General features: G+C 69.1%; 32 protein-coding genes and 8 pseudogenes. 22 read left to right on the forward strand and 18 right to left on the reverse strand.

The window, feature by feature from the left end; all coding sequences use genetic code 11:
• Positions 1 to 96 precede the first annotated feature (96 nt).
• The 3 genes and pseudogenes from ACWCQ6_RS24975 to ACWCQ6_RS24985 all read right to left on the reverse strand — a co-directional run bounded on the left by ACWCQ6_RS24975 (position 97) and on the right by ACWCQ6_RS24985 (position 831).
• Positions 97 to 453 (reverse strand): transposase, encoded by a 357-nt coding sequence (locus tag ACWCQ6_RS24975; RefSeq protein ID WP_451092751.1) that lies wholly within the window; start codon positions 451 to 453, stop codon positions 97 to 99.
• Positions 454 to 497: 44 nt separating this feature from the next.
• A pseudogene (locus ACWCQ6_RS24980) lies at positions 498 to 574 on the reverse strand (IS6 family transposase); the annotation flags it as partial.
• An 8-nt stretch (positions 575 to 582) separates the two neighbouring features.
• Positions 583 to 831, reverse strand: a complete 249-nt coding sequence (locus tag ACWCQ6_RS24985) for a hypothetical protein (protein WP_451092691.1) — start codon at positions 829 to 831, stop codon at positions 583 to 585.
• Between the two features lie 162 nt (positions 832 to 993).
• Between ACWCQ6_RS24985 and ACWCQ6_RS24990 the strand changes: the two genes are divergently transcribed.
• From ACWCQ6_RS24990 to ACWCQ6_RS25000, 3 genes and pseudogenes are all read left to right on the forward strand, one after another.
• Positions 994 to 2919 (forward strand): protein kinase domain-containing protein, encoded by a 1926-nt coding sequence (locus ACWCQ6_RS24990; protein ID WP_451092692.1) that lies wholly within the window; start codon positions 994 to 996, stop codon positions 2917 to 2919.
• A 62-nt stretch (positions 2920 to 2981) separates the two neighbouring features.
• Positions 2982 to 3708 (forward strand): annotated as a pseudogene (locus ACWCQ6_RS24995) (serine/threonine-protein kinase); the annotation flags it as partial.
• A gap of 50 nt (positions 3709 to 3758) precedes the next feature.
• Positions 3759 to 3866, forward strand: coding sequence for a DUF4328 domain-containing protein (locus ACWCQ6_RS25000; protein ID WP_451092693.1), 108 nt, complete (start codon positions 3759 to 3761; stop codon positions 3864 to 3866).
• A 689-nt stretch (positions 3867 to 4555) separates the two neighbouring features.
• Here the strand turns inward: ACWCQ6_RS25000 and ACWCQ6_RS25005 are convergent.
• A complete protein-coding gene (locus ACWCQ6_RS25005; RefSeq protein WP_451092695.1) occupies positions 4556 to 5890 on the reverse strand; it encodes an aspartate aminotransferase family protein in 1335 nt (444 codons plus the stop codon).
• 93 nt (positions 5891 to 5983) lie between these two features.
• Between ACWCQ6_RS25005 and ACWCQ6_RS25010 the strand changes: the two genes are divergently transcribed.
• Positions 5984 to 6730, forward strand: a complete 747-nt coding sequence (locus tag ACWCQ6_RS25010; protein WP_451092697.1) for an SDR family oxidoreductase — start codon at positions 5984 to 5986, stop codon at positions 6728 to 6730.
• Positions 6731 to 6769: 39 nt separating this feature from the next.
• Here the strand turns inward: ACWCQ6_RS25010 and ACWCQ6_RS25015 are convergent.
• The 6 genes and pseudogenes from ACWCQ6_RS25015 to ACWCQ6_RS25040 all read right to left on the reverse strand — a co-directional run.
• Positions 6770 to 7243 (reverse strand): annotated as a pseudogene (locus ACWCQ6_RS25015) (DUF6309 family protein); the annotation flags it as partial.
• Positions 7240 to 8049, reverse strand: coding sequence for a phytanoyl-CoA dioxygenase family protein (locus ACWCQ6_RS25020; protein WP_451092699.1), 810 nt, complete (start codon positions 8047 to 8049; stop codon positions 7240 to 7242). The gene ACWCQ6_RS25020 and the pseudogene ACWCQ6_RS25015, both read right to left, overlap by 4 nt.
• A 360-nt stretch (positions 8050 to 8409) precedes the next feature.
• Positions 8410 to 8538, reverse strand: a pseudogene (locus ACWCQ6_RS25025) (helix-turn-helix domain-containing protein); the annotation flags it as partial.
• A 626-nt stretch (positions 8539 to 9164) separates the two neighbouring features.
• Entirely contained in the window at positions 9165 to 10064 is a 900-nt protein-coding gene (locus ACWCQ6_RS25030; protein WP_451092701.1) for a GNAT family N-acetyltransferase, read from the reverse strand.
• Positions 10065 to 10250: 186 nt separating this feature from the next.
• Positions 10251 to 10594: pseudogene (locus ACWCQ6_RS25035) on the reverse strand (IS701 family transposase); the annotation flags it as partial.
• Between the two features lie 411 nt (positions 10595 to 11005).
• On the reverse strand, positions 11006 to 11515 hold the full coding sequence (locus ACWCQ6_RS25040) for a GNAT family N-acetyltransferase (RefSeq protein WP_451092703.1): 510 nt from the start codon (positions 11513 to 11515) through the stop codon (positions 11006 to 11008).
• A gap of 119 nt (positions 11516 to 11634) precedes the next feature.
• On the opposite strand from ACWCQ6_RS25040, the gene ACWCQ6_RS25045 reads away from it, so the two are divergent.
• The 3 genes and pseudogenes from ACWCQ6_RS25045 to ACWCQ6_RS25055 all read left to right on the forward strand — a co-directional run bounded on the left by ACWCQ6_RS25045 (position 11635) and on the right by ACWCQ6_RS25055 (position 14710).
• Positions 11635 to 11931: a hypothetical protein gene (locus ACWCQ6_RS25045; protein WP_451092705.1), complete on the forward strand. Its 297-nt coding sequence runs from the start codon at positions 11635 to 11637 to the stop codon at positions 11929 to 11931.
• Positions 11932 to 12285: 354 nt separating this feature from the next.
• Positions 12286 to 13210: pseudogene (locus ACWCQ6_RS25050) on the forward strand (IS481 family transposase); the annotation flags it as partial.
• A gap of 111 nt (positions 13211 to 13321) precedes the next feature.
• The gene (locus tag ACWCQ6_RS25055) at positions 13322 to 14710 is read left to right on the forward strand and encodes a vanadium-dependent haloperoxidase (protein ID WP_451092707.1); all 1389 of its coding nucleotides are present in this window, start codon (positions 13322 to 13324) and stop codon (positions 14708 to 14710) included.
• A gap of 421 nt (positions 14711 to 15131) precedes the next feature.
• Here ACWCQ6_RS25055 and ACWCQ6_RS25060 read toward each other — a convergent pair whose 3' ends face one another.
• The 4 genes from ACWCQ6_RS25060 to ACWCQ6_RS25075 form a co-directional block, all read right to left on the reverse strand.
• A complete protein-coding gene (locus tag ACWCQ6_RS25060) occupies positions 15132 to 15569 on the reverse strand; it encodes a hypothetical protein (protein ID WP_451092709.1) in 438 nt (145 codons plus the stop codon).
• 306 nt (positions 15570 to 15875) lie between these two features.
• A complete protein-coding gene (locus ACWCQ6_RS25065; RefSeq protein WP_451092711.1) occupies positions 15876 to 16724 on the reverse strand; it encodes a reverse transcriptase domain-containing protein in 849 nt (282 codons plus the stop codon).
• Positions 16645 to 17136 carry a reverse transcriptase domain-containing protein gene (locus tag ACWCQ6_RS25070; protein WP_451092713.1) on the reverse strand — a complete coding sequence of 164 codons (492 nt, stop codon included), beginning with the start codon at positions 17134 to 17136 and terminating at the stop codon, positions 16645 to 16647. The genes ACWCQ6_RS25065 and ACWCQ6_RS25070 overlap by 80 nt, the downstream gene beginning before the upstream one ends.
• Before the next feature lie 481 nt (positions 17137 to 17617).
• Positions 17618 to 17926 (reverse strand): transposase, encoded by a 309-nt coding sequence (locus ACWCQ6_RS25075; RefSeq protein ID WP_451092715.1) that lies wholly within the window; start codon positions 17924 to 17926, stop codon positions 17618 to 17620.
• 556 nt (positions 17927 to 18482) lie between these two features.
• Between ACWCQ6_RS25075 and ACWCQ6_RS25080 the strand changes: the two genes are divergently transcribed.
• A complete protein-coding gene (locus ACWCQ6_RS25080; RefSeq protein ID WP_451092717.1) occupies positions 18483 to 18893 on the forward strand; it encodes an HIT family protein in 411 nt (136 codons plus the stop codon).
• Positions 18894 to 19154: 261 nt separating this feature from the next.
• A complete protein-coding gene (locus ACWCQ6_RS25085) occupies positions 19155 to 19505 on the forward strand; it encodes a DUF4333 domain-containing protein (RefSeq protein WP_451092719.1) in 351 nt (116 codons plus the stop codon).
• A gap of 619 nt (positions 19506 to 20124) precedes the next feature.
• On the opposite strand, the gene ACWCQ6_RS25090 is transcribed toward ACWCQ6_RS25085, so the two are convergent.
• Positions 20125 to 20334, reverse strand: a complete 210-nt coding sequence (locus tag ACWCQ6_RS25090; RefSeq protein WP_451092721.1) for a hypothetical protein — start codon at positions 20332 to 20334, stop codon at positions 20125 to 20127.
• A gap of 1640 nt (positions 20335 to 21974) precedes the next feature.
• On the reverse strand, positions 21975 to 22382 hold the full coding sequence (locus tag ACWCQ6_RS25095; protein WP_451092723.1) for a hypothetical protein: 408 nt from the start codon (positions 22380 to 22382) through the stop codon (positions 21975 to 21977).
• 360 nt (positions 22383 to 22742) lie between these two features.
• Here ACWCQ6_RS25095 and ACWCQ6_RS25100 point away from each other — a divergent pair.
• Together ACWCQ6_RS25100 and ACWCQ6_RS25105 are read left to right on the forward strand one after the other, a co-directional pair.
• Positions 22743 to 22973, forward strand: a pseudogene (locus ACWCQ6_RS25100) (DNA glycosylase AlkZ-like family protein); the annotation flags it as partial.
• Between the two features lie 41 nt (positions 22974 to 23014).
• Positions 23015 to 23221: pseudogene (locus ACWCQ6_RS25105) on the forward strand (NF041680 family putative transposase); the annotation flags it as partial.
• 26 nt (positions 23222 to 23247) lie between these two features.
• Here ACWCQ6_RS25105 and ACWCQ6_RS25110 read toward each other — a convergent pair.
• Positions 23248 to 24402 (reverse strand): hypothetical protein, encoded by a 1155-nt coding sequence (locus tag ACWCQ6_RS25110; protein WP_451092725.1) that lies wholly within the window; start codon positions 24400 to 24402, stop codon positions 23248 to 23250.
• 1051 nt (positions 24403 to 25453) lie between these two features.
• Between ACWCQ6_RS25110 and ACWCQ6_RS25115 the strand changes: the two genes are divergently transcribed.
• Complete coding sequence (locus ACWCQ6_RS25115) at positions 25454 to 25849, forward strand: hypothetical protein (RefSeq protein ID WP_451092727.1); 396 nt, start codon at positions 25454 to 25456, stop codon at positions 25847 to 25849.
• Between the two features lie 290 nt (positions 25850 to 26139).
• Here ACWCQ6_RS25115 and ACWCQ6_RS25120 read toward each other — a convergent pair whose 3' ends face one another.
• Positions 26140 to 27141 (reverse strand): helix-turn-helix domain-containing protein, encoded by a 1002-nt coding sequence (locus ACWCQ6_RS25120; RefSeq protein WP_451092729.1) that lies wholly within the window; start codon positions 27139 to 27141, stop codon positions 26140 to 26142.
• Between the two features lie 236 nt (positions 27142 to 27377).
• On the opposite strand from ACWCQ6_RS25120, the gene ACWCQ6_RS25125 reads away from it, so the two are divergent.
• From ACWCQ6_RS25125 to ACWCQ6_RS25170, 10 genes are all read left to right on the forward strand, one after another.
• Positions 27378 to 27683: a hypothetical protein gene (locus ACWCQ6_RS25125; RefSeq protein ID WP_451092731.1), complete on the forward strand. Its 306-nt coding sequence runs from the start codon at positions 27378 to 27380 to the stop codon at positions 27681 to 27683.
• A gap of 484 nt (positions 27684 to 28167) precedes the next feature.
• Positions 28168 to 29946, forward strand: coding sequence for a non-ribosomal peptide synthetase (locus tag ACWCQ6_RS25130; RefSeq protein ID WP_451092733.1), 1779 nt, complete (start codon positions 28168 to 28170; stop codon positions 29944 to 29946).
• Positions 29943 to 31181: a cytochrome P450 gene (locus tag ACWCQ6_RS25135; RefSeq protein WP_451092735.1), complete on the forward strand. Its 1239-nt coding sequence runs from the start codon at positions 29943 to 29945 to the stop codon at positions 31179 to 31181. Before ACWCQ6_RS25130 ends, ACWCQ6_RS25135 begins: the two co-directional genes overlap by 4 nt.
• Positions 31182 to 31287: 106 nt before the next feature.
• A complete protein-coding gene (locus ACWCQ6_RS25140) occupies positions 31288 to 34428 on the forward strand; it encodes an AMP-binding protein (RefSeq protein WP_451092737.1) in 3141 nt (1046 codons plus the stop codon).
• A 279-nt stretch (positions 34429 to 34707) separates the two neighbouring features.
• Positions 34708 to 36444, forward strand: a complete 1737-nt coding sequence (locus ACWCQ6_RS25145) for an ABC transporter ATP-binding protein (protein WP_451092739.1) — start codon at positions 34708 to 34710, stop codon at positions 36442 to 36444.
• Positions 36441 to 38165: an ATP-binding cassette domain-containing protein gene (locus ACWCQ6_RS25150; RefSeq protein ID WP_451092741.1), complete on the forward strand. Its 1725-nt coding sequence runs from the start codon at positions 36441 to 36443 to the stop codon at positions 38163 to 38165. The genes ACWCQ6_RS25145 and ACWCQ6_RS25150 overlap by 4 nt, the downstream gene beginning before the upstream one ends.
• The gene (gene sbnA, locus ACWCQ6_RS25155) at positions 38162 to 39190 is read left to right on the forward strand and encodes a 2,3-diaminopropionate biosynthesis protein SbnA (protein WP_451092743.1); all 1029 of its coding nucleotides are present in this window, start codon (positions 38162 to 38164) and stop codon (positions 39188 to 39190) included. The genes ACWCQ6_RS25150 and sbnA overlap by 4 nt, the downstream gene beginning before the upstream one ends.
• A gap of 41 nt (positions 39191 to 39231) precedes the next feature.
• A complete protein-coding gene (gene sbnB, locus ACWCQ6_RS25160) occupies positions 39232 to 40230 on the forward strand; it encodes a 2,3-diaminopropionate biosynthesis protein SbnB (RefSeq protein ID WP_451092745.1) in 999 nt (332 codons plus the stop codon).
• Positions 40231 to 40486: 256 nt separating this feature from the next.
• Complete coding sequence (locus ACWCQ6_RS25165; protein WP_451092747.1) at positions 40487 to 41992, forward strand: hypothetical protein; 1506 nt, start codon at positions 40487 to 40489, stop codon at positions 41990 to 41992.
• A 62-nt stretch (positions 41993 to 42054) separates the two neighbouring features.
• Positions 42055 to 42318: condensation domain-containing protein (locus ACWCQ6_RS25170; RefSeq protein ID WP_451092749.1), on the forward strand; the 264-nt coding region annotated here is incomplete at its 3' end.

Raw genomic sequence — 42318 nt, forward strand, 5'->3', positions numbered from 1 at the left:
CGCGGCATGAGGCAGTTTGAAGCCTCCCCCCGCAGGGCGGCTCCGAAGGGCCACAAAACCTTCATCTTCCGCACAGCACCACTCTTGAAAGCTGTTCTACGACCAACTCTCTTTCGTTTTCAGGACACAATCCCCTGCGAAATACCGGGCTGCCTTGCGAAGGATGTCCCGCTCCTCCTCCAGCTCGCGAATCCTCTTCCGCGCGGCCGCCAGCTCCGCCTGAACCGCATCACCACCAGGCCGCGGCGCCGCCGCGGGCGTGGAGTGAGCACCGGACCGACGTCCGTCAGCGGCCCGGATCCAGTTCCGCAGCACCTCAGTGTTCACCCCGAGGTCGGTGGCGACCGACCTGATCGTCGCTCCCGGACGCGACCGGTACAGCGCGACGGCGTCCGCCTTGAACTCGGCGGGGTAGTGCTTCATCCCCACAGGGACTCCGTTCTCCTGGACCATCAAGATCCAAGTCTCTCCGGTGTCCAAAACCCGGGGTCAGGGCCCTTATGCTCGCCGTTGACCTTGATGAAGACCTCGTCCAGGTGCCATTTGTCCGCGGGCCGGGCCGACGGCGGCGTAGCCACAAGGTCATCCCACCCGGTCAGTCAACGTGACAGTGCCCTTCTGACGCTTGATCGGCATCAGCTCGATGTAGTCCTCGCGCCCCAGCGGCACCGGGACGTACCCGCACACGGCGACCAGCGCCGCCCACATTTCATTCGGCGACAGCACACAGCGGGGCATCATCGGGTGCCGCAGCCCATCGTGCTCACGCTCCTGCCACCCGCAGATGATCCACTCCTGGAACATCTCGGCCAGCTGGGCCAGCGTCCACACCGCCTCGCCTTCGGCGTCCTTCCCGCCCGGTGAGCGACTGGCATTTCGCCGGTGCGGTAGACAAGATTGTGCCTCCGGCCCGAGTGACCGCCCGCACGGGCCTCGGGCATCGTGCGCGTGGTTGGAACCAGCCCCACACGGTCGGCGAACGGGGGACAGAAGGTGAACGGGAACACCGGTATCGACCTTGAAGGCAGCGGTGCTGAGCCGCTGGCGGATGACGACCCCAGGCGGATCGGGCCGATTCCGCTGATCGGACGGCTCGGAGCGGGCGGGATGGGGAGGGTGTTCCTCGGGGTCCACGACGGACGGTACGTCGCTGTCAAACAGGTGCTGCCGTCGATCGCCCGCGAGGACGAGGAATTCCTGCTCCGCTTCGGGCATGAACTGGACAACCTCGCGCGGCTACCGGAAGACGCCACCGCACGGCTGATCGCCGGTGACCGGGCGGCGCGGTTGCCGTGGTTCGCCACCGCGTACGTGCCCGGGATCACCCTGCGTGAGTCTGTCGACTCGCACGGGCCCCTGCCCGCCGAGGCGCTGTGGTTGCTGCTGAGGGAAGCCGCGGACGGATTGGCGGCGATCCATGCGCTGGACATGGTCCACCGTGACGTCAAACCGTCCAACGCCATGCTGACCCCCGACGGGCTCACGCTCATCGACTTCGGGGTCGCCCACGCGGCCCAGCAGAGTCGGCTGACCAGTGTCGGCGTGGTGGTGGGCACGGCCGCCTACATGTCGCCTGAACAGGCCCAGGGCAAACGGACATTGAGTGGCGCTGTGGACATCTTCGCGCTGGGGTCAATGGTCGCCTACGCGGCGACGGGCACGCCTCCGTTCGGGGACGAGTCCGGGCCGGGTGTGCTGTACCGCATCGTTCACGAGAACCCTGATCTTCAACAACTGCGTGACCTTGATGCCGAGTTGGCCGATGTCGTCGCCGACTGCCTGGAAAAGGCCCCGGAGGGAAGGCCGACCGCCACCGAACTGATCGAGCGGACGTCGGGCCGGGGCCCGGCGGTGCCACCGCTGTGGCCGAAGCCCGTCGCCGAACGTCTCTCTGAACGGGCGGCGTTCGCGGCGAGGACACCAGACCTCAGCCGATTCACGATGCCCGACACCACGCGGCCCGACACTTCGGACGGGGAGGAATCCGAGGGCGCGTTGGGCCCTGCGGCACGGGAACCCGAGGGGGTGCGGGAGGCGGCGGAATCCGGCCCGGGGCGGGCTGTGGTGGAGCCCAAGCCCACCGCTGCCCCGAAAGAACACCGTCGTGCACGAATCACGCCAGTGATCATCCCTGTTCTCGTCTCGGGGGGTGTAGGCCTCACCGCCGTGCTGCTGCCGTATGTCACCGAAGCGGGCGACGACCGCGGGCGGGGACCTTCGTCGTCGGTCACGGCCCCCGTCGTCGTATCACCATCGGTGTCGGCGCACAGCCCCGAGGAGCCGTCGCCGTCCGGCGACGCGTCCGCGTCGAAGAAGCCGAAGAAACCAGGAGAGTCCGGGTCGGGTCAGCCGGCCATGCCGGGGGCGTCCGGCGGTGACCAGGCGGCGGGCGGAAGCGACCAAGGCTCCGACAGCGGTGGCGGTGGTGGGAACGGCGGCTCCGGAACAAGCGGTGGCGGCGGTGGAGGAGGCAGCAGCTCCGGAACCAGCGGCGGGGGCAACGGCGGCTCCGCTACGGGCAGCGGTGGAGGGAGCGGGGGTTCCTCGACCACGGGCGGGGGCACGACGAACCCGGCTCCGGGCCGCAAGCTGGTACGCAACGTGGGCGACGGCAGTTGTGTGGTCGCCCAGACCTTCAGCGTCTGGACCGGTTCCTGTGCCGGCGACGCCGCCGTCTGGACGCTGGAAAGCCTGGGAAACGGCACATATCGGTTCGTCAGCAAGTCATCGGGGAACTGTATGACCAACGGCCCGGCGCAGTTGAGCGCGTGTGGCACGGAACGGCAGGGGTGGCGGCTCGGGTCCGGTGGCACGCTGGTGTCCACGCGCACGGGCGACTGTCTGGAGGCCACGTCGTACGGTCAGCTCTTCGTGCGGGACTGTACGGGTGCGGCGGCGCAGCACTGGAGCCTGTCGTGAGGGACGGCACGGCGCGCGTACCCCCTGTCCACCGGTTACTCGGTCGCCTTGGCGAGGGTGGGATGGGCGTGGTGTATCTCGCCCGTTCCTCGAGGGGCCGGATGGTGGCCGTGAAGTCGATCCGCGCCGAACTGGCGGCGGTGACGGACTTCCGGGCCCCGGTTCGCCAACGAGATCACTGTGGCCCAGCAGGTCGGTGGGGACTGGGCGGCTGCTGTACTGGCCGCCGACCCGCATGCCGAGCGGCCCTGGGTTGCCACCGCCTACATCCCAGGGCCCACCCTAGCTGACGTGGTCGACCAGCACGGCCCCCTGCCGGAGAAGTCGGTGCGCGGTCTGGTATCCGGTCTGTGTGGGGCTCTGGCCGACATCCATGCTGCCGGGCTCGTCCACCGTGACCTGAAACCCTCGAACATCATGATCACCATTGATGGTCCGAAGGTGATCGACTTCGGCATCGTCCGCGCGCTGAACGACCCGACCCGCAGCGGCCTGACCTTCACCGGACTGATCGTGGGCACTCCCCGGTTGATGCCCCCCGAACAAATCCGCGGCTAGCGACTCACCCAGGCTGTTGACATCTTTTCACTGGGCGCCGTGCTCGCCTTCGCTGCCTGCGGGCACATGGCTTTCGAGGCACCCCAGGGGCAGGCTCACGCCCTCATGTACCGGGTGGTGCACGAGGAACCGGACCTCAGCGGCGTCCCCGAACCGCTCCTCCCCCTCATCCGGGACTGTCTGGCCAAGGACCCGGCCGCCCGGCCGTCCCTCGAAGCACTCCGTGCCCGGAAAGAGACGCAGTACCGCGGCTCGTGTGCTGGCTGATCTGGTTCGCCCGGATGCGTGCCAATGCCGAGCGCTTCGCCCCTGAGCGACTGCGGTACCGCCCGTCCATGGCGGTTTTCGCCTGGTTCATCCCAGTTGGCAACCTTTATCTACCCAAGTAGATCGCCAACGACATCTGGCACGCCTCCAGCCCACCTGCCCGGCCCGGGGTGATGGCCCCGACCGCCCGGCTTAACCTCTGGTGGGGTTTCTGGCTGGCCACCTTGCTGACCTGGCCAGGATTCTGGGCGACGGTACCGTGGGACGAATGCGTCAATTCGAGGGGGAACGAGTGCAACCTCGATGCAACCGGGTGGGCGGCGTTGATCCTTCGCCTACTCGTCGTCCCCACAGCTACGATGACCGCCCTCTACGTCGACAGGCTAACGGCCTTGCAGCGAGCGCGGTTCGGCGAACACGCACCCGAGCCCGCTGCGCCGGCAGCGGACCCGAAGGCCAAATCCGCCTGGCTGATCGCCGGTGCGGCGGTCGTGGCCGCCGTAGCAGCCTGGGGCATTGACCACCCGGGTAGACCGCATTCAGGGTGAGCACCGGACGGCCTGTCTCTTCCACGACCGTCCGGTCCCCATAGCTGCCGGTGAGGATCAGCAGCTGACCGTCACTGATACCGCACTCGGTACTCGTGCCCTTGGGCACCACCACGTCGATCTGCGTCACGTCGTCCGGTCCTGCGAGGAGGAGAAGGAGACAACTGGCGGTCAACGGCTCCGTCGGCGTGTGTTCCAAAGGACGGGAATGCCGACGTCGTCTCCTCGGGTTCAGGTCCAGCGGGGTGATCGCGGGTTTGTCGTCACAGGGCCTTGAATGCTTCCGTGACAGCCTCGCAGGTGGCCGCGAGGTCGTCGTCCGTGACCGCGGCGGAGACGAACCAGCAGGCCAGGGGGAAGGCGTTGGCGTGGACTCCGCGTTTGAGGAGTTCATGCCGGAAGGCGTGGGACCGGGCCTGGTCGACGCGCAGCAGGTCGCGGTAGTTGCGGGTGGGGCGGCCGTCGGCGGTGAAGACGGTCTGGAACATGGCACCGACCCCTTGTACGGAGCAGGGGATTCCCTGGTCGTGCGCCGCCTTCCGTGCCGTCTCCATCACCTGGCGGCCGGTGTCGTCGATCCGCTGGACGACGGTGGGATCGCCGAGTTGCCGCAGGGTCACCAGGGCGGCCGTCGCGCACAGCGGCGAGGCGTTGTACGTGCCGCCGTGCTTGACCCGTCCCGAGGCGAGCGCGTCCATGATCTCTTGGCGTCCGGCGAAGGCGGCGATGGGCAGGCCGCCCCCGAGGGCCTTGGAGAACACGGCGAGGTCGGGTTCCACGCCGAAGAGGGCCTGGGCCCCGCCAGGGCCGGTGCGGAACCCGGTGCAGACCTCGTCGAAGATCAGCACGATGCCGCGGATGGTGCACTCCTCGCGCAAGGCCTCCAGATATCCCGCCTCGGGCATGGTGCAGGCGTTGTTGGCGACGATCGGCTCACAGATGACGGCGGCGAGCTCCCCGGCATGGGCGTCGAGCATCGCACGCAGCGCGGTTAGGTCGTTCCAGGGGCAGACCACGACGTCCTCCACGACACCGGCGGGGATTCCCGGGGAGTGCGGGACGGGCCGTGGCGTGTTGGAGGGGCCGGCCTCGTGCTCCGTGGGGCGGTTCGAGATCGCAAGGGTGTCCGACCACCCGTGGTAGTGCCCTTCGAACTTCAGGATCCGGGAGCGTCCGGTGTGACCGCGGGCAGCACGTACGGCGCCCTGTACGGCCTCGCTGCCGGAGTTCGCGAAGCGGACGAGTTCCGCGCAGGGCACCATCTGGCAGATCGTCTCCGCCAGCTCTACCTCCGGGACGTTGCAAGTGCCGAACATCGTGCCGTTGTGCAGCACCTGGGTGAGGGCGTCCGTCAGTACAGGCGGGGCATGGCCGAGGACCGCGCTGCCGTAGGAGATGAGGTAGTCGATGTACTCGTTGCCGTCGACGTCCCGGATCCGGGAGCCGGAACCGCTGCTGATGTAGAGCGGGTAGGGATGCGGCCCTGTGGAGGTGAGGCGGGAGGACGAACTGATCCCGCCCGCGAGGGAGTGCTGCGCACGCTCGAACCACGACCTGCTGCCGTCTGTACCGTGCAGCGCCTGTAAGCGGTCATTCATGGTTACTCCTGTTTGCTGGGGTGTGCCCGGGGACACGCTTGCGAGTGTTCGGGCCGACGTCATGGATGGCGTGAGACGAAGGGGTGGTGCGGTGTGGTGAGGACGGCTGTGGTCACGGGGGCGGGGAGCGGTATCGGGCAGGCCTGTGCTCTGGGTCTGCTGGCCGACGGCTGGACGGTCGTGCTGACCGGCCGTCGCGAGGAGCGGCTGCGTGAATCGGCGCGCCTCGCCGATACCCGCGACCGCGACCGGGCGGTGGTGCTGCCCGCAGATGTCACCGACGCGGAGTCCGTGGACGCGCTGTTCTCCGCAGTGGTGGAACGGTGGGGACGCCTGGACCTGCTGTTCAACAACGCCGCTGACGTCATGCCGTACACGCCCACCGAGGACGTGGACGTGGCGGACTGGCATCGGGTCATGGACTCGATCGCCACCGGAACCTTCCTGTGTTCGCGGGCGGCCTTCCGGATTATGAAGGCGCAGGTCCCCCGGGGCGGGCGGATCATCAACAACGGGGCCCCGTCCGCCCAGATGCCGAGGCCGGACTCGGTCGCGTTCACCGCGGCCAAACACGCCGTGGCCGGCATCACCCGCTCGCTCTCCCTCGACGGCCGCCGCTACGACATCTCCTGTGGACAGATCGACATCGGCAACGTGACCCCCGCCGACCGTCCGCAGCCCGCCGTCCGGCAGTCCGACGGCTCACTGCGGGTGGAGCCCACCATGGACATCCGGCACGTGGTCGACATGGTCCGGGCCATGGCCGCCCTTCCGGTCGGGGTGAACATTCAGTCCGTTCTGGTCATGCCCAGCGCCATGCCCTACGTCGGCCGAGGATAGGCCCGCCACGTACGCGTTCAGCAGCCGGCCGGGCGCCAGGCGTTTCGCCCGCTCCCAGGCCAGCATCCGGTGCAGTCCGTCCAGGTGGATCAGTCCTTCCCGGACGGACAGTCCCTCGTAGTCCGGTCCTCCCACTGCCCTGGTGCTCAGGAACACCGCGGTGGGCTCGGCGTGGACCTGGCGGGCCAGCTTGCGGGCGCACAGCGGATTGGACGTGGCGTACGCATCCCCCAGTGCCGCCAGCCGGGCGGCGGCAGCCCGCACGGTGAGGCCCGTCCTCGGGATCAGCTCGACTTCCCCGTCCTCGCCCAAATGCCAGGGCAGCACCACGCCGCTGACCTCCGGCCCCTCCAGCAGCACCCGGTGCCAGCGGCCCTCCGCGAGGGCTTGAGCGTTGCAGATATGGGTCTTCGCCTCGTCGTTGGAGTTGGCCGTGTCCCCAGGGTGGTAGGGATGGTGCCGCGTGAAGTGACCCAGGACCGTGTCGAAGGAGACGGCCTCCAGGACCCTCATGCCGCCCGCCCGGCGTCGCCCGGCTCGTACGCGCCGAAATGACGTTCCTCGAACAACTCCGCCCACCGTCCTTGTCCCAGCCGGCGCTCCCGGCCGACCGCCAGTATCCGGCGCCAGTACGGCTTGACCGGCGGCCACAGCTCACCCGTACGACAGTACGACGCGTCGATCATGTACCTGTCGGTGCCCTCGGCCGAGGACGCGTCCCCGGCACGTCGGGTGTGGAACAGCGCGGAGTGGAGAACCACCGCTGACCCCGGGGGCAGCTCGGTGATCAGCACCTCTCCCGGCAGGGCGCCCGTCCCCAGATGACTGCGGGCGTCCTTCTCCGCGACCTCGTGGTGCGAGCCGGGCAGCACGGCGAGAGCGCCCATGCCCGGCCGCAGACCTTGGATGTAGTGAAGAACGTGAACCATCGGAAGCCGCCGATGCCGCTGGGGTCGCTGCTCGTAGTCGTGATGCCAGGGCTTGCCCGGGGCGCCGGAGGGGCGGCGGTCACTGTGGAGGTGGTGGAACACGAAGGCAGGGCCGAGTAGATTCTCGTCCTCCAGCAGCTCCAGCAGCGGCGGGAACGCCGCCAGCTCCCCGTGTGCCGTCATCTCCAGCTCGACCGTCTCCGGTAACGGGCACCGATCCGGGCGTAAGCAGGCGTCGATGGACCGCTGTCGCAACCCTGAATCCACCCAGTGGTCGACCTCCCGTGTCAGACGTCCGACGAAAAGGCTGGGCAGAAGGCCCGGAAGTACCATGAACCCTTTCTCGTCGAACTCCTTGATGTGCGCTGCGACATCCGAAGAGGCGATCACGCGGCTGAACCTCCGTTGTACACCGATGGACGACCAGGGATAGATCAGGTCGCGCCATCCATATCCAGGGCTTTCCGGAGCCATGCCGTTACGCAGCGGAATGGCCGGTCCCCAGCCCTGAAGGTGTGACAGCAGGGCCTCAATGGGGCGCAGGGTTCTTTCCGGGACGGGCGAGGCACCGATGCCACGGGCGATTGGCCGGTTCGTGCGCCCAAAACGGGTCGGTGCCGGACAACCTCCCCACCCCCGGAGGAGCGGCGCACACCGCTCGTCGCCCGAACCAACTGCGTCCCCACGGTCCATCCGCTATGGCGTCCTCGGCCCCCTGGTGTGTCTCGCAGGCGTGCCCGTGATCACGCACTGCTTCTCGCTCAGCCTCGACAGCGAGGCCGGCCCCTGTGACCGCAGAGCACGTGGACCGCCCTTGTCCCACGCCTGTCGCCATCGCTGCACGGAGCGGACGCTGACGCGCAGGTCGGGCACGGGCGCTGCGGAAGTGTGGCCCGGCATACCGGCCGCCGCGCCCTTGCCTCCCGTGCCACCCTTGACCACGCCCGCCGCCACGCCGCGACGATCCGCCCGCTGACAGGCCCATTGCTGAACGACCTGGTCACCAGGCTGAAGAGTGACGAGGGCATTTCGTAGAAGACGCTCGCCGCCGCAGTGGGTATCAGCGTTGCCGGCCTGTCGCGCCTCCTGTCCAGGCACCGAGTGCTGAGCACCGATCACCCCCGCCCCACGGCGTCAGGTGGCGCTGCAGAACCGGAGAGCGTACCGAAGCGACTGTAACGGACGCTGCGGATCAGCTACTTCGGCTAATACTCCAGTGCGGTTTCGTGACCCATCCAGCGGGTTCACCGGCGGTTCGTCGTCGGTAGTGGCTGTGTCGGGCTGTTGCCTGGTGGCGCCGGCGCCAGTTGGACCAGTGCAGCAGCCTGGCCGCGGTCACGACTGGTGGGATGAAGACGGCGGCGAGTAGGTGGCGGATCTCCGGAAGCCCAACTCCGCCTCCATCGCCCGCTGTCGATCACACTGTCGGCCAGCATGCCATCGGGCACTGACAAGCGGTCCGGACCCGTCCTCGGACCGGACCGCTCACCGCGTGCTACTCCTCGCTAGGCCGCTTGGCCCGCCGGATGGAAGTTGATGCGTTCGCTGACCACGGGGAAGCCGGCCTTGGCGAAGTTCGCGGCCATGGGGAAGTTACCCTGGTCGGTTCCTCCGCTGATGCACTCCGCGTTCTGTTCGACGAGGAAGTGGGTGCACTCCGCGAGGAGGTCGTAGGCGTAGCCGTGACCACGCTGTTCCGGGACGACTCCGATGAAGCCGATGGTCGGACCGGAGGGGTTGTGGGCCGGAATGTGGATGCCGGCCAGGTCGCCCTCCGGCGTGTGCGCGATCTGCCACCACTCCCGCGGGGAGGGGCACCAGTGGAAGAAGTCGAGTTCCTCCTGGGCGGCCTGGTCGAGGCCGCCCTCATCGATGGCCCTGAGCGCGTGGGCGTCCAGGGTGACGGAGTGGATGCGGCGCAATGCGTCGAAGAACACGGTGTCGTCGGGTTCGGCGCTGAAGCGCAGGCGTTCGGGCCGCTCGGGCAGACCTCGCTCCGGGGTCCAGCGGTACAGGAAGCGTTCCACCAGGAGTTCGTACCCGGCGGCTCGTGCAGCGGCGAAGCGTGTCTCGGCGGCGGGGCGCAGGTCGGGCTTGTCCCGCCAGCCGCCGGGCAGGTTGATCTCGAGTTCGACCTGCCAGGGGGCGGAGCGCAGGAGCTCGGCCCCCGCCTCCTCCTCGCCCTCGGCCACGTCGAACCAGTTGATGTTGAGGGGCTCCGAGTCGTCGGGGCCGCCCCACCACGCGCCGCGTGCGACGACCTCGCCGTCGCGCAGGGCGACGCGCTTCCAGTCGGGGCGGAATCGAGTACGCCGATGGCCTTCACGGGCGCCCAGTGGGTCGGGGAGTTCGTCGAAGAGATGGGCGTCGCTCGCGGTGAGCGCGCGGATGACCGGGTCGGTCATGGATTCCTCCGGGATACAGGCTGCTTGGAGCGCTCCCGGTCAGAAGTTACGAACCACGCCGGGACAGCGGAAAAGGGGAGCGCTGGAAAGGTGTGAACCGCACGGCACTCGCCTCCTTCCGTCCATCTCAGGGCGTGGAGCCACACGGTACGTGAACTTCCGCTGGTCCGTCCACGGTTTCGTGATCTATCCAGCGGGTTCGCCGGCAGTTCGTCGTCGGTAGTGGCTGTGTCGGGCTGTTGCCTGGTGGCGCAGGTGCCAGTTGGACCAGTGCAGCAGCCTGGCCGCGGTCACGACTGGTGGGATGAAGACGGCGGCGATTAGGTGGCGAATCTCCGGGACGGTCAGCGTGATCGGATCGCGGCTGCGGACGAAGTGGTGTGTATCTGCGGGCGGTTGGGGGGTGCGTCGGCGGCGAGGGCGGTCAGGAAGGCCAGGGCAAGCATGGCGAGCGTGATGTGCCGGTGCCATGAGGTCCAGTGCCTCACCTGATAGTGATCCAGACCGACCTGGCCCTTGGCGGCCTGGAACCCGGAACTGTCCACCAAGGTGACCTTGCTCGCCACCGCCGACCGCCGCATCAGATCATCGGTCATGTGGCCGAGGCGTGCAGTCCGCGCAGGTCTATCGACCCCAACGGCGACACCGACCGGCAGCCGCGTCAGATCATCGCGCGTCGGCGACCGATGGTCGAGGTCGCGCCTGGGCAACTTGCGACGTTGGGCGCTGTATTCCGGTCCGAGAGCTGGGTCGGGTCAGCGCACACGGTTGCAGTTGTCGGCGCCCTGGGCGCCGACCAGGCAAGGGCGTCGTGCTCCAGGCAGGGGTCGGGTACAGCCGGCTTGTTCCCTCTGGGATCCGGGCGTGTGGTTCTCACGCGGTGGCAAGAGGGACCAACCCCTGTGCTCAGTCCCGCTTCTGGGAAGCGCCGCGCTGCTGGTCTACTGTCCTTCGGCCGATGTCCTCAGTGCTTTGTTCAGCGCCCGGTTGATCCGGGGGTCGCGGTCAGGGACGTAGGGGGCGATCAGGGTGTATCCGCAGCGGGTGTAGAGCGCGAGCGCGGCGAGGTTGCTGACGCCGGTCTCCAGGATTACCTCGCTCATCCCGTGCTGGCGGGCGTTGTGCTCCAGAGCCTCCAGGAGTTTTCGTCCGAGGCCTTGGCCGCGGGCGGTGGGGGTGACGTACATGCGTTTGATCTCGGCGGTGGTGGGTCCGGCGGTGCGCCACCCGCCGCAGGCCAAGGCTGTGCCGTCCGCGCGGGCGGCGAGGAGGAACACGCCGCTGGGTGGTTCGAACTCGGTAGCTTCGGTGTCTTCGGGGTCGTCGGCTCGGCCGTAGGTCGCCATCTGCTCACGGTGGAGAGCCTGGGTGAGCCCGCGGGCGTCTGGGCTGGTGTAGGAGACGACGGCGATCGTCCACGCTCGGGCCGCGGTCGGCAGCAGGTCGGTCATGCACTCGATAGTGCCCTGTTGATGGCATCGAGTGCATCGGTCCGACCGGCTGCACGCAGTGGGTTGCCCGCTCTGGTCCGTACGGCTGTCAGGAGGGTACGACACCGGATGGACTGTACGTGGGGGACGTGATCGGCCAGGGCGGTAATCCAGTGGGCGGTTGTCTCGGGGGCGCGGGCGCCGATGCCGGCGCGGACGAGGTGGATGCCGTGAAGGATGCCGGAGCGACGGAAACCGGTGGCTGGTCCTTGGTCGGCGATCGGGGTGAGGAGGTCGGCTGCCTCACGCAACAGCAGGGACCGCTTGCCGGGCAGGCGGACGGCGAGGTCGACAAGAGCCTGTCCGGACTCGGCGGCGATCTGCTGGGGTGCCTCGGGGCAGGCATCGTCTGGGCTCCTCTCATGAGACCCATCTGACCCGCTGTCAGCATCCTTCGCATCTCGGGGGAACCTCAGAGAGGACGACCCGCGCTGGCTGTACTGGATCAACCCCGGCAAGATCATGGGCCAGACCGGCAGCTGCTTGCTCGACCTCGGCCGCCACGACCAGGCTACCGAGGCGTTTGCCGACGCCCGCAACGCCTTCAGCCCGGATGAGGTCCGCACGCGCGCCCAGTTCCAGACCAGGTCCAGGCTCCCTAAGTTGTTCTGCCCCGGGAGGTTGTGGACGGTGATGCAGGTCTCGGTTGAGGGATCTTGAACGGGTGAGGGCCTTCCGGTTCGGCATGGATTGCGACATCTACACCAACAGAAAGGCCCTCGTATGCACCCCTGACCGAGACCGGACGCCTGCGTCTGGCCCGCTGCGTCGTTGAGGACATGGCCCCTGCGCCGGGCCGCCGAACGCTTCCAGGTCTCGCCGACCACGGCCCAGCGGTGGGCCGACCGCTACCGGGCCTTCGGCGAGGCGGGCATGACCGACCGCTCCTCCCGCCCGCACCACAGTCCCCGGCGGACACCGACCCGCACCGAACGCCGGATCATCAAGGTCCGCCTCGCACGCCGGTGGGGACCGGCCCGCATCGCCCACCTGCTCGGGCTGGTGCCCTCCACCGTGCACCGCGTACTGACCCGCTTCGGCCTGACCCACCTCACCCATCCCGACCGGACGACCGGGCGCGTCGTACGCCGCTACGAACGCGACCGGCCCGGCGAACTGGTGCACGTGGACATCAAGAAACTCGGCAACATCCCCGACGGCGGCGGCCACAGGACCATCGGCCGGCAAGCGGGCCGCAGAACCCGCTCCGGCGCCGGCTACAGCTACATCCACACCGCCGTCGACGACCACTCCCGCCTCGCCTACAGCGAGATCCACGACGACGAGCGCAAGGAGACCGCCACCGCGTTCTGGACCCGCGCCCAGCAGTTCTTCGCCTCGTGTGGCATCACCGTCGAACGGGTGCTGACCGACAACGGGGCCTGCTACAAGTCACGCATCTGGCGCGATGCCCTCGCAGCGGCCGGGATCGCTCACAAGCGGACCCGACCCTACCGCCCGCAGGCCAACGGCAAGGTCGAACGCCTCAACCGCACCCTGCTCGACGAATGGGCCTACGCACGCCCTACCCGCTCAGAACAGGAACGACGCGACGCCTACCCGCAATGGCTGCACACCTACAATCACCACCGCGGACACACCGCACTCGCAGGCAAACCATCCGTCAGCCGCGTCCCCAACCTCACAGGGCAATACAGACTACGCAGCCCGCCTCCTTCGGCTCAGTACGCCCCGGTCACGGCGATTGATCTTGATCGCGCTCCCGCCCGCTGCTAATCCGGTTGAACCAACCCAAGGGAGTGCGCTGTGCGGCAGAACCACCCTGTTCCACCTCCTCCTACTCCGCGTTCACGTATCCGGGATGTCATCGGCGCCGTCGCGATGCTCGCCCTCGTCGGGCTCACGGCCATGACCGGTCCGAGCGCCGCCGATCCCCGCCGAGCAGCTGCTTCGGACCCGGCAGCCGTGGTTCGCGACTGGAACGCCATCGCCACCGAGACGATCCGCGCCAGCCTGGGCGCCCGCCCTTCCGGGCAGGGCGCCATCTGGCACGGGTTCGTCTCCGTCGCCGTCTACAACGCCGTGGTCGGCATCGAGGGTGGCTACGCCCCGTACGAGTGGCGGGAACGCGGCCCCGCCACCGCATCCTCCGCGGCAGCGGCCGCAACGGCGGCTCACGACGTGCTGCTCACCTACTTCTCCGCCTTCAAGAGCGGGCTCGACGCCGCCTACGCCGACTCCCTCTCCGGGATTCCCGAGGGCCCTGCGAAGGACCAGGGTGTCGCCTTCGGAAAGCGCGCCGCCGCCCACATCGTCGAACTCCGCGAGAATGACGGCCGGTTCGCGGATGTACCCTTCACCGCGTCGCCCGCTCCCGGGGTCTGGAGGCCCACCCCGCCCGCCCATCAGCCCTTCATCGACACCTGGCTCGCCGAGCTCCGCCCGCTGCTGCTCACCTCCCCGCAACAGTTCCGCCCCGGCAGGCCGCCCGCGCTCTCCTCGGCTCGGTACGCCCACGACGTCAATGAGCTGAAGACCATGGGGTCGAAGACCGGCTCGGGCAGAACCCCGCAGCAGACCGAGACCGCCCTCTTCTTCAGCGGCAACCTGGTGGTGCAGGTCCAGACGGCCTTGCGGGACTACGCCGCCCGGCACGGGCTCGGCGCCGCCACCACGGCGCGGCTGTTCGCCGCGGCGAACGCGTCGGCGACCGACGCCGTCATCACCGCATGGGACGCGAAGCTGCACTACGCCTTCTGGAGGCCGATCAGCGGCATCCGCCTGGCCGACACCGACGGCAACCCCGCGACGACGGCGGACCCGGCCTGGGAGCCACTGCTCGTCACGCCGCCCCATCCCGACTACGTCGCCGGCCACACGACCGTCGCCGCTGCAGTGATGCGCGCCGTGACCGGCGTCCTCGGCACCTCGCGTCCCGACCTCTACGTTCCCTCCGAGATCACCGGCACCACCCGGCTCTACGAGTCCGCTGACGACGTCAACAAGGACATGATCAATGCCCGCGTGTGGGGAGGCATCCATTCCCGTACGGCGGACATCGTTGGCTGCCGGGCCGGCAACCGCGTGGGCACCTGGGCGCTGACCCACTACTTCCAGCCGGTACGCAAGACGAACGCACCGGCGCCGCAGTCGGCCCGGCCTGCCCAGCCGCAGTGCCCCGGCGAGGCCGGCTGAACCGCCGGGCCGCAACAGACCCACCCCGGCTGCCGGGCCGGAGGCGACCCCAGGTGGGCCCCTTACAGGGCCTCTGACCTGCAGTTCTTCCTTGACCTGCGCGAACGCCGAGCTTTAGCCCGCATCTTCACTCATCTGCCCGAATCTCCCCGGATCCTCATCCACCCGCGTTCCCGTGGGAACACGCACGGGAACACCCCCAGACAGACCGAAAGCCCAGCAGTCGCCTGCCGGGCCTGCTCGCACCCCGTCGACTTATGGGGTGCGGAACGAGGCGTGCGGCCTCGGACTACGACCACCTGCGCCGATGGCTCCGCAAACGCGGCATCCGACACCGCATCGCCCACAAGGGCACCGAGCCCTCAAGAGAACAAATGGCCCGACCCCTGGGGGCCGGGCCGCACTCGCGATGCTCAGCCGGTCAGACCGCCGGGTTGGAGTAGGCCATGCGCCGGAACGCCTCCTTGGTCCCCGATCCGGCGATGCCGTCGAGGGCACCCTTGTAGCCGTGGAACTTCTTCAGGTTGGCCTGGAGCGACACGATCGTCTTGGGCCCCACGATCCCGTCGATGGCACCCTTGTAGGGAGAGGGCTGGCTGGGCCAGGTAGCCAGGAAACGCTGCATCGCCTTCCAGCTGCTGGTCCCGAGCGCCCCGTCGATCGCGCCGGTGTAGCCGTACATGGTAAGTATCCACCGCTGGATCCGTTTGGCACCCTGGTTGTCAAGGCCGAGATTGACCACGGCCGCGCTCGCCGGCCCTGCGAAGCCGACCACCGCCACGCCGGATGCCGCCACCGCCAGCAGCCCGCCTCGGATCAGCCCGCGACGCGAGACGCCGTTCCGCCTGCTCTGCTCCACGATCTTCCCTCCGTTGGCCCGGGGTCTTCTCCCGGATCGGCGCACAGGCTAACCCGGATCGTCGTCGAACGATCCGGGTTCTGGACGAGTCATCCCGAGTGCTGACGATGCGTGAGGAGCTGGCGACCTTCAGTACCTGGCACAGCAGGACGATCGGGTAAGTCGCCTTCTCCGCATGGATCAACCGTTACAGCTCGCTCACCGGTCGTTCTCCTTCACGAAGTCGGGTGGCCGGGGGATTTCACCCCCGGGCTCCCACAGATCCGTACGTGACCGTCCCCGGTCATACGGCTCTTGTCGTCCTGGTCACCAGACCCGGGCGGACTCGGTCACCCATACCCAGTGCGCGAGCAGCCGGGGATATCGATCAACCCCGGACCACCACGCACGGAAAATCGCCGACCAGCTTCGCCGCAGCCTTCGGTACTTCCCGCGCAACCACTGGACCGCGTAGGCGTTGATCCGTTTCAGGAGGGGATAGAGGGCCGACCTGTTGAAGGCCCCGTAGTACTGCATCCGTCCCCGCACGACCGGATTGATCCAGTCCGCGAGGTCTCGGGCCTCGCCCTGCACCCACCGGTGCAGGCGCCAGGAACTCACCACCTCACCCATCCGCTTCAGGGCCTTGTCCGAGACCGCCGGAGAGAAACTCCGGAACAGTCCGTTCCGCCCATCCACGGTACGCTCGCGAAAGTCGTAGCCCAGGAACGTGAACCTCGTGTGCTCGAAAGAGCTCTTGCGATTCGCGTCCCGGCAGTAGACGATCTGCGTCTTGTCGGGGTGCAATTGAAGGCCGACCGAGTTCAAGCGCGCATCCAGCGCGGCCAGCACCGTTCTCGCCTCGGCGGGACTACGGCAGTGGACGACCACGTCGTCGGCATACCGTTCGAAGCGGACGTCCGGGAAGACCTGGTGCAACCACATGTCGAACGCGTAGCGCATGAACAGGTTCGCCAGGACGGGAGATACCGCTGATCCCTGCGGGGTGCCCTTGGCACGCTTGATCAGCGTGCCGTCCGGATGTCGCAGCGGGGCAGCAAGCCACCGCTTTACATACAGCAGGACCCAGGGGAGCTCACAGACCGAGCCCACCGCCTTGAGCATCAGGTCCCACGGCACCGAGTCGAAGAACGCCTTGATGTCGAGATCGACCAACCCAGTCGTACTTCCAGCACCGCTCCCGGCATCTGCCCACCGCGTCGATCGCTCCGCGCCCCGGGCGGTAGCCGTAGGAGTCCGGATGGAAGATCGGCTCGACCCTCTTCTCCAGCACCATCGCCACCACCGTCTGCGCAACACGGTCGCCCACGGTCGGCACTCCGAGGACCCTCACGCCCCCCTGCGGCTTCGGGATCTCCACCATGCGCACCGGCGGCGGGAAGTAGCAGCCCGAGGACATCCGATTCCAGATCTTGTACAGGTTTCCCCGCAGATCCTCCTCGAACCCTTCAATGGCCACCGCGTCCACGCCCGGCGCACCCTTGTTCGCCCTGACCCTCTCCCAAGCCTCCGTCACCAGCAGCTTCGGTATACCGAACGGCTTGACCGGTGCTTTCAACTCATCCATGCCAATTCCTCCCGGAGCACTTCCGGTTGATCGAATGAACAAGCCACGAACGACCCGGCCCCTTCGTTCCACCCCCATTACAGGGGCTTCACCACTACTACGAGCCGGTCCGCCGGCGCACGCCCGGCATGGACGTACGCCTTCTCCTGTTCCGCAAAGATCCCGCAGACCGGGCTCGCGCCACCTTCACGCCGGACACCGCCTGACCAGGAAGCGGACACCCGCCAGGCTCATGCCGGGGAAGCCTTCAAGCCCCGGTTTCGATGTCGTCCAAGCATTTCGACGCATCAGCAGTGGTTCGCTCGCGCTCGCCTTCCCGATCCCCACCTGACGCCCTTCCACGGACGCCTTTTCCTCCGACGCTCACCACGACGGTCTTCAGCCAACGCAGCAGGAGGCGGTTTGGAGCCTCCTTCCGCAGGGGCGACTCCGAGGGGCCAAACCCTCATCATCTGTGCAGCACCATCCAGTTGCTACCGACCTACACAGGCAGCCCCTTTCCGTTCAGGACACACGAAGGCCGTCGCTCTTTCAGGATCTCGATCGTCTGCTGCTGTTCGCGGACCTCCTTGCGCAGCCGCTTGAGTTCCTCGCGTTCGGCGCTGGTCAGCTGACCGGACTCACTCTCGCCCCGGTCCGCCTTGGCCCGGCGGTACCAGCCGCGCAGGGACTCCGAGCTGATGCCGAGCTCCCGGGCGACGGCGGTGACCGTCTTGCCCGAGGAATCGACGAGCGCGATCGCGTCCCGCTTGAACTCCTCGGTGTACCGCTTCGTGTACTTGCTTCCCACCTGGTGCTACTTCCGCTGGAACCTCAAGATCCCAGTCTCCAGGTGTCCACGATCAAAGGGATGCTTCAGAGGTGGCCGGACTGTTCGGCGTGAAGCCGGTCCTGGATCGCAGGCTGCGGGAGAAGTCCTGCGGTGAGGCGGAGGGCAGAGGGCTTCCCGGCGCTTCTTGCCACGCTCTGCCGATGGGGTGGGACTGCATCCGAAGCGCGGGAGAAGGCCGCTCCCCCACGCTGCCTCTGAGGGGAGCCGGGTGATGTCGTGTCACCCCTGACAGCAGAACTGGTGTCCGGCGAAGAGGAACGCGCAGCCCGCCCGGCCCTGTCAGCGGGCGTGGCTGCGTTTCACTGTCTACGGGCTGGGCGTGGTTGACGCGACCGGTGTCGGGCGAACTGGTTGCCGGGCTCCCTCGTACGGGTTGCTTCTCCAGCGGCTGGCGAATCGGACACCGGGGCAGGGTCGTCAGAAAAGCACTTTTTCCGGCGAACTCGTGCAAGGTGGCGGCTGAAGTTGCACGAGTTGATGCCGTGGAGGCGCACCAGCTGCGATTATCGGGCGGGTGAGTGGTTGCATCTTCTGTCAGATCGTTGCCGGTCGGCTGCCGTCCTATCGCGTACTGGAGGACGAGCATGCCGTGGCGTTCCTCGATGTCGCGCCGGCCTCTGCAGGGCATACCCTGATCGTCCCCCGCGAGCACGTCCGGGATGTCTGGGAGATCTCCGAAGCCGCTTACGGGCATGTTGCTCGGATGGTGCATCGAGTTGCCGCTTTGGTGACGGCGGCGCTTGCTCCCGGCGGTGTGAACATCGTCCATTCCACCGGCGAGGTCGCCGGGCAAGAGGTTTTCCATTTCCATGCCCATGTGGTGCCGCGCTGGCACGGCGATGGCCTGCGTCCTATGTGGAGTTCTCAGCCAGCGCCGGACCAGGTGCTTGAACAGGTCTTGGAACAGGTCACCGCGGTTCGGTGAGGTCGCGCTCAGTGTCTGTCCGTGGGCAAGGCCGCCTCCGGGTCCCTGCACAGGCAGCAGCGACGATCATGGGGGCCACGGTGTGCGCCATGTCGACCAGACGGGTGCTACGGATCATCCGGGGCGGGAAGCAGAAGCCTTCTCGACGGCAGCTACGAGGTCGGCGTCATCGAGTGGATCGACCACCGCGAGACTGCCGAGCTACCGATCTTCCCACCCAAGGGGTTGTATGAGCACGGACAGCCGGATAGGACTGTCCGCGTGACCGATCAACGCAGCTTCGCCCGTACCGTCATCGCGCTCTCCCTGGCCGTGATCGCCTGTTGTGCGCTCACTTTCATCATCATGCTGCTGGCTGGGAGTCCCGCCGTGCAGCCGCAGCGCGTCCTGGATCAGGACGCGCTGGCGCGGGCCGTGCTCAACAACGTCGATTCCGCCGACTTCGCCAAGCCCCCGACCATGGACGATGTCAGCTGCCCCGCTTCCATCCCCGTCGAGGCGGGCCGGGAGTTCGAGTGCAAGGTCAACGGCGTCGGCGACGGCAGCAGAAGCGGCCATGCCTGGGTCAAGGTGAAGATCAAGGACGACCAGGGCGGCCTGTCACTGGGCTGAGGAACGGCAGAGCCTGTCGGCCTCCCAGGCACCCCAGATGATCCGGGCATTTCTGGCCTGGCCTCCCAGGTGCCTCCCGGGGATCTGGGAGGCACCCGCGAGGTTGCGCAGGGTGAGGTCAGTTCGCGTTGGAGTGGGCACGTGCCAGGAACGCGGCAAGGGCGTCGGTGGCTTCGGGCTCGGTGGTGGCGAGCCGGGCCGCGAACGCCAGCTGGTCGACGCCGACGCCCGGGGCGAAGGTAGATGAGTTCGGTGAGCAGCGCGGCGTGGGCGAGTAGCGGCGGGGGCAGGAGGCCGGCGGCCTTCTCGCGGGTGGCCTGGTCGCGGTAGTACCCGCGGTGCGCGACCAGGGCGTGCGCGAGCCAGGCCTCGATGTCGCCCTGCACGTATCCTCCGGCGCGCCGTCCGGCGCCGGCTCCGCCGGGCCGCGGATGTCGTCGGCCAGCTTCGGACCGGCAACGCACCGCAAGCAATGGACCTTGCGCAACCTGGCCATCGGCGCCTTGAAACGAACAAACGTCACCAACACACAAACGGGCATCGAGCGACCATGTCGAAGCCCTGCCGGGTGCCGCCACCGTCAAGGCATTCAGCGAACTCGCGAGAGCCTGTCCGGCCTTCAGGACCACCTGGGCTGCTCCGGGGAGCCGGACGAACGCTGCGGAGCCGTCCAGGCGCGGGTGAGACGGCGCTCGGCGCGCAGCGCGAGCAGATGCCGTACGGCTGGGGCGCGCAGGGCGGTCAGCGACGCCGCGTCCAGGGCGGGCCCGGCCTCGTCGGGGGTGGGCGCCGGGTCGGGGCTGGATTGGGAGGGCGTGGTGTTCATCATGGTCCTTCCCGCGCGTGCGGGGGGCTGCCCGGCGTGGAGGCGGGCGGGGGTGTGGGTCGGGGGCGTGGGCCAAGGCGGGCACAGGCCCGCGTCAGAAGGGCGGCATCGACCGTAGACCACGGCCGGCCGCGCACCAGCAGCAGCACCGACGCGTCGGCCGGCCACAGGCACGCCTCGCGCCGGAACGTCCTTGCAGAGTCGGGCCTTGTCCCGATTGCAGAGCACTACTTGGCACTTCGCCGTAGCTTGGAGCGATCGGGAGCTGGAGCTCACCCCCCTCGACGTGCGTTCTGCGGTCCCAGGGCTTCGTGAGGAGCTCCACTCCGTGCTCGGCGGTGACCTCCGGGCACCGCCGAGCAGGCGACCGCCGCCGCGATCGACTCCTGAACCTTGGCTGCACGGTTCTGATGACAGGCGGACTGGTGCTTCGCGTCGATATCGCGCTCATGGGCGCGGCCTTCCGGGCCGGGCGGGGTGAAGGCCAGAACGGCACTCTGCCCGCCCTCCGCATGCTCCTGGCAGCGGTCCGGCCGACGGACTCGGCGGGCTCCGCTGGCGGCCTTCCCGGGGCCGAAATCAGGCAGGACCTGAGCCGATAATTCGATCCGACCTCGCCGCAGGACTCGGCGAGAGTCTTGTTTCTGCCTTCCTGAAGAAGCACGGTCCTTCCTACTCTGGTTTGGGAGTGGAGCGCCAGCAGGGGGAAGGAAGCGCGTGGCTACGTGTCCGAAGTGCGGTCGCGAAGAAGCAGCGTTCGGTGGATGGAAATGCGGGTATTGCTGGGGTCGGGCGGCAGGCGACGTCTACCACGCAGAAGGACCGGAAGCGGCCCAGAGGTGGGCCGCCCAGCAGAACGCCCCCGAGAGCAGAGGTGGGGGAAGCAGTTGCCTTCTCGTGCTCTTCTCCGGTGGGATGATCGCAGCGGCCATGGAAATCGCGCAACGCCTTACCTGAGCTTGAGCTTCCCCGAGTGTCATTGTGCTCGATACGGCGGGAGGAAGAAGAATACTCCTCCGAGCGACCTCGGGTGGGCGGCTGTACGACACGGCTGTTCCCCCTCTCCCCCGCATAATTCTGAGCAGCGAAAAGAGTGCCGCACCGAGTCCGGTGCGGCACTCTTCCCATGCCTTGCGACGCCTGAACCGGCCCCACTATCTGCGACATCGGGCCCGGCACGGCTAACTTGATCTTTAACCTCGGGGTCCGAACGGCTCCTCGTACTTGATCACTCGGAGTGGTAACCCACTTGCCCTCGGGACACTTCCACGCCAACGCGGCCTGGCTGACCCTGTGGGCGATGACCTACAACCTGCTGCGGGCCACCGGAGCCCTGACCTCCGCCTTCCATGCCAGGGCCACGGAGATCCGTCGGCGGCCCAAGGCGTGTCGGCCACCGCCTGCAAAGCGGCCGTCTCCTTCGGATGGCCGTCGCGCACCTTGGCGACCGTGACCCATATGACCCTCTGTCACCATCCTCCGCATACTCGGGGGAACCTCAACCTCGGCGAGTTCGTCCATGATGGCCACGCGGCGCCGCACTTCCGAGAGGTCGAGCAGTCCGGGCTGTTCACCGGCATCCGCGGGCAGCAACGATTCCACCGCCGGCCACTGCTCATCAGAAAGATCCCCACGCCCCACATCTACCGGGGCGAGGGGAACATGTAGGTGGCGCTGCCCTTGAAGTAGTCGCCGTCATCGAGCTTGCCGAGTTCGAACTCGTATGTCCCGGACGGTTCTTGGGTGAAATTGATCTTCTGACCGGCGCGGCACTTGATGACTTCACGGCCGGAGATGTAGTTGAAACCGTCGGTGCGCCGCAGTAGCACCGTGAGGTTCTTGGGGGAGTTGCACTTGTTGACGGTGAAGGTGACGGTGCCCCGGGAGCCGGTGTCGAACTCTGGTGTTAGCCACAGGTGCTGGAAGTCGAACCGGACTGTGCGGCTTGCCGCGTGGGCCGGTGCCGCCTGTGTGACGGCGAGAGCAGCGGCGCAGCAGGTGGTCACAGCCGCACGCATCAGGTGCCGCATCACGGTGCGAAAACGGGTCACGGGCCCTCCGTTGGTTGGTGTGCACAGTTCGTGAGCACATCGTCGCCGATCTCGGGAGGGCGGGATATCGCGCGTGCAGGTGACGGTGTACGGAAGGGGATTGACCGGCCCGCCGCGTCGTCGGCGATCGGCCGCCTGGTCACGGCGTTCGGAGGATCGTGGCGGCGATGCCCCGGCGCCGTGGCAAGGCCGAAGCGGCCTGGGAAGCAGGTCGGCCTGGGCGGCGCGGATGCTGGGCGCGGGAGCCTTGGGGCCTGCGCCAAGGGACGCCTCCCGGCCGGTTTCCGCTTCGCCGACGCTTCGCCGACGCTGGGCTGACCCCAGCGGACGCCGAGATGCAGGCATGGGTCGAGAAGCGGCCCCCTGGTCATCCGCAGGAACGGAGACATACTGCCCACCGTGCTGGTGGACGGCTACGTCGCTGGTGTGTGGCGCCCGGTGGACGGCGGCATCGAGACCACAGCCTTCCATTCCCTGTCTCCTGCTACCTGGGACGGACTTGCCGCGGAGGCCCAGTCCCTGAGTGCGCTCCTCAGCGACCGTGAGGTGGAGGGCTACAGCCACTATCACCGCTGGTGGGCGAAGCTCCCCCGAGACCGAGGTGCGGATGCTGTGACCAGCTATTTTCTCCCGGCCGGTTCACTCCCGCTCGGGTCCGCCGGGGGTTCAGGAACCTCCGCCTCAACTTGCCCTGCCCGACCCGTGCACCGAAGCCCAACCGACCCGGCCCCGGCCAGCCGCCCGGCTCGAGGAACCGACACTCCACCACCCGCTACAAGGTGGGCAAAACGGTCAGGCGGCCCGGGACCATTACCGAACGCGACCAGGCCAGACCATGAGGATCAAGCTCAGTACGGGGTGGTGTTCAGGGGGCACGGAAGTCCTTCGCGTCCGGATACGTCACGTGGGTGCAGCCGCGCCGCTTCGTGATGTCGTCAACGTACGCACGGAACAGGGCCGACAGCGTCTGGGGGCTGAGCACGTTGTCATAGGTGTAGCTGGAGCTGAGGGTGTGCAGGGCGGGCTTGCCGTCGCAGATGGAGGAGGCCCACCACGCGCCGCTTGCGTGTCCTGCCGTTCCCGCTGTGATGATCTCGTCTTCGCCGAATCTGGCGTCGTATCCCACCGTGCGCGCCTCTGCGTCGAAGTAGGAGGCGGTGCGCAGCCACCACGGTGAGTGAGTGAGCGCACTGCGTGCGTAATCGCGGTCGTCGTCGTGCAAGCCGCCGGCGATACGGCCCACCTGGTCGGGGCTGACTGCTAGAAGGCAGCTTTCGATGGGGGACGCGTCCAGGGCGGGTGCCGCGAGGGCGCGGTCGGGCAGCCGGCCTTGCCCTCGCTCCTCGATGTGTCGGGCGAACCAGCGGCATGAACCGTCCGTCGCCTGCGCGGGGCGGAGGCCAGACGGTACGGGCGCCAGTTGGTGGTCAGGCAGGGCGGGCAGCTGGCTCTGGCAGCCGATCCGGTTGGTGAGTTCTTCGGTGGCCGAGCGGGCGATGTGGGCGAGGCGCTCGCGGTCCGCTGCGGAGACGTCCTCGTAGTCGGCGCGGGCCGTAACGTTCAGCAGCTTCGGGGCCGTCGTGCGGCTGCCGGGGCCGCACTCGGCGCGGATGGTGGTGTACCAGTTTCCGTACCGGCCCAGGGTGCCATCGCCGATTGGTCGCGGTTCGGGGCGTCGGTCGGCGATCGCGGTGACATCGGATTTCTGACTGCTTCGACTGTCGCGGAACGGCTCGAGAGCGTTGTCATCACCGATCCAGTACAACGGCTCGGAAGTGTCACTGTCCCGCACCGTCAAGGTGAACAGGCCCGTGGTCTTACCGGGACCAGGCACCTTGTAGACGGTGCAGGAACCGGGCAGCTCGCCGACATCGAGCCTGAACTCGTCGTAGTCGCTGCCCTTTGCCCGGACCATCCCGCCCTGCAGGTCCATCACCGCGGCCCCGGACACAAGCCGATCACACGCCGCGCTGATGTCGCGCTCGCTGGAAGCGCGGTCCCGGATGTCATCGAACGTCAACCAGCCCGCATACAGACTCAGCCCGATCCCGCCACACGCCGTCCACTGCCACAGCCTGATCCACCCAGCGCGCATCGCACATCCCCCTCAGAACCCGTCCGGCGCGATCACTGCCGCCCGGGCATCGAGCGTAGATGTCCGGCCTCAGACAAGTCGAGGCAGGGCGCTGACCTGCCATGCCTCGACTTGTGGACGCGGAGCGCGACAGGTCCTCAGGTACCGAGGAGCTGGTCCTGGCCAACATGGCCGGCGGCCGGAGCGCTGTGCCGTACGCGCGACACCGCCCGGGGCCGTAGGGCTCGGGGCGGCCGACCGGGGGCCAGTACTGCCGCACCATCACCCCGCACCCGGCCGACGGCTGGGCGGTTCCGGCCGGAGGGGCCCCGGGCCCATCCGGCCGGCGATACCGTGGTGAGGCACGCTCTCCGGTTCTGCAGCACCGTTTGACGCTGTGGGGCGGGGGTGGTCGGTGCTCGGCACACGGTGCCCGGCAAGGAAGCGTGACAGGCAAGCTTCGCTGATGCCCACCGCCGTGGCGAGCGTTCTCTGCAGATCCCGTCATCGCTCTTGAACCTGTTGACCAGGTCTTTCAGTAAAGGGCCGGTCATTGTGCGCAGTCGGTGGCGTTCCTGGTCGGTCAGCGGGCGGACAGTCATGGCATGGCGGCGGGCGTGGTCCAGGGTGGCCTGGGAGGCGAGGGCGCGGATGCATTCCGGGGCCCGACAGGTCTTGCGGGTATATCCGCCGGGCAGGGGGCACCACTGGGCGCCGCAGCCCGGGCAGGTGCGCACCACGATCTTGCGGGAGGCCTTGCTGTTGGCGGCCGACTGCGTGGCCTGCGAGCGGCGGGTCTGTGCCGGGGCGGGCGGGAAGGTCCGCGCGTGCGCGGCGGCCTGGGTCGCGGGCGTTCTCGAAGCGCTGCCGTCCGGGGGTGCCGAGGCGGGCGGAGGCGTGGTGGGACCGGGGGGAAGCATGGAGTGGTCCAGTGGCTCCGCGCAGGCCACACCGAATCCTGTAGCAACCGCCCGCGTTCGCCCCTTACAGTCACCGCATGGCCGCCGAGAACGAGAGCCCAAATCAGCCCGACATCACCGCGATGCTCACCGACCAGACCCGTGCCTGCAAGGCAGCACGCGACGCCATCGCCGCCGGCGGCCAGGTGGTGGTCTGGGACAACGAGGCGCCTCATTGGATGGTTGCCGGCATCGCCGCGACGAGGCTTAGGCGGTCGTTGAAGATCGGCCTGACGACCCTCGGCCTCGACGAGACCGTTGAGATCCTCGCTCAGCACCGCGACAAGCAGTTGCGCACCGGCATCATCGACACAGCAGACCGGTCGTGGCACTTCACGCTGTACTTCGACGCCACTGGGACCGAGCTCTTGGCGTGCAGCGGCGTCAAACGCGAGCTGCCCTCGAAGACGGGTCGTCAGAAGCTCCAACTGTAGAGGCCGCCACCCGTGTTCACCGCAGACGCCGCGAGCCGGGCAACTCCCTGCAGGACCGCCAGCAGATCATCGTCGGTCATGTCGGTGCCGTCCTCGGACCAGAGCCGCGAAGGGCAGGACGGGGCGGGAGGCATCACGGAGCATCCCTGAGGGGCAACTCCGTGATCCGCGCTTCTCGATTCCTGATCGACCGGCCGCCTGTTTCACCACACACGGTCGCATCCCGCGTCCCGGAGGACGGGGCGGCCACCCGCCGACTCCGCGCCGGTCGGGACGGGGCGTGCGCCCGCCTACTCCGCACCGGTCAGCCAGCCCCGCGCCACGGCCTGGGCACCTGCCTGGAAGCGGCTGCGTGCTCCGAGCATGTCCAGCAGATCCGCCGCCATGCGCCGGGCGGTACGGGGGGACACGCCCAGGCGCTTGGCCACGGCCTCATCGGTGAGCCCCTGGCCCAGGAGCCGCAGCACCTCCCCCTCCTTCGGAGTCAGGCCGCGCTCGTCCCGTTCCCGAGGCGACACTTCCACCAGCGGCGCGGCGTTCTTCCAGATGGTCTCGAAGAGCGCGCACAGCGCGGTGACGGTTCCGCTGTCCTTGAGCACAACGGCCCCGGCGGCGCTGTTCCTCTCGTCGATAGGCACGACGGCCGCACGGCGGTCCATGACCATCAGCCGGATGGGCAGTGACGGGGTCGTCCGCACCTCGCCCCCCAGGCTCATCAGCCACTTCGCGTACGAGACCGTGGCGGTGCTGTTGCGGACGCTGTCCAGGTACAGCGTCCGCATCCTCACGCCGCGCTCCAGCAGCGCCCGGTCCTGGGGCTTGGCCGCCTCCATGCTCGGACCGCTCTGGGCGCCCCCCGGCGCCAGCGTCATGACCTCGGTGGAGACGTCTCGCACCAGCAGCGCGATGCGCTCTCTGATGTCATCGATGCCGCACAGGCGTTCCATGCCCTCGATCTGGTTACTGATGCGGGCGGCGGTGAAATCCGCCGACAGCTGGGCGGCCGCGAGCCGGATCCGCTCGATGCGCTGCTGCTCGACTGCCAGCCGTTCCTGCTGGCGCGCGATGACCGCCTGGATGCCGACCTCCGGGTCGATGGCGCGGAACCGGCGCGGCTCGTCGGCAGCAGGCCGAACCAGCGCCAACTCGCTGAGCCGGTCCAGAGCTTGGCGCAGTCCGGGTTCGGACAGCCCCAGTCGCTCGCAGAGTTCCGCGAGGTCTGCCTGCGGATACGCGAGGACTGCGCGGTACACGCTCTCGCAGGTCTCGTCCAGCCCCAGCACTTCCAGCATCGGTTGATCCCCCTAACAGGCAGGACGCCGGGCCGCGCACGAACCCGGGCCCCGGCGTCCCCACCAAGACACTGCCGTGAAGGTAACACCCGGACCCCCGCTGGCCGGTTCAGGCCCTGGCACAAAAAGTCCCGGGACACCTTCTGCTGTTGCCGTTGCGTTCGGGCAGGGTGGGATCCATGTATCTGGTCCATGTGCGTGTCCAACTCGTAGGACAGACAACTCAGTCCGACTGGTTGAAGCAGGTATTCCATTCCCAGGCCGGGCCCGAGGACATGGTGCGGCACCTGAGCGTCCACCCCGAGGACGACGGCTTGCTCACCGTGGGCTTCTGGATCGGCGCCCCGTCCGCCGTCGCCTCCGAGGAAGCGGCGCGCGCGGTCGCGGAACGAGCTCTGGCGGCCGAGCCGACATTACGCCACAGCCTCATCCTGGGCTGTTCCTGCGCCCTCGTACCTGCGGTGTTCGACCAGATGCTCCGGTCCCCGCAGGATCCTGGCCGGAATGTGCGAAGGACAAATGCGGCCACCGGCGAGCCCTAGGCGGCGGTCGGCGCGGTGGCCAAACTGATTGCAGTCAGGGCCCAAGGCCCCAGCCCAGGGCGGCCCTTGACCAACCCCGCCCGCCGCGTCGCTTGGAGAGCTCTGCCATGTTCCAGACCGCTGTTCTGGTCTCCGGCAAACTCGGTGTGCCTCTCTCCCCCGTCGCGCTGCCGGCCCTGGGGGTCGTCCTCTCGGCACCGCCGGGCGCCGGCTCCACGGCGACCTATGGCCGCGACCGCCCTCGACGGCGCCGCCAAGCCCACGAACTCGATCAAGAACATCACCTGCCGGGACTGAGCCCCCCTCCTGCCCGCCCTGGTCGCCGCTCTGCCAAATGCCCTTCCGCAAGCGCGAGCCGGCGTCCTCCGGCACGGGCAGCGCCACCCCCACCCTCCCGCAGCGCCCTCCACAGCGCGCGGACCACCCGCACCCATCAGCTTGTCCGGCTGGAGGGCACAGCACCGGACAGCACCGGAAGGAAGCAGTGACAACCACTACCAACCTCGGCACGCTCACCGAGCTCTTCAGCCGCTCGGTGCAGCTCTTCCCCGAGCACGCGGCCGTTGGTGACGACCGACAGACACTGACCTACGCGGAGCTGGACCGGCACTCCGACGCCGTGAGCGCGATGCTGCGCAGCCACGGGGTGGGTGCGGAGGACCGGGTCGGCCTGTACGTGAGTCGCTCGGTGGAGCTCTTCGTCGCCGTGCTCGGCATCCTGAAGGCCGGTGCGGCCTACGTCGCGGTGGACACGCGCTACCCGGACGCGCGCCGCGACCTCATGCTGAGCCGAAGCGGCGCCAAGGTCGTCCTGACCGAGTCAGGTTGGGAGGACAGGCTCGCGTCTCTGACCGCGAAGATCGTGCCCGTCGGCGACCGGTCCGCTTTCGACGGCCACAGCGGCCACGGCATCGTCAACGCGGAGAGTGCGGCCAGTGTGCTGTTCACCTCCGGGTCCTCCGGCGAACCCAAGACCATCGTTCTGGAACACCGTAACCTGGTGTCGTTCGCCCTCAACGCCGCTATGCCCGCGCTCCGCCCGGAGGACCGCACCGGCCAGGTGTCGAGCGTGTCGTTCGACGCTTTCCACTTCGAGATGTGGAACACGCTGGCGGCCGGTGCGCGGACGGTCGTGCTGCCGTCGGTGCCGGACCTCCTCGCCGCGGACTTCCAGCGCCAGATGAAGAAGTACGGCATCACCGCGATGCTCGTCCCCACCATGGTGGTCAACCACGTCGTCCGCGAGGACCGGGACGCCTTCGCGTCGCTGCGCGTGCTGGGTGCGGGCGGGGACGTGCTGCTGCCCTCGGCGTGCCGCGCGCTGCTCGGTGGCAGGTTCGCCGGCCGCCTGTACAACTTCTATGGGCCGGCCGAGATAACCACCGCCTGCACCGCGCACCTGGTGACGTTGCAGGACGCCGAGTCCGGCGTCGTACCGATCGGTCGTCCGGTCGCCGGGGCCACGGTCCGGGTCCTGGACCCGGAGCTGCGGCCGGTGGCGCCGGGGGAGACCGGCGAGATATTCGTGGCCGGCCCCGGTGTCGCCCGCGGCTACCAGGACCGGGACGACCTCACCGCCGAACGCTTCCTCGCCGTGCCCGACGAGGACGGCAGGACGCTGCGCATGTACCGCACCGGCGACCTGGCCCGCGAGCGGGAGGACGGTGCCCTGGTCTTCGTCGGCCGCGCCGACAACCAGGTGAAGATCCGCGGCTACCGCGTCGAGCCCGGCGAAGTGGAGTGCGCCCTGCGCCGCTACCCCGAGGTACAGGAGGCCGTGGTGCTGCCCGAGGGCGAGGGCAACGACCGCCGACTGGTGGCGTTCGTCGTCCTCGAAGGCTCCCTCGGCATCAAGGAGTTGCGTGCCCTCGCCGAGCGGGACCTGCCCGACTTCATGGTGCCCGGCCAATTCATCGTGCAGAACGAGATACCGGCCACGGCGCACGGCAAGCGCGACCTGGACGCGCTGCGCGAGCTGCTCGCACAGAACCAGTGCCGGGCGGCCGCCTACGCGGAGCCGCGCGGTGAGACCGAGCGCTACTTGGCCGGGCTCTGGGAGGAACTGCTCAGCACGGAGCGCGTGGGCCGGGACGAGGACTTCTTCGGCCTGGGCGGCCACTCGCTGCAGGCCTTCCGGATGCACCACCGGATCAACCGCGAGCTGGGCGCCCGGCTGGCGTTCCCGGAACTGCTGGACAACCCCGTCCTGAAGGACCTGGCGGCCGTGGTCGAATCGGCCCTGGCGAAGACGGACAGCCGATGACCGTGCACGCGCCGCACGCCGCGGCAGCCGTGGACCGCACCGACCTCACCGATGTCGACCTGTTCGTCAGCGGCGGGCACACAGCCGCCTTCGCCCGGCTCCGCACCGAGTCCCCGATCTACTGGAACGAGGGGGCCGACGGCAGCCGCTTCTGGGCGCTTACCCGGTACGACGACGTCATGTGGGCGTACCGCAACCACGAGGCGCTCGGCTCCGCCCGCGGTGCCATCGTGGGCGGCTCGTTCCGCAGCGACGCGGATACCTCGGCCGGAAAGATGCTGGTCTCCACCGATCTGCCGCGGCACCGGATGCTCAAGCAGGTGATCCACCCGGCGATGACCACGAGCGTTGCCAAACGAGTCGCCGAACGGGTGGCCGGCCTCCTCGACCAGGCCCTGGAGCGGACCCGCCGGGACGGCGGCTGCGACTTCGCGACCGACATCGCCACCGAGCTGCCGGCCGGGGCCCTCATGGAGATCATGGGCATCGGCCACCAGGCCGCCCATGAACTCATCGGGGTGACCCGGCGCATGGTCGGCTACCGCGACGAGGTCTTCGTCGACACCGGCGGCGACGAGCGGCTGCGGCTGGCCTGGCTGCAGGCGGAGGTCTTCGAGTTCTTCGCGGACATCCTTGCCGAGCGCCGCCGCAACCCGGGGGAGGACCTGGTCAGCAGCCTGCTGCAGGCCGAGGTCAACGGCCGCAGGCTGAGCGAGGAAGAGATCTTCTACAACTGCATGAATGTCGCCGTCGGTGGCAACGAGACCTCGTCCTACACGGCTTGCACCGGCCTGGTGGCCCTGATGGACCATCCGGACCAGTACGAGCAGCTGCTCGGCCGGCCGGAACTCGTCGGCACGGCCGTCGAGGAGATGCTGCGGTGGAGCTCGACCAACGCCTATGTGCAGCGCGTGGTGGAACGCGACGTCGAGCACGGCGGCGTGACCTTCCGGCGCGGTGAATCGGTCACCCTGTGGAACTACTCCGCCAACCGCGACGAGAGTGTCTTCCCCGACGGCCACGTCTTCGACATCACGCGCTCTCCCAACCGCCACATGTCGTACGGGGCCGGGCTGCACCGGTGCATCGGCGCCCCCGTCGCCCAGGCCGAACTGGCCCGGCTCTTCGAAGGGTTCGCCGAGGAGGGGCTGCGGTTCCGGCCCTCCGGACCGGTACGCAGGCTGCGGTCCAACTTCATCCTCGGTATCACCCGGCTTCCCGTCGAAGTCGTCTGACCGCGCACCGCGGCCGCAGCGGCCGCGGTGCGGCAACCCTGCCCGGCCGCCGCCCCATTCCCCGAAGGTCCCTCGACTCCCTCCCGTCAAGAACACGGTGCCTGCCATGCCTTCCTCCCCTTCGCCGTACGTCCACGGTGAGCGCATCGAGCGCGTCGTGGCCCATCACGCCCGGCTGAGGCCCTCCGCCGTCGCCGTGCAACAGGGCGACCGCACGCTCGACTACGGCGAGCTGACGGAACGGGCGGACGCCGTCGCCGCCTCCCTGCGCGAGCACGGCGTCGCATCGGGCGGGCGGGTCGCCGTACGCATGGCGCGGTCGCCCGAACTGGTCATCGCCCTGCTCGGCGTGCTCCGGGCCGGTGCTGCCTACGTGGCGCTCGCCCCGGACTGGCCCGTCGCCCGCATCCTCGACACCGTCCGCGGCACGGACCTGTTCGTCACCGCGGAGCCCGGCCTCGCCGAGCAGGCGGCGCAGGCCGAGGGCATCCCCGTAGCCCCCTTCACCGCCCTGCTGGCGGGCGACCCGGCGAAGGCGCCCGCACCGGAGTCCGACGGCACTCGCACGGCCAGCGTCTTCTACACCTCGGGATCCACCGGCAATCCCAAGGGCGTACTGTCCCCGCACCGGGGCACCCTGCGCACCCTGGTCAACTGCCCCGCCATCCCACTGGACCGGAACACCGTCTTCCTACAGGCGGCCCCACTCCCCTGGGACGGCTTCTCGTTGGAGGTGTGGGCCCCGCTCCTCAACGGCGGCCGCAGCGTGCTGATGGAGCCCGGCGTGCAGTCCCTCGACGCCGACCAGCTGGAGCGGGCCGTCGCCCTGGGCGTCAACAGCCTGTGGCTGACCAGCTCCCTGTTCAGTGTGCTGGCCGAGGAACGCCTCGACCTGTTCGGCAGGCTGCGCCTGCTGCTGACGGGCGGCGAGCGGGTGTCCGTCGCGGCCGCCCGCCGGGTCCTGTGCAGCTTCCCCGGCCTGCACATGGTCAACGGCTACGGGCCGGCGGAGGCGACGATCTTCGCCACCCACCACGTCATTCGCCTGCAGGACGTGGCGGAGGACAGCGCCGAGATCCCCATCGGCACCCCCCTGCCGCGCACCACCGTCGTACTGCTGGGACCTGACGGCCTGCCAGCAGCCCCGGGGGCGGACGGTGCTTGCGAGGGCGAGCTGGCCGTGGCCGGCGACGGCGTCGCGCTCGGCTACACGGGCAATCCGGAGGAGACCGGGAAGCGCTTCGTCCACATCGACGGCACGCGCCACTACCGCACCGGCGACCTGGCGGTCCGCGACGCGGCGGGCCTGCTGTGGTACCGGGGCCGCACGGATCACCAGTTCAAGATCCGCGGGATACGCATCGAGGCAGGTGAGATCGAGTCCGTACTCGAGTCGCATCCCGCGATCACGACGGCATGTGCCGTCCCGGTCGAGCGGGGGCCGGGCCGTGCCGTGCCGGCGGCGGCGTACACGACCGTCGACGGGCGACCAGTGGACGCGGACGAGCTGCGCGCCTTCGCCGCACGCAACCTGTTGGACGCCATGGTCCCGGCTCTGCTCCACCACCTCGCACGGCTTCCGCTGAGTCCCACCGGCAAGACCGACCGCACCGCTGTCACCCGGCTGGTGCAGCAGACGCGTGGAGAGGAGGAGGCAGCCGGGGACACCACCGGGGCCGGGGCTGCGCATCCGGAAGCGGATCCGCTGCTGGCCGAGGTGCGCGAACTCCTCGGACTGCCCGAGCTCGGCGCGGACGAGAACCTCGTGCTGGCCGGCGCGAACTCCCTCGACGTCATCCGGCTGGCGGCCCGCCTCGGCACGCGCCTCGGCGCCCGGCTGACCGCGTCCGACGTCTACCGGCTGCGCTCGGTGGGCGCCGTCCGAGCCCACTGCGCGACCGGCGCCCTCGCGCCCGCGGAACAGCTCCCCCTGTCTTCCGCCGAGACCGAGCCGGAACCCACCACCGCGGCCCTCACCCACGCCCAACAGCGATTCTGGCTCGCGGAGATGTCCTCACCCGGCGCGGCCGACAACCTCATCGTGCTCGCCTACGCGCTGACAGGCCCGCTCGACCGCGAGCGGCTGGCCAAAGCTTTCGGCGACACCGTCCGGTTCCACCCCGCGCTGCGCACCACCTATCCCTGGCTCGACGAGGCACCCGTCCAGCGCATCCTGCCGCCCGACCAGGCAACCGTCGACATGGAGATCACCGAACTCCCCGGAGGTGTGGAGGACCGCACCCTCCAGGAACTCGCGGAGGCGGTGACGGCCGACTGGTGGGATCGCCCCTTCCGGCTCGACGACGAGGTCCCGCTGCGGCTCCGGCTGTGCCGCATCGACGCAGACCGCCACCTCCTGTGCCTTCAGGCTCATCACATCGCCTTTGACGGCTGGTCGGAATCGGTCCTGCTCGCCGACCTGCGGGAGGCCTACCGGGCCCGGCTGGCCGGACACACGCCCCAGCGGCCCTCGGGGCGGCTCGCCCACGGCCACTACAGCGGGTGGGAGGCGAACCGGCTGGCCGAGTGGACGAAGGGGGACCTGCCCTTCTGGCGTGCCGAACTGGAACCGGCCCCGAAGCCGTTCCTGCCCGCCCCCGCGGGCAGGGGCGAGGCCCGCCGCCTGGAGACCGTCCTGACGGTCGGCGCCGAGACGGTCGGCGGACTGGCGCGGTCCGCCGCCCGGCACGGCGGGCCGGTCCTCGCCGCTCTGCTCGCGGCCGCCGCGCACGCCCTGTCCCAGACGTTCGGCTCCGCGGACCTGGCCCTCGGATCGGTCACGGCGGGCCGCTTCGACCCGGCCGTCGAGACAGCGATCGGCTATTTCGTCAACCCCTTCGTCGTCCGGCTCGCCGTGGACCCCGACGAGGACGCCCCCGCACTCGTCGGGCGTGCAGCGGACCGGGTGGTCGCCGGGCTGGCGCACGCCCGGACACCCTTCGACGAGCTGGTGCGGGAGCTGGGCCCCGACCGCGACCGCCACCCGTGGTTCCAGACGTTCGTGGTGCTCCAGACCGAACCGCCACGCGTCCGTCTGGGCGACGAGGTGACGGTGGAGCCGGTACGTCTGCGACCGCCACGCACCGCCATCGAACTGATGCTGGAGGCCGTCCCGGCGGCCGACGGGTCCTGGCAGCTGGTCGTCCTGTGGCGGGAGGACGGCGTCGACACGGCAGTCGTGGACCGCCTCCGGGACGCCCTGCACACGGCGCTGCGGCGGATCGCGGCGGCGCAGCCGGCCGACTGACCCGAGCCGCCTCGCGCTGAGGCCCGGCCACCCCTGAGGGCTGTCCCGTAACCCCTGGCGGGCGCACGACGACAGCTGCTTCCCCAAGCTCTCGGCTGCGCTCGAGCAGGGAGACCCCACTTCTCGCCGCGTTGTCGGAACGTTCGCATACATCCCGTATGCGGACGTCCCTCCGCCTTGCGATGCACCGCATCCGACGCCGCGCGCTGATCCACCAGGGGTTACGGGTCCGCCCTTGGGAATCACCCATGTCCTTTCTTCAGTCAGGAGCACCCTTCGATGAGTGAGCCGCGCGCCTCGGCCCTCCGCCTGCTGTGGCGGGAGTCGCGCCCGGTCCGCCCGGTAGCGGCCGGAGCCCTGGTCGTCCTCATGGCCAGCGTCCTGGCCACCCTGGCCGGACCCTGGCTTGTCCAACACTTCGTCAACGAGGCCTCCGCGGGCAGTGCCCAGTCGGTCCTCATGGCGGTCGCCGGTTGGTACCTCGCCCTCGCAGTCGTCGCCGGAGCCGCCCGCATCGGCGCCAGTTTTCTCGCTGTGCAGGCGGGTTGGCGCATCGCGGACCGGCTGCGTGCCCGGCTCCTGCGCCAGGCCGCGGTCGAACGCCCGGTCCTGGAAGTGGAGAGCCGCCAAGTCGGCGAGACCCTGGAGCAGGTCGACGGAAACGCCAACATCGTGGGCAAGGCCATCGCCGAGTCCGGTTTCCGCCTGCTGAGCAACATCGCGCTCGCGGTCGGCACGATCGTCGCGATGTCCCTCGTGGTACCGGTGGCGGGCCTGACCATCTCGGTCCTCGTGGTCGCCGTGTGCTTCCTGCTGACGCGTATGGCCCGGCGCTCCGTGACCCGCTGGGAGGCGGCCCGTGAGCAGCAGGCCGGTCTCTTCGGCTTCGTCGGCGACTCGCTGGCCGCACGCGACGAACTGCTGTTGATGCGGCGCTCGGACTGGGCGGCGGACCACACCCGCTCCGGCCTCGACGCGCTGCTGCGCACCGAGGGCCGCGCCTACATCAGCGGACGCGCGTTCTGGCCGGTCACACAGCTGTGCTTCGCACTGGCCTTCGGGATCGGATTCGGCTTCGGCCTGCGGCAGTTGGAGCTGGGCGCCATTTCCATCGGCACGCTCACGATGATCTACCTGTACGTGGACCTGCTCCAGCGCCCGCTGGAGGAAATGTCCTCACAGTTCGGCCAACTCCAGCAGATGGCAGCGGTGTTGAAGACTGCGGCCCGGGGGCTCGCTGGGGAGCACCGCTCTGCCGCACCGCAGGGCGAGGCAGCAGGACTGCCGGAAGGCCCGCTGGAGGTCGTCTTCGAGAACGTCTCCTTCGGCTACGACGGCACCCCGGTGCTCAAGGACGTGTCGTTCAGGGTCCCGCCGGGCGGCAGCCTCGGCATCATCGGGCCCACCGGTGCCGGCAAGAGCACGGTCGTCAACCTCCTGTGCGGGCTGGCCGGACCGGACCGGGGCCGGGTGCTCGTCGGAGGGGTGGAGGTCGGCGGCCTCCCCCCTGGCCGGTTCGCCGAACGGGTCGCCGTGCTCAGCCAGCGCGCCCATGTCTTCTCCGCCACGGTCCGGGAGAACATCTCCCTCTTCGACACCTCGGTCACCGCCGAAAAGGTGTGGGAGGCACTTGAACGGCTCGACGCGGCCGACTGGGTACGCGCGCTCCCCGAAGGACTGGAGACCCGGATCGGAACGGGGGGGCGCGGGCTCTCCGACGGCGAGATGCAGATCCTGGCAGTCGCACGGGTGCTGGTGCGCCCGTACAGCCTGCTGATCGTCGACGAGGCCGCATCCCGGTTCGACCCGGAGACCGAGCGGATCTGGGCGGGCTTGCTGGAGACCGTGGTGCGGGACTGCACGGTCGTCATGGTCGAGCACCGCACCGGCGCGCTGCGCGGCGTGGACCGCGTCATGGCCATGGAGGCCGGCTGCGTCAAGGAGTTCACCGACGCCACTGACAAGGGCGGCGCGGCCGGCGACCCCGGCGCGCTCGCAGGAGGGACAATCCGGTGACCACCGATCGAGGTGCTCAGCTCGGCACCGTAGCGTTCGGCCGGTTCCTGCACAGTTGCGGAACCGGACTGAAGGCCCTGTACTTCACCGCCATGACGGCCTGGAGCGCCGTCTACGGCATACCGCTGCTGGTCGGCGTGATCATCTCCAGCATGCTGGACCGAGCCGACGGGCCCCTGGGCGGCAGCGGCATCTGGTGGCTGCTGGCGGCAGCCGTCGCGCTGATGGCCCTGCGCGCTGCCGTGCTGTGGGCCGGGCTCCAGCTCACCTTCTCGCTCATCTTCCGCACGAGCGCATGGATCAAGGTCCACGTACTGCGGCGGTTGTTGCGCCAACCCTCGGCCCGCGCCACCGTCCGTGGGAACGCCGAGGCCATCAGCCGGCTGCGCGACGACAGCGACGAGATCGGCGGACTGCTGGAGTGGACCACCGACCTCATCTACCGCTCGGTGCTGCTTGTCATCGCGGTGGCGGTCCTCGCGGTCAGCGACCTCGTCATGACCATTCCGCTCCTGCTCCTGCTCGGCGGACTGTGGGCTTCCATCGTCCTGAAAAACCGTGTGGCCGAGCTGCAGGCCGAGACCCGCGTACGCCAGGGCGTGGTCGGATCCGAGATCGCCGATGTCCTGACCGGCATCCGCGACCTGCGGCTGTCTCACACGATCGACGGAAGGTTCCAGGCACTGGAGCGGCGGTTCGCCTGGCGGCGCGACGTGCAGCTGCGCCACCAGGTCTACCTGGACCTGCTGTCAGACCTCTTCCGCAACCTCGTCATGGTGGGCACGGCCGTGGTGCTGTTCACGGTCAGCGCCCGCATCGCCGACGGCTCCTTCTCCGTCGGCAAGTTGGTGCTCTTCCTGACGTACGCGGGCTGGCTGGGCCAGCAGATGTACTTCTTCGGCAAGATTCTCGCCCGATACCAGGGCGGCAAGGTCTCGTACGGACGTCTCGCCGAGCTGGCGGGATCGGCCGAGGCCGAGGAGCCCCCGGCCGCTTCCGAGCCTGCCCCTGCCGAGGATCCGCTGCGCCTGCTCACCGTGTCCGGCCTGACCTGCACCGCCCCCGACGGGGTGACGGCACCCGAGCCGGTCGGCTTCGAGGTCGCCCCCGGCCGACTCGTCGCCCTCACCGGCGACATCGGGTCGGGCAAGAGCATGCTCGTCCGGGGCCTGCTGGGACTCCAGCCCGGTGTGCAGGGTCGCGTTTCCTGGAACGGCACCGACGTGACCGGCGACCTGAGCCGGCTGGGCGCGCCGTCCGTCGGCCACGCCCGGCAGCAGTCCCGGTTCCTGCCGGGCACCGTGCGGGAGAACCTGCTTCTCGGCGCCGACGACATCACCGACGCGCACCTCGACGAGGTCATGGCGGCCGTGCACCTGCGCCCCGGTTCGCCCGAGCTGCCGGACGGTCTCGACACCCGGCTCGACTCCGGAGCGGCCAGCCGCCTGTCCGGCGGCCAGCGCCAGCGCCTGGCGCTCGCCCGCATGCTGTGCCGTCCCGCGGAGCTGTACGTCGTCGACGACTGCGACTCCTCGCTGGACGGAGCCACCGCCAGGTCGATATGGCAGACCCTGCCGAAGAAGTGGCCCGGGGCCTGGATAGTCGTCTCGCACAACCCGGACCTGCTGGCAGCCGCCGACACCGTGATCACGGTCAGGGCCGGATCCCGGGCCGACGCGCCCGCCCCCGGCGCGGGAGCACGACAGGAGGCTGGGCTGTGATCCCTCCGACCGCTCCGCAGGAGACGAAAGGTTCCGATCTCTTCGTCGACCTGGCGCCGCTGTTCGGCCACGCTCTCCACATGAAGTGCGAGGGGCTGAATCTCGCCGGCTCGATCAAGTTGCGGGCGGCCGCCACCATGGTCGCCGCAGCCGAACGGAGCCACCTCCTGCGAGAGGACTCCGTCCTCGTCGAATCCTCCTCCGGCAACCTCGGTGTGGCGCTGAGCGTCATCGCCGCGCAGAAGGGGCTGCGCTTCGTGTGCGTCACCGACGCCCGATGCAACGAGACCACGGCCGCCATGATGCGGGCCCTCGGCACCGAGCTGCTGGTCGTGGACGAGCCCGACCCCGAAGGCGGATTCCTCAAGGCCCGCCTGGACCAGGTGCGCGCCCTGTGCGCCGAGGACGACCGATACCTCTGGCTCAACCAGTACAGCAACCCCGCCAACTGGGGTGCCCACTACGAGGGCACGGCCCCGGCGATCCTCGAGCACATGCCCGACGTGGACGTACTGTTCGTCGGCGTCGGCACCGGCGGCACCGCCGTGGGCTGCGCCCGCTACTTCCGCGACAGCGGCAGCCACGCCCGGCTCGTCGCCGTCGACACAGTCGGCTCGGTCACCTTCGGCCGGCCGGCCGGAACCCGGCTCATCCCCGGCCTCGGGGCCGCCGTGAAGCCTCCCCTGTTCGACGCGGAGGTCTTCGACGACCTCATCCACGTGACAGAGCTGGACACGGTCCGGCTGTGCCGCACCCTCGCCAAACGCGGCTTGCTCTTCGGCGGGTCCACCGGCACCGTGGTCGCCGGCACCCTGCAGTGGCTGGAGCGGTACGACCCCGAACGGACCCTGCGCTCGGTGTGCATCTCCCCCGACATGGGCGACCGCTACCTCTCCACCATCTACGACGACCCCTGGGTGCTGGCGAACTTCGGCCCCGAGGGATTGCGCCCCGTGCAGCCGCTGCTCCCCCTCGGGCCCGTGCGCCTCGTCCGCACCACTGCCCTCGCACCGCACGCCGGTTGAGCGTCGTGCTCCCGACTCCCAGCAAAGGAACCGCAACCCCCATGTTCGACTTCACCATGGTCCCCGGACCCGTCGTCCACGAGATCCTCCAGGAGGACCGGGCCGCTGTCATCGAGCTCGTACGCCGCACCTACGTGCAGCACCGCGCCGGGGAGTCGGTCAATCCGGACAGCTATTTCCTGCGGTTCCCGGAGAAGCCGGACTCCCGGATCATCGCTCTCCCCGCCTTCCTCGGCGCTGACGTCCGGCTCGCCGGCATCAAGTGGATCTCCAGCTTCCCGGCCAACACCGTCGCCGGCCGTCCCCGGGCCTCCGCCGTCCTCGTCCTCAACGACTACGAGACCGGATACCCCGTGGCCTGCCTGGAGGCCGCGACCATCAGCTCCGCCCGCACCGCCGCGTCCGCCGCGGTCGCCGCAACCACCCTGCGGCCCAGCGGCTACCAGGGCACCACGGTCTCCGTCATCGGCGCCGGGATCATCGCGCGGAACGTCTGCGACTATCTGCACGCCGCGGGTGTGCGCCCCGACAGCTACCTGGTCCACGACCTGCACGAGGGCTCCGGTCAGGCCCTCGCCGGACACATTCGGGACACCCTCGGCACGCCGGCCGCGTTCACCTCCTCCCTGGACAGCGCGCTGGCGGCGCAGACCGTCGTGTTCACCACGACTGCGGGTGTCCCCTACGTGCACACCCCCTTCGAGCCCGGCCAGCTCGTACTCAACATCTCGCTGCGCGACCTGGCTCCCGAGGTGATCCTGGCTGCTGCCAACATCCTCGACGACGTCGAACACTGCATGAAGGCCAACACCTCCCCGCACCTGGCCGAACAGGTCACCGGAGGGCGGGACTTCGTCACCGGCACGCTCGCCGACGTGATCGAGGGCGCGGTGACACCCGACACCCGACCCGTGATCTTCTCCCCGTTCGGACTCGGCGTGCTCGACCTCGCCGTGGGCGCCCACGTCCTGGGCCGTGCCCGCCGGGCGGGCACCGCGGTCGAGGTGGCGGACTTCTTCGCCGAGACCCGCCGCTGGTAGCAGCAGCCACGGCCGCCGATGGCGACCCACGCACACACCTCCAGTGCCCCACCCGGCACCAGTTGCCCCACCCGGCAAGCTTTGCCCCGTCGCGCCGCCCAGCACGCACGCTCGCGGCGTTGGACAAGAGCCCAGGTAGCTCCGCTACCAGGACTTCCGGTCGCCTTGCGATCGCACGCACCGGACGACGCTCCTCATGGGACAAACATTGCCGGTCACGGCACCAGCCGGATTTCACCCACGGATGGACCTACACATGATCACGCACTGGTGGCTCGAAACAATGCCATCGATCCCGGGAGTGCTCCGGGCGGTCTTCTACGCGGGACTTCTGGTCATCTGCCTCGTCGACCAGCCGTCTCCCCTCTCCTCCGCAAGGATCGTCGAGAAGACCCAACCGGCCTTCTACACGGCTCCCGGTGCCCTGCGGGTGTTCGGCATCCGCTGGGTCCGACCGCCGGTGCTGCGCCTCGTCGCCAGACTGACGGTGGTGGTGTGGGCTGCCGCCGCTCTCGGTCTCCTCCAGCCCGTCACCGGAGCCCTCACCTTCCTCGGCTTCGCCTTCCTGCACGCCGTCAACTCCGGGGCTCTCGGCGCCAACCACTCCACCCACTCGGCGCTCTACGCGCTGCTGTGCATGAGCTTCTCCGTGTCATACGACTTTTCCCTCGACGGTCTGCTCGCTCGGCACACGGCTTGGCCCCTGCTCCTCTCCGAGGACTCCGTGCTCACGTCCGGTTTCGCACCGACCCTGTTGTTGGTGATGCTCGCATACACGATGTTCGCGGGCGGCGTGGCGAAAGTCCGGTACGGCTGGCACGGGTGGCGGGACGGCTCGGCGCTCCGTTTCTACCTGGAGCAGTCGGCGCCCGTGGCCCGCTGGCCGTGGCTGTCCCGGCTGATGACCGAAAGCCCGGCGCTGTGCCGCCTGGCGGCCTGGGGGACGCTGGTTCTGGAGCTGGGATCCCTCGCCGCGATCTTCAGCTCGGAGCTGCGCCTGCCGCTGATCCTGGGCTGGGTCTGCCTGCACCTCGGCATCCTCTGCGTGATGATGCCCGCCTACTGGGTCCAGATGTGGTGCTACCTGCTGCTGCTCGACTGGCCCTGGCTCGTCTCCCTGGTCACCGGTGACACACCGGCCCCTCACGCGACGACGCCGGACGGGGCGGGCGCCACCGTCCTCGCCTCGATCGGCTGGCTCCTCGCCGCCGCCCTGCTGTACGTCCTGGTGACCGAGTCCGAGCAATGGCCCTTCACCAGCGTGCCGATGTACTCCAACGGAACGCGGGCGGCCGACCGGCTGCCACTGCCGCCCCGCGCCGAACTGCACGCCCGCGCCCTGCGGGCCGCGAAGGGCCGGCACCGGGCCTGGCAGCGCGCCTGGGTCGACGAGGAGTACACCGAGGACATCGTGGCCCGGCCCGCGGACGGCAGCCTGGATCCGCAGCGCCTCTTCCACCTGCTGCACGCGGAGGGCACCAGCACCCTCGTGCGCTGGTCGCAGTACGCGAAGGTTGTTCGCGAGATCGCCATCGAAGACGTCGCGTCGAAGCCCGCCGGCCGTCCGGGATGCGACGAGAACCCGGACCAGGTCCACCCCGCCACCCACTTCCTGCACCGGGTGGCGCCCCTGGTACGCGAGGCGCTGCCCAACTGGGAGCGGTACACAGCTCTGGAACTGATCTGCCGCACCGACACCGGAGATGTCGTGATCGCTCGGGCCGATCTGGCCGACACACGCGTCGAAAAGCTCGTGCGATGAGCCCTGCATCCCCCAGCGACCCCGACCCGACCATCACCCCCAGGAACGAGGCAGCAGTGAGTGTGGACAGCAATCTGAGCCGATACGAGATCGGATGTGCGCCCGCTGCGGAGTGGTATCCGTTGTCGTCGGGGCAGTTGGCGATGTGGCTGACGACTCAGGCTGGTGGTTCGCATGGTGCGTATGCGGTGCCGGGTGTGTATCGGCTGAGTGGTGCGCTGGATGTGGCGGTGCTGCGCCGGGCGTTCGAGGATCTGTTGGGGCGGCACGAGTCGCTGCGGACGGCGTTCGGTGTGGTGGACGGTGTTCCGTGTCAGCGTCCGGTT

The organism is Streptomyces sp. NPDC001880 (genome assembly GCF_053594575.1).

Bases quoted from the DNA above. Each gene is read 5' to 3' on its own strand.
- ACWCQ6_RS24975 (WP_451092751.1), bottom strand. From the start codon at position 453: ATGGTCCAGGAGAACGGAGTCCCTGTGGGGATGAAGCACTACCCCGCC.
- ACWCQ6_RS25000 (WP_451092693.1), top strand. From the start codon at position 3,759: ATGCGTGCCAATGCCGAGCGCTTCGCCCCTGAGCGACTGCGGTACCGC.
- ACWCQ6_RS25005 (WP_451092695.1), bottom strand. From the start codon at position 5,890: ATGAATGACCGCTTACAGGCGCTGCACGGTACAGACGGCAGCAGGTCG.
- ACWCQ6_RS25030 (WP_451092701.1), bottom strand. From the start codon at position 10,064: ATGACCGACCCGGTCATCCGCGCGCTCACCGCGAGCGACGCCCATCTC.
- ACWCQ6_RS25040 (WP_451092703.1), bottom strand. From the start codon at position 11,515: ATGACCGACCTGCTGCCGACCGCGGCCCGAGCGTGGACGATCGCCGTC.
- ACWCQ6_RS25070 (WP_451092713.1), bottom strand. From the start codon at position 17,136: ATGGATGAGTTGAAAGCACCGGTCAAGCCGTTCGGTATACCGAAGCTG.
- ACWCQ6_RS25090 (WP_451092721.1), bottom strand. From the start codon at position 20,334: ATGATGAACACCACGCCCTCCCAATCCAGCCCCGACCCGGCGCCCACC.
- ACWCQ6_RS25115 (WP_451092727.1), top strand. From the start codon at position 25,454: ATGGCCGCCGAGAACGAGAGCCCAAATCAGCCCGACATCACCGCGATG.
- ACWCQ6_RS25120 (WP_451092729.1), bottom strand. From the start codon at position 27,141: ATGCTGGAAGTGCTGGGGCTGGACGAGACCTGCGAGAGCGTGTACCGC.
- ACWCQ6_RS25135 (WP_451092735.1), top strand. From the start codon at position 29,943: ATGACCGTGCACGCGCCGCACGCCGCGGCAGCCGTGGACCGCACCGAC.
- ACWCQ6_RS25140 (WP_451092737.1), top strand. From the start codon at position 31,288: ATGCCTTCCTCCCCTTCGCCGTACGTCCACGGTGAGCGCATCGAGCGC.
- ACWCQ6_RS25145 (WP_451092739.1), top strand. From the start codon at position 34,708: ATGAGTGAGCCGCGCGCCTCGGCCCTCCGCCTGCTGTGGCGGGAGTCG.
- sbnB (WP_451092745.1), top strand. From the start codon at position 39,232: ATGTTCGACTTCACCATGGTCCCCGGACCCGTCGTCCACGAGATCCTC.
- ACWCQ6_RS25165 (WP_451092747.1), top strand. From the start codon at position 40,487: ATGATCACGCACTGGTGGCTCGAAACAATGCCATCGATCCCGGGAGTG.